52 protein-coding genes and 3 pseudogenes (1 of these 55 cut by a window edge) are annotated in these 55,732 nt (G+C 68.6%); 27 read left to right on the top strand and 28 right to left on the bottom strand.

Going from position 1 to position 55,732, the window contains the following annotated elements; translation table 11 throughout:
* The 4 genes and pseudogenes from ACLJRL_RS00515 to ACLJRL_RS00530 form a co-directional block, all read left to right on the top strand.
* A protein-coding gene (locus tag ACLJRL_RS00515; protein WP_410653972.1) for an SRPBCC family protein crosses the window boundary here: on the top strand, nt 1-285 show its final stretch. Its footprint begins 603 nt before the window's first position; 285 of the gene's 888 nt are visible here — the last part of the coding sequence; its start codon lies beyond the left edge, outside the window; its stop codon occupies nt 283-285.
* A 9-nt stretch (nt 286-294) separates the two neighbouring features.
* A complete protein-coding gene (locus tag ACLJRL_RS00520) occupies nt 295-1,047 on the top strand; it encodes an SDR family NAD(P)-dependent oxidoreductase (protein WP_410653973.1) in 753 nt (250 codons plus the stop codon).
* A gap of 78 nt (nt 1,048-1,125) precedes the next feature.
* Nucleotides 1,126-1,215: pseudogene (locus ACLJRL_RS00525) on the top strand (DUF3761 domain-containing protein); the annotation flags it as partial.
* A gap of 63 nt (nt 1,216-1,278) precedes the next feature.
* Nucleotides 1,279-2,703, top strand: a complete 1,425-nt coding sequence (locus ACLJRL_RS00530; RefSeq protein WP_410653974.1) for an MFS transporter — start codon at nt 1,279-1,281, stop codon at nt 2,701-2,703.
* A 25-nt stretch (nt 2,704-2,728) separates the two neighbouring features.
* Here ACLJRL_RS00530 and ACLJRL_RS00535 read toward each other — a convergent pair whose 3' ends face one another.
* Nucleotides 2,729-4,282, bottom strand: a complete 1,554-nt coding sequence (locus tag ACLJRL_RS00535) for an acetolactate synthase large subunit (RefSeq protein WP_410655112.1) — start codon at nt 4,280-4,282, stop codon at nt 2,729-2,731.
* Nucleotides 4,283-4,293: 11 nt separating this feature from the next.
* Nucleotides 4,294-5,676, bottom strand: coding sequence for an FAD-binding oxidoreductase (locus tag ACLJRL_RS00540; RefSeq protein ID WP_410653975.1), 1,383 nt, complete (start codon nt 5,674-5,676; stop codon nt 4,294-4,296).
* Nucleotides 5,677-5,877: 201 nt separating this feature from the next.
* Here ACLJRL_RS00540 and ACLJRL_RS00545 point away from each other — a divergent pair, with 201 nt between their 5' ends.
* The gene (locus ACLJRL_RS00545; RefSeq protein WP_410653976.1) at nt 5,878-6,666 is read left to right on the top strand and encodes a Calx-beta domain-containing protein; all 789 of its coding nucleotides are present in this window, start codon (nt 5,878-5,880) and stop codon (nt 6,664-6,666) included.
* Here the strand turns inward: ACLJRL_RS00545 and ACLJRL_RS00550 are convergent.
* From ACLJRL_RS00550 to ACLJRL_RS00560, 3 genes and pseudogenes are all read right to left on the bottom strand, one after another.
* On the bottom strand, nt 6,650-8,266 hold the full coding sequence (locus tag ACLJRL_RS00550; RefSeq protein ID WP_410655113.1) for a tetratricopeptide repeat protein: 1,617 nt from the start codon (nt 8,264-8,266) through the stop codon (nt 6,650-6,652). The two genes, ACLJRL_RS00545 and ACLJRL_RS00550, sit on opposite strands and share 17 nt — an antisense overlap.
* Nucleotides 8,267-8,296: 30 nt before the next feature.
* Nucleotides 8,297-9,274 (bottom strand): annotated as a pseudogene (locus ACLJRL_RS00555) (BTAD domain-containing putative transcriptional regulator); the annotation flags it as partial.
* 130 nt (nt 9,275-9,404) lie between these two features.
* A pseudogene (locus ACLJRL_RS00560) lies at nt 9,405-9,629 on the bottom strand (AfsR/SARP family transcriptional regulator); the annotation flags it as partial.
* A gap of 149 nt (nt 9,630-9,778) precedes the next feature.
* Between ACLJRL_RS00560 and ACLJRL_RS00565 the strand changes: the two are divergent.
* Nucleotides 9,779-10,762 carry a hypothetical protein gene (locus ACLJRL_RS00565; protein WP_410653977.1) on the top strand — a complete coding sequence of 328 codons (984 nt, stop codon included), beginning with the start codon at nt 9,779-9,781 and terminating at the stop codon, nt 10,760-10,762.
* Nucleotides 10,763-10,825: 63 nt separating this feature from the next.
* On the opposite strand, the gene ACLJRL_RS00570 is transcribed toward ACLJRL_RS00565, so the two are convergent.
* Entirely contained in the window at nt 10,826-11,323 is a 498-nt protein-coding gene (locus tag ACLJRL_RS00570; RefSeq protein ID WP_410653978.1) for a DUF3830 family protein, read from the bottom strand.
* The gene (locus tag ACLJRL_RS00575) at nt 11,323-12,573 is read right to left on the bottom strand and encodes an aspartate aminotransferase family protein (protein ID WP_410653979.1); all 1,251 of its coding nucleotides are present in this window, start codon (nt 12,571-12,573) and stop codon (nt 11,323-11,325) included. The genes ACLJRL_RS00570 and ACLJRL_RS00575 overlap by 1 nt, the downstream gene beginning before the upstream one ends.
* Before the next feature lie 88 nt (nt 12,574-12,661).
* Here ACLJRL_RS00575 and ACLJRL_RS00580 point away from each other — a divergent pair, with 88 nt between their 5' ends.
* The 3 genes from ACLJRL_RS00580 to ACLJRL_RS00590 all read left to right on the top strand — a co-directional run bounded on the left by ACLJRL_RS00580 (nt 12,662) and on the right by ACLJRL_RS00590 (nt 15,970).
* Nucleotides 12,662-14,125, top strand: a complete 1,464-nt coding sequence (locus ACLJRL_RS00580) for an NAD-dependent succinate-semialdehyde dehydrogenase (protein WP_410653980.1) — start codon at nt 12,662-12,664, stop codon at nt 14,123-14,125.
* Nucleotides 14,126-14,151: 26 nt separating this feature from the next.
* Nucleotides 14,152-15,210 carry a tartrate dehydrogenase gene (locus ACLJRL_RS00585; RefSeq protein ID WP_410653981.1) on the top strand — a complete coding sequence of 353 codons (1,059 nt, stop codon included), beginning with the start codon at nt 14,152-14,154 and terminating at the stop codon, nt 15,208-15,210.
* Nucleotides 15,211-15,493: 283 nt separating this feature from the next.
* Nucleotides 15,494-15,970, top strand: coding sequence for a DUF4262 domain-containing protein (locus ACLJRL_RS00590; RefSeq protein ID WP_410653982.1), 477 nt, complete (start codon nt 15,494-15,496; stop codon nt 15,968-15,970).
* A 4-nt stretch (nt 15,971-15,974) separates the two neighbouring features.
* On the opposite strand, the gene ACLJRL_RS00595 is transcribed toward ACLJRL_RS00590, so the two are convergent.
* The 3 genes from ACLJRL_RS00595 to ACLJRL_RS00605 are packed head-to-tail and all read right to left on the bottom strand — an operon-like array spanning nt 15,975 to nt 18,222.
* Complete coding sequence (locus tag ACLJRL_RS00595) at nt 15,975-16,667, bottom strand: GntR family transcriptional regulator (RefSeq protein ID WP_410653983.1); 693 nt, start codon at nt 16,665-16,667, stop codon at nt 15,975-15,977.
* 3 nt (nt 16,668-16,670) lie between these two features.
* Nucleotides 16,671-17,438, bottom strand: a complete 768-nt coding sequence (locus tag ACLJRL_RS00600; protein ID WP_410653984.1) for a maleate cis-trans isomerase — start codon at nt 17,436-17,438, stop codon at nt 16,671-16,673.
* Nucleotides 17,439-17,481: 43 nt separating this feature from the next.
* Entirely contained in the window at nt 17,482-18,222 is a 741-nt protein-coding gene (locus tag ACLJRL_RS00605; RefSeq protein ID WP_410653985.1) for an Asp/Glu/hydantoin racemase, read from the bottom strand.
* A gap of 99 nt (nt 18,223-18,321) precedes the next feature.
* Here ACLJRL_RS00605 and ACLJRL_RS00610 point away from each other — a divergent pair, with 99 nt between their 5' ends.
* Complete coding sequence (locus ACLJRL_RS00610) at nt 18,322-19,311, top strand: D-2-hydroxyacid dehydrogenase (RefSeq protein WP_410653986.1); 990 nt, start codon at nt 18,322-18,324, stop codon at nt 19,309-19,311.
* A gap of 7 nt (nt 19,312-19,318) precedes the next feature.
* The gene (locus ACLJRL_RS00615; protein ID WP_410653987.1) at nt 19,319-20,695 is read left to right on the top strand and encodes an amidase; all 1,377 of its coding nucleotides are present in this window, start codon (nt 19,319-19,321) and stop codon (nt 20,693-20,695) included.
* A 42-nt stretch (nt 20,696-20,737) separates the two neighbouring features.
* Here ACLJRL_RS00615 and ACLJRL_RS00620 read toward each other — a convergent pair whose 3' ends face one another.
* Nucleotides 20,738-21,967 (bottom strand): MFS transporter, encoded by a 1,230-nt coding sequence (locus tag ACLJRL_RS00620; RefSeq protein WP_410653988.1) that lies wholly within the window; start codon nt 21,965-21,967, stop codon nt 20,738-20,740.
* Complete coding sequence (locus ACLJRL_RS00625; RefSeq protein ID WP_410653989.1) at nt 21,964-22,482, bottom strand: helix-turn-helix domain-containing protein; 519 nt, start codon at nt 22,480-22,482, stop codon at nt 21,964-21,966. The genes ACLJRL_RS00620 and ACLJRL_RS00625 overlap by 4 nt, the downstream gene beginning before the upstream one ends.
* A gap of 108 nt (nt 22,483-22,590) precedes the next feature.
* On the opposite strand from ACLJRL_RS00625, the gene ACLJRL_RS00630 reads away from it, so the two are divergent.
* Nucleotides 22,591-23,565, top strand: coding sequence for an aldo/keto reductase (locus ACLJRL_RS00630; protein ID WP_410653990.1), 975 nt, complete (start codon nt 22,591-22,593; stop codon nt 23,563-23,565).
* Nucleotides 23,566-23,577: 12 nt separating this feature from the next.
* Here the strand turns inward: ACLJRL_RS00630 and pqqB are convergent, their stop codons facing one another.
* The 5 genes from pqqB to pqqA form a co-directional block, all read right to left on the bottom strand.
* A complete protein-coding gene (gene pqqB / locus ACLJRL_RS00635) occupies nt 23,578-24,441 on the bottom strand; it encodes a pyrroloquinoline quinone biosynthesis protein PqqB (RefSeq protein WP_410653991.1) in 864 nt (287 codons plus the stop codon).
* Nucleotides 24,438-25,538 carry a pyrroloquinoline quinone biosynthesis protein PqqE gene (pqqE, locus tag ACLJRL_RS00640; protein WP_410653992.1) on the bottom strand — a complete coding sequence of 367 codons (1,101 nt, stop codon included), beginning with the start codon at nt 25,536-25,538 and terminating at the stop codon, nt 24,438-24,440. The genes pqqB and pqqE overlap by 4 nt, the downstream gene beginning before the upstream one ends.
* A complete protein-coding gene (gene pqqD / locus ACLJRL_RS00645) occupies nt 25,529-25,801 on the bottom strand; it encodes a pyrroloquinoline quinone biosynthesis peptide chaperone PqqD (protein ID WP_410653993.1) in 273 nt (90 codons plus the stop codon). Before pqqD ends, pqqE begins: the two co-directional genes overlap by 10 nt.
* Entirely contained in the window at nt 25,801-26,484 is a 684-nt protein-coding gene (gene pqqC, locus ACLJRL_RS00650; protein WP_410653994.1) for a pyrroloquinoline-quinone synthase PqqC, read from the bottom strand. The genes pqqD and pqqC overlap by 1 nt, the downstream gene beginning before the upstream one ends.
* Before the next feature lie 112 nt (nt 26,485-26,596).
* The gene (pqqA, locus tag ACLJRL_RS00655; RefSeq protein WP_007033797.1) at nt 26,597-26,692 is read right to left on the bottom strand and encodes a pyrroloquinoline quinone precursor peptide PqqA; all 96 of its coding nucleotides are present in this window, start codon (nt 26,690-26,692) and stop codon (nt 26,597-26,599) included.
* A gap of 343 nt (nt 26,693-27,035) precedes the next feature.
* Between pqqA and ACLJRL_RS00660 the strand changes: the two genes are divergently transcribed.
* The gene (locus ACLJRL_RS00660; protein ID WP_410653995.1) at nt 27,036-28,022 is read left to right on the top strand and encodes a PQQ-dependent sugar dehydrogenase; all 987 of its coding nucleotides are present in this window, start codon (nt 27,036-27,038) and stop codon (nt 28,020-28,022) included.
* Between the two features lie 78 nt (nt 28,023-28,100).
* Here the strand turns inward: ACLJRL_RS00660 and ACLJRL_RS00665 are convergent, their stop codons facing one another.
* Entirely contained in the window at nt 28,101-29,477 is a 1,377-nt protein-coding gene (locus ACLJRL_RS00665) for a WS/DGAT/MGAT family O-acyltransferase (RefSeq protein WP_410653996.1), read from the bottom strand.
* A 95-nt stretch (nt 29,478-29,572) separates the two neighbouring features.
* Here ACLJRL_RS00665 and ACLJRL_RS00670 point away from each other — a divergent pair, with 95 nt between their 5' ends.
* From ACLJRL_RS00670 to ACLJRL_RS00705, 8 genes are read left to right on the top strand one after another with little or no spacing between them, the layout of a single operon-like run.
* On the top strand, nt 29,573-30,580 hold the full coding sequence (locus ACLJRL_RS00670; protein WP_410653997.1) for a glutathione S-transferase family protein: 1,008 nt from the start codon (nt 29,573-29,575) through the stop codon (nt 30,578-30,580).
* A complete protein-coding gene (locus tag ACLJRL_RS00675) occupies nt 30,564-31,721 on the top strand; it encodes an NAD(P)/FAD-dependent oxidoreductase (RefSeq protein WP_410653998.1) in 1,158 nt (385 codons plus the stop codon). Before ACLJRL_RS00670 ends, ACLJRL_RS00675 begins: the two co-directional genes overlap by 17 nt.
* Nucleotides 31,714-32,343: a pyridoxamine 5'-phosphate oxidase family protein gene (locus ACLJRL_RS00680; protein ID WP_410653999.1), complete on the top strand. Its 630-nt coding sequence runs from the start codon at nt 31,714-31,716 to the stop codon at nt 32,341-32,343. Before ACLJRL_RS00675 ends, ACLJRL_RS00680 begins: the two co-directional genes overlap by 8 nt.
* 45 nt (nt 32,344-32,388) lie before the next feature.
* Nucleotides 32,389-34,020: a thiamine pyrophosphate-binding protein gene (locus tag ACLJRL_RS00685; protein ID WP_410654000.1), complete on the top strand. Its 1,632-nt coding sequence runs from the start codon at nt 32,389-32,391 to the stop codon at nt 34,018-34,020.
* Nucleotides 34,017-36,077, top strand: coding sequence for a hydantoinase/oxoprolinase family protein (locus ACLJRL_RS00690; protein WP_410654001.1), 2,061 nt, complete (start codon nt 34,017-34,019; stop codon nt 36,075-36,077). Before ACLJRL_RS00685 ends, ACLJRL_RS00690 begins: the two co-directional genes overlap by 4 nt.
* Complete coding sequence (locus tag ACLJRL_RS00695; RefSeq protein WP_410654002.1) at nt 36,074-37,786, top strand: hydantoinase B/oxoprolinase family protein; 1,713 nt, start codon at nt 36,074-36,076, stop codon at nt 37,784-37,786. Before ACLJRL_RS00690 ends, ACLJRL_RS00695 begins: the two co-directional genes overlap by 4 nt.
* 2 nt (nt 37,787-37,788) lie before the next feature.
* The gene (locus ACLJRL_RS00700) at nt 37,789-38,574 is read left to right on the top strand and encodes an SDR family NAD(P)-dependent oxidoreductase (RefSeq protein WP_410654003.1); all 786 of its coding nucleotides are present in this window, start codon (nt 37,789-37,791) and stop codon (nt 38,572-38,574) included.
* A gap of 4 nt (nt 38,575-38,578) precedes the next feature.
* The gene (locus ACLJRL_RS00705) at nt 38,579-39,271 is read left to right on the top strand and encodes a GntR family transcriptional regulator (protein ID WP_410654004.1); all 693 of its coding nucleotides are present in this window, start codon (nt 38,579-38,581) and stop codon (nt 39,269-39,271) included.
* A 74-nt stretch (nt 39,272-39,345) separates the two neighbouring features.
* On the opposite strand, the gene ACLJRL_RS00710 is transcribed toward ACLJRL_RS00705, so the two are convergent.
* Nucleotides 39,346-41,310, bottom strand: coding sequence for an NPCBM/NEW2 domain-containing protein (locus tag ACLJRL_RS00710; RefSeq protein WP_410654005.1), 1,965 nt, complete (start codon nt 41,308-41,310; stop codon nt 39,346-39,348).
* A 173-nt stretch (nt 41,311-41,483) separates the two neighbouring features.
* On the opposite strand from ACLJRL_RS00710, the gene ACLJRL_RS00715 reads away from it, so the two are divergent.
* The gene (locus ACLJRL_RS00715; protein ID WP_410655114.1) at nt 41,484-42,758 is read left to right on the top strand and encodes an aspartate aminotransferase family protein; all 1,275 of its coding nucleotides are present in this window, start codon (nt 41,484-41,486) and stop codon (nt 42,756-42,758) included.
* Between the two features lie 228 nt (nt 42,759-42,986).
* On the opposite strand, the gene ACLJRL_RS00720 is transcribed toward ACLJRL_RS00715, so the two are convergent.
* The 3 genes from ACLJRL_RS00720 to ACLJRL_RS00730 all read right to left on the bottom strand — a co-directional run bounded on the left by ACLJRL_RS00720 (nt 42,987) and on the right by ACLJRL_RS00730 (nt 44,620).
* Complete coding sequence (locus tag ACLJRL_RS00720) at nt 42,987-43,181, bottom strand: hypothetical protein (RefSeq protein WP_410654006.1); 195 nt, start codon at nt 43,179-43,181, stop codon at nt 42,987-42,989.
* A gap of 112 nt (nt 43,182-43,293) precedes the next feature.
* Complete coding sequence (locus ACLJRL_RS00725) at nt 43,294-43,788, bottom strand: GNAT family N-acetyltransferase (RefSeq protein WP_410654007.1); 495 nt, start codon at nt 43,786-43,788, stop codon at nt 43,294-43,296.
* Between the two features lie 52 nt (nt 43,789-43,840).
* On the bottom strand, nt 43,841-44,620 hold the full coding sequence (locus tag ACLJRL_RS00730) for an IclR family transcriptional regulator (protein ID WP_410654008.1): 780 nt from the start codon (nt 44,618-44,620) through the stop codon (nt 43,841-43,843).
* Between the two features lie 244 nt (nt 44,621-44,864).
* On the opposite strand from ACLJRL_RS00730, the gene ACLJRL_RS00735 reads away from it, so the two are divergent.
* On the top strand, nt 44,865-45,017 hold the full coding sequence (locus ACLJRL_RS00735; protein ID WP_410654009.1) for a hypothetical protein: 153 nt from the start codon (nt 44,865-44,867) through the stop codon (nt 45,015-45,017).
* Here ACLJRL_RS00735 and ACLJRL_RS00740 read toward each other — a convergent pair.
* Together ACLJRL_RS00740 and ACLJRL_RS00745 are read right to left on the bottom strand one after the other, a co-directional pair.
* Nucleotides 45,008-46,537 carry a PH domain-containing protein gene (locus tag ACLJRL_RS00740; RefSeq protein WP_410654010.1) on the bottom strand — a complete coding sequence of 510 codons (1,530 nt, stop codon included), beginning with the start codon at nt 46,535-46,537 and terminating at the stop codon, nt 45,008-45,010. The genes ACLJRL_RS00735 and ACLJRL_RS00740 overlap by 10 nt on opposite strands.
* Nucleotides 46,534-47,046 (bottom strand): PH domain-containing protein, encoded by a 513-nt coding sequence (locus tag ACLJRL_RS00745; RefSeq protein WP_410654011.1) that lies wholly within the window; start codon nt 47,044-47,046, stop codon nt 46,534-46,536. Before ACLJRL_RS00745 ends, ACLJRL_RS00740 begins: the two co-directional genes overlap by 4 nt.
* A gap of 148 nt (nt 47,047-47,194) precedes the next feature.
* On the opposite strand from ACLJRL_RS00745, the gene ACLJRL_RS00750 reads away from it, so the two are divergent.
* Nucleotides 47,195-48,121, top strand: coding sequence for a proteasome assembly chaperone family protein (locus ACLJRL_RS00750; RefSeq protein WP_410654012.1), 927 nt, complete (start codon nt 47,195-47,197; stop codon nt 48,119-48,121).
* 72 nt (nt 48,122-48,193) lie between these two features.
* On the opposite strand, the gene ACLJRL_RS00755 is transcribed toward ACLJRL_RS00750, so the two are convergent.
* On the bottom strand, nt 48,194-49,441 hold the full coding sequence (locus tag ACLJRL_RS00755; RefSeq protein ID WP_410654013.1) for a hypothetical protein: 1,248 nt from the start codon (nt 49,439-49,441) through the stop codon (nt 48,194-48,196).
* 275 nt (nt 49,442-49,716) lie between these two features.
* On the opposite strand from ACLJRL_RS00755, the gene ACLJRL_RS00760 reads away from it, so the two are divergent.
* A complete protein-coding gene (locus ACLJRL_RS00760; protein WP_410654014.1) occupies nt 49,717-50,574 on the top strand; it encodes a DUF11 domain-containing protein in 858 nt (285 codons plus the stop codon).
* A gap of 64 nt (nt 50,575-50,638) precedes the next feature.
* Here the strand turns inward: ACLJRL_RS00760 and ACLJRL_RS00765 are convergent, their stop codons facing one another.
* Entirely contained in the window at nt 50,639-51,868 is a 1,230-nt protein-coding gene (locus tag ACLJRL_RS00765) for an RNA polymerase sigma factor (RefSeq protein WP_410654015.1), read from the bottom strand.
* A complete protein-coding gene (locus tag ACLJRL_RS00770) occupies nt 51,869-52,276 on the bottom strand; it encodes a YciI family protein (RefSeq protein ID WP_410655115.1) in 408 nt (135 codons plus the stop codon). It abuts the gene before it with no gap.
* 353 nt (nt 52,277-52,629) lie between these two features.
* Between ACLJRL_RS00770 and ACLJRL_RS00775 the strand changes: the two genes are divergently transcribed.
* Together ACLJRL_RS00775 and ACLJRL_RS00780 are read left to right on the top strand one after the other, a co-directional pair.
* Nucleotides 52,630-53,238: an RNA polymerase sigma factor gene (locus ACLJRL_RS00775; RefSeq protein WP_410654016.1), complete on the top strand. Its 609-nt coding sequence runs from the start codon at nt 52,630-52,632 to the stop codon at nt 53,236-53,238.
* Nucleotides 53,231-54,112 carry a CU044_5270 family protein gene (locus ACLJRL_RS00780; RefSeq protein WP_410654017.1) on the top strand — a complete coding sequence of 294 codons (882 nt, stop codon included), beginning with the start codon at nt 53,231-53,233 and terminating at the stop codon, nt 54,110-54,112. The genes ACLJRL_RS00775 and ACLJRL_RS00780 overlap by 8 nt, the downstream gene beginning before the upstream one ends.
* A gap of 211 nt (nt 54,113-54,323) precedes the next feature.
* On the opposite strand, the gene ACLJRL_RS00785 is transcribed toward ACLJRL_RS00780, so the two are convergent.
* Nucleotides 54,324-55,466 (bottom strand): DUF222 domain-containing protein, encoded by a 1,143-nt coding sequence (locus ACLJRL_RS00785; protein ID WP_410654018.1) that lies wholly within the window; start codon nt 55,464-55,466, stop codon nt 54,324-54,326.
* Between the last annotated feature and the right edge of the window lie 266 nt (nt 55,467-55,732).

Here is a 55,732-nt window from a genome sequence, read left to right on the forward strand (position 1 = left end):
CCGGCGAAGATCGTCGATCTGGTACCCGACGGCAAGATGTCGCTCGCCTACGAGGACGGCATCGTCGCCACCTGGGAGCTCGAAGATTCCGGTGGTGGCACGAAACTCACGTTCGTCCAAAGTGGATTCTCCGACGAGAAGCCGCCGTACGGCTCGTGGATGGGCTGGCTCAGCGGCGTGGCGGAACTGCGGCGGTTCCACGAGATCGACGTCTGGAACCCGATGTGGGTCGACGTCTATCTGGAAGGGACACCCGAAGGACTCATCACCATCGACGGAAAGTAGGAGGATCCGGTGTTGCTCGAGGGCAGGAACGCCATCATCTACGGTGCGGCGGGCGGGATCGGGAGCGCGGTGGCTCGCGGATTCGCCAGGGAGGGTGCGACGGTGCACCTCACCGGACGCACGCTGAAGACTCTCGACGCGGTGGCCGACGAGATCCGGGCGAGCGGTGGAAAGGCCGAGACCGCGGAGTTCGACGCACTCGACGAAGCGGCCATCGACGAACACGCCGCCTCGGTGGCCGGTTCGGCCGGCAGCGTCGACATCTCGATGAATCTGATCACGCACAACGATGTCCAAGGCACTCCGCTGGTCGAGATGTCGTTGGCGGACTTCGAAAGCCCGGTCCGGACGGCGGTGCGGACGAACTTCCTGACCGCGCGGGCGGCGGCCCGGCACATGATCGGGCAGGGGTCCGGGGTGATCCTGATGTTCGGCGGTGACGGCGATCCGCTGCCGGGCTACCACCTGGGCGGGCTCCAGGTCGCGTTCAGTGCGATGGAAGCCTTGCGGCGAGGGCTCGCGTGCGAACTCGGCCCGTCCGGTATCCGGGTACTGACCCTGCGAACGGGCGGGATCCCGGAGACGATCCCCGCGAACGCCGCCCTCGGCGACGCCATCCGCGACATGGTCGACGCGACGATGCTCAAACGGACGGCGTCACTGGAGGACGTCGCCCGCGTTGCCGCCTTCGCCGCGTCGGACCACGCGCGCAGCATGACGGCGACGGCGCTGAACATCAGTTGCGGCACGATGGTCGACTGACGTCTTTCCCGCTGTAACAACGGTGTGGAAGCCGCGCCCACCAGCACCTGAGCCCCGCCCACGCTCACACCCGGGTAAACGGCTCTCTGCAAGGACGGTTCCTATAGCTACAGCCAGAATCGCCGGGGTACCTGCTCGGGACACGGTGGTGTCCGCACCTGGTTGTGATCCTGTCGGTCAACCATTCACCTCGGAGGGAGGCTCTGTGTAAGGTCGGATCATGGGATACGCATGGTGAACGGTGTCGGCCGAGCACCTTCGCCCCGGCTCTTCGTCGTCGTCCTCGCCACCTGTGGTCTGGTGGCCTCGTTCATGCAGACGCTGGTCGTCCCGCTGATCCCGGCGTTTCCCCGGCTGCTCAACGCGTCGCCGTCCGACGCTTCGTGGGTGGTCACGGTGACCCTGGTCGCCGGAGCCGTGGTGATGCCGGTGAGCGGCAGGCTCGGCGACCTCTACGGCAAACGCCGGCTGCTGCTGATCAGCCTGGGTTTCCTGGTCGCCGGTTCGGTTCTGTCGGCGCTGACCAGTTCGCTCGCGCTGATGGTCGTCGGCCGGGGCCTGCAGGGCTGCGCGATGGGCGCGATCCCGCTGGGGATCAGCATCATGCGCGACGAACTCCCGCCCGAACGCGTCGGCGCGGCGATCTCGGTGATGAGTTCGACGCTCGGCGTCGGCGGCGCGATCGGGCTGCCGGTGTCCGCGCTGGTCGCCCAGAACGCCGACTGGCACGTCCTCTTCTGGGCGTCGGCGGGACTCGGGCTGGTCTGCGGCCTGCTGATCCTGTTCGTTGTGCCGGAGTCGCCGGTGAAGACACCCGCACCGTTCGACTACATCGGTGCGCTGGGGCTCGCCGTCGGGCTGGTCTGCCTGCTGTTGCCGATCATCAAGGGCGGCGAATGGGGCTGGGGCAGCGGCCGCACCCTCGGATTCGCCGGTGCCGCGGTGGCGGTCCTGCTGGTCTGGGGCGCCTACCAGCTGCGGCGCCGGGATCCGCTGGTGGACCTCCGGGTCTCCGCCCGGCGGCCGGTGCTGTTCACCAACCTCGCGTCGATCATGATCGGCTTCGCGCTCTACTCGATGGCTCTGTCGTTCCCGCAGTTGCTGCAAGCGCCCGCGTCGACCGGCTACGGCCTCGGCTTGACGATGGTGCAGGCCGGGCTCTGCCTGGCGCCGAACGGGCTGGTGATGTTCATGCTGTCGCCGGTGTCCGCCCGGCTCATCGCCCGGTACGGCCCGCGTACGACGCTGATGACCGGCGCGGTCACCATCGCGGCCGGGTACCTCTTCGCGACCGTGCTGATGGACAACGCCTTCGAGCTGATCACCGCGTCGATCATCATCGGTGGTGGCGTCGGCATCGCCTACGCCGCCATGCCCGCCTTGATCATGGGTTCGGTGCCGGTCACCGAAACCGCGTCCGCGAACGGACTCAACTCGCTGATGCGCTCCGTCGGCACGGCGACGTCCAGCGCGGTGATGGCGACCATGCTCGCGTCGCTGGCGATCACCGTCGGAGGGACTTCGGTCCCGTCCTCGGACGGCTTCCGGCTGAGTTTCGGGGTGGCCGCGGCCGCGGCGCTCCTCGGGCTGGCGCTGACCGCGATCGTGCCAGTGAGGCAAAAGGCCGAGCCGGCGATGAGTGATTCGGGCCGTTAATACGACCCGAATCACTCACGACCCCTCAGAACAGCGTCGGCACCATCGCCTCGATCAGGTGCGGGCCGGGCTCGGCCAGCGCCCGCTGGAACTGCTCGGCCAGTTCCTCCGCGGTCGTCGCCCGTGTCGCCGGAACGCCCATTCCTTCGGCGATCTTGACGAAGTCCATGTCCGGCCGCGAAAGGTCGAGCAGCTCGTTCGCCTTGGGACCGTTGGCGTCCGCGCCGACGCGCTGCAACTCCAGCCGCAGGATCGCGTACGCGCGGTTGTTCAGCAGCACCGTGGTGACGTTGAGGTTCTCCCGCGCCTGCGTCCAGAGCGCCGAGATCGTGTACAGCGCGCTGCCGTCGGACTGCAGGTTGATCACCGGCCGGTCCGGCGCGGCGACGGCCGCACCGGTCGCGACGGGCATGCCGTAGCCGATCGCGCCACCGGTCAGCGTCAGCACGTCGTGCCGCGGCGCACCCGCGGTCGCGGTCGGCAGCAGCAGGCCGGAGGTGTTGGCCTCGTCCGCGATGATCGCGCGGTCCGGGAGCAGCGCGCCGATCACGTCGACCCAGTTCTGCGGGGTCAGCGGCCCGGACGGCAGCGCGGGCCGGGCCGCCTGCTGCAGCACCGGTTCCGTTTCGGCCGCGACCAGGTCCGCGATGGCGTTCAGCGCGCGGGGGATGTCCTGCCCGGCTTCGGCCAGCACGTGGACCTGCGCGCCCTCGGGCACGAGGTTGCTCGGCTTGCCCGGGTAGGCGAAGAACGACACAGGCGCCTTCGTCCCGGCGATGATCACGTGCTTGATCCCGTCGAGCTGGTACGCGACCTGCTCGGCGAGGTAGCCCAAACGCTCGATCATCGGCAGGCCTTCGCCGCGTTCGAGCCGCGAGGGGAACGTCTCGACGAACGCCTTGACCCCGGTCGCGGCGGCGATCCGGCTGGTCGCGCGCAGTCCTTCCTCACGGGTGGCGCTGCCGCCGATGAGCAGCGCGACCGGTTCGCCGCCGGTCAGCACCTCGGCGATCTTCTTCACCGTGTTCGCGTCGACGGCCTGCGGGATCCGCGGCGGGATCGGAGCGCAGGTCTCGCCGCCCTCACCCCAGGACGCGTCGGCCGGGAGGATCAGCGTCGCCACCTGCCCGGGGGCGTCCTGGGAGGCCGCGACCGCCGCGGCGGCGTCGGCGCCGACGTCCTTCGTGTGCTCGGACCGGCGGACCCAGCCTTCGAGCGAACCGGCGACGGCCTCGATATCCGATTCGAGCGGGGCGTCGTACTGCTTGTGATAGGTCGCGTGATCCCCGATCACGTTGACGATCGGGGTGTTCGCGCGGCGCGCGTTGTGCAGGTTCGCCAGTCCGTTCCCGAGACCCGGGCCGAGGTGCAGCAGTGTCGCGGCCGGCTTGCCGGCGATCCGCGCGTAACCGTCCGCAGCACCGGTGACGACGCCTTCGAAGAGGCCGAGCACCCCTCGCATCTCGGGGACGGTGTCGAGCGCGGCCACGAAGTGCATCTCCGACGTGCCGGGATTGGAAAAGCACACGTCGACACCACTGTCGACGAGCGTGCGGATCAGGGACTGGGCGCCGTTCATCTCAGTCACTTTCAAGCCCTCTCAGCGAAAAGAACACCGGGATTGAGGATCCCGGCCGGGTCGAAGCTCTCTTTGATCCGGCGCATCAGCGCGATCTTCGCCGGGTCCTCCAGGTCGAGGAAATACTCGGACTTCGCCCGACCGATACCGTGCTCGCCGGAGATCGCGCCGCCGAGTTCGATGCCGAGCGCGAAGATGTCGGTCAGCAGTTTCTTCCGCTTCTCCTTGTCCTTGCAGAAGATGCCGAGGTGGACGTTGCCGTCGCCGGCGTGTCCGCAGCCGATCGCGCCCGCTTCTCGCGACAGCGCCATTTCCCTGGTCCGGCGTAGGAATTCCGGCATCGCGGACCGCGGGACCACCACGTCGATCACATCGTCGGCGCCGACGGCCTTGGCCGTCCAGAACGCCTTCTCGCGTGCCTCGATGAGTTTGCGCGCAGAGTTGCCTTCGAGCACATAGACGTCTATCGCGCCGAGTTCGCCCAGCAGTCCGCCGAGTTCCTCGATGTCGGCGTGCAGCCGATCGTTGTCGCGGTTCTCCAGCGCCACCACCAGATACGCCTGTGTGGCGTCGCGGATCTCGTCCGGGACGCCGAGACTGAGCTGCTCGTTGTAGCTGATCGCGGCGAGCGTCAGGTTGTCGATGTATTCGAGGATATGGGGCGCGAGCCCGCTGGAGATGATCTTCGGGACGACGGTCATCACCTCGTCGAAGGTCTCGAACGGGGCGAGCACCGTCGCGCCGTGCGGCAGCCGCGGATACAGCTTCACGATGATCTCGGCCGCGATCGCGAGCGTGCCTTCGGAGCCGATGATCAGCTGGGTCAGGTCATAGCCGGTGGACACCTTCGAGGTCTTGCCACCCGTCCGGATGATCTCGCCGGTCGGCAGCACCGCCTCCAGCCCCACGACGTTGTGCCGCGTGACGCCGTATTTGACCGCGCGCATCCCGCCCGCGTTCGTCCCGACGTTTCCGCCGACGCTCGCACTCAGCTCGCCGGGATAGACGGTGTAGCCGAGCCCCGCCTTGGCCGTCTGCTCGTCCAATTCGGACAGAGTGACGCCCGGCTGGACGACGGCGACGTGGTTCTCGGTGTCGATCTCCAGTACCGCGTTCATTCGCTCGAACGAGATCACCAGACTGTCTTCGCGTGGCCGTGCACCCCCCGAAAGTCCTGTCCCCGAGCCCCGCGCGGTGACCGGCACGCCGTATTCGCCCGCGGCCTTGAGCAGCTCCGCGACCTCCTCGGCGCTTCCTGGTTTCGCCAGGTAGGCGGGTTGCTGCGGGGCGGTCGTCAACGCCTCGTCGTGTGCGTAGTCCTCGGGGATCGCCGCACCTGCCAGCAGATTCGTGTCCCCGACGATTTCGGCGAACCGTGCCGCAACATCGCCCATCGACAGCCCTTCCTCACGCGTCTTTGCCTGGTTACCGAAGCGTAGTACGTCGTGGGCGGCTGTGGCCATGAATCATTTTCATGTTCGACCGTGGTCGTTTCGCGGTGGTCACAACCTCACGACAACCTCACTCGGATACCCCTGTCACAGCGGGCCTTCCGGCGGCCCGCCGGAAGGGGTGGACGCTCGATGGGACCAAGGATGAGACGGATCGCGACATTGGGGGCGGCGCTCGCGGTCACGTTCGGGCTCGCGATACCGGCGGCCGAAGGCAGGGAAGCGAGCTGTACGGCGCCCGTGGTGAACGTCAGCGGCGAGAGCCGGGGCGAAGGGACGAGCGCCGGGTACACCACCTTCCTCTTCGCCGTCTCCGTCGAGGGCGGGAGCTGTGCACCGCAGGGCTCGGTCGACTACCGGACGATCGAGGGCAACGGCTCACCGGTCGATCCGGCGTTCACCGCCAAGGAAGGCGTCGACTACCTGCCGAGCGCCGGCACGCTGACCTGGTCCGGCCAGGCGGACACCCAGACCGTCGCGGTCAAGGTCCGCGCCGACTCCGTCGTCGAGAACGACGAGATGTTCTCCCTCCGGCTCTACGGCGAGCGGGGCCTGCGGATCGGGCACAGCGTCGGCGTCGCGTGGGTGGCCGACGACGACGGCGCCAAGACCTCGCCGCTGGCCACGACCCAGGAAGGCGAGATCTGCTGGTCGATCCCACCCAACTTCGCGCAGGGCACCAGCTGCAAGGTGCCGGTCGTGCTCTCCCGGCCGTGGGCGGGTCCGCTCACGATCCGCTATCGCACCGAAGGCTCCGGCCACGTGCCGGTGAAGGACGGTGTCGTCACCTTCCAGCGCGGTGAGACGAGGGGATACGCCGAATTCACGCTCCTGCCCGATCAGGAGGGAAGGGCGCGGGTCGAGTTCTTCCAGCCGTCGCAGGGGAAGCTCGTGCACGCGACCTCGAATGTGGTGATCAGCCCCGCCCGGTGACCAGGTCGGCGTCGGCCGTCGCGTTCGCCCGCCGGTACAGCTCGATCGCTCGAGCCCAGTGGGTGGCCGCGGCGGCCGTGTCGCCGCATCGCGCCTCCAGGTCACCGAGGTCGCGGCGCAGGTGAGCCTCCTCGTAGGGATCCGGGACCCCTGCCCGGACCGCGAGTCCGCGCTCCAGGTTCTCCCGCGCCGCGGCCAGATCACCGAGCCCCAGATAGGCGCGGCCGAGCCGGTCGAGCGCGGCGGCCTCACTGTGCCGGTTCCCGACGTCCCGGCTGATCAGCAGCGCCTGGTCGAAATCGTCCCGCGCGGACAGGAAGTCACGCCGGGAAAGGTGGACCTGGCCGGCGTGCAGCAGGGATTCCCATTCCTGCCACCGATCGCCGATCGCCCGGCTCGCGGCCAGCGCCTCGACCAGGTATTCCAGTGCGACGTCGTGGTCGCCGAGTTCTTCGTAGGCCTCGCCGAGCGTGTCCAAGGTGGCGGCTTCCAGGCGCGCATTGCCGAGTTCGCGGAACGTCGCCAGCGCCGCCGTCAGCGGGGTGAGCCCGTCCATGGCCTGGCCACGGCGGATGTAGGCGTGGCCGAGGTTGCGCTGGGACAGCGCGCGCCCGAGCTGGTTGCCCGCCGAAGTGCACCGTTCCACCGCCAGCTGGTACGCGGTGATCGCCTCGTCGAACCGGCGCAGCGCGGCGTACGCGTTCGCGGTGTTGTTGTAGATGTGCCCTTCGCCTTCGAGATCGCCCGCCGCACGGGCGGCCTTCAGCGCGCGGGCGTTGGTCTCGAGCGCGTCGGTGAGCCTGCGGGTCATGAAGTACGCGGCCCCCAGCGCGCGCAGCATTTCCGCCTCCGCCAACGGATCGGCGAGTTCGGCGGCGGCCGCGGCGCCCTCGCGGCACAGCCCGATCCGCTCGTTCCAGCCGCCAGTGGTGTCGTAGAAACTCGTCAGCAGGTAGGTCAGCTGCCAGGCCGCGGTATTGCGGCCGTGCTCCCGCGCGAACCGGACCACGGGCAGCAGATTCGCGCGTTCGGATCCCAGGAACGCCAGCGCCGCGCGCCGTTCCGGTGGGAACGGTGTTTCCGGTGCGGGGTGGCGCAGCGCCGGGGTGACCAGATCGCGGTTGGGGTCGATGACCCGGTTCGCCTCGGCGGCGACGTGCAGGTACCAGTCGACGAGCCGGTCCGCCGCCTCCGCGCGGCTCGCCGTCGTTTCGTCGGCGCGGGCACAGGCGACGGCGAATTCGCGGATCAGATCGTGGAAGCGGAAACGGTCTTGGCCGGCCGGAGTGACCAGATGTGCGGCGGAGAGCGCCGCGATGGCGGCCCTGCCCGCGCCCGACGGCACTCCGCACAGCGCGGCACCGAGAGCTGAGCTGAACGACGTCCCCGGGGTCAGCCCGGAGAGCCGGAACAGGCGTGCCGACGCCTGGTCCAGCGGCAGATAAGCACTCGCGAGGACGGTCTCCACCGTCCGGGAATCCCCTTGAACCGCAAGGGTTTCCAGCCTGCCGACGCCGGTCAGCTCGCGGGTGAGCGCCGCGATCGGCCACCCCGGCTCCCCGGTCAGGCGGGCGGCCGCGATCCGCAGCGCCAAGGGCATCCCGTCGCACAATCTGGCCAGCCGCGCGGCCTGCTCCGGCTCGCGGGCGACGCGTTCGGCGCCCAGCACGCGCGTCAGCAGGGTCACGGACTCCGGGTCGGCCAGCGCGTCGAGGGCGAGTACGTGCACGGCGTGCCTGCTGCCGAGCGCGGCGAGGGTCTGCCTGCTGGTCACGACGAGCATCGCGTTCGCCGTCCCGGGGACGAGCGGCAGGATCTGGTCGACATTGCCCGCGTTGTCGGCGACGACCACGCATCGCTTGCCGTGCAGGAGCGAGCGGTAGAGCGCGGCGCGTTCGGCCGTCGCGTCGGGCAGCCGCTCGTCGGGCAGGCCGAGGCCGCGCAACAGGTGGGCGAGCGCGTCGCCCGACGAAGCCGCCTCGTGCGGGTCGTGTCCGGCGAGGTCGAGGAAGAGCTGGCCGTCGGGGAAGCGGTCCGCGATGCGGTGCGCCCATTGCACGGCCAGCGCGGACTTGCCCATCCCGGCCGCGCCGGAGATGACCACGACCGGCCGCTCGGATTCGTCGAGAAGCCGGTCCAGGGACGCGAGTTCGAGCTGCCGTCCGGTGAAGTGCCCGACGCGGGCGGGGAGCTGCGCGGGCGCCGTCCCCCGTGCGGGCGTGTCGAGTTCGGGCGCTCGGCGCAGGATCGACGTATGCAGTTCGACCAGATCCGGACCCGGGTCGACACCGAACTCTTCGGCCAGTCCCCGTCGTATCGTCTGGAAGGTTTCGAGCGCTTCGGCGTGCCTTCCGCAGCGATGCAGCGCGAGCATGTGCAGCGCGGCGAGCCGCTCGCGGTACGGATGCCCGGCCCGCAACCGGGGCACCTCCCGGATGACTTCCTCGTGGTCGCCGAGCCGTAGTTCGGCATCCCACAGTTCTTCCCAGGCCGACAGCCGCAGTTCCTCGAGCCGCTCGACCTCTCGGAGGCCCCAGCCGTCGAGTTCGGCGTCCGCGAAGGCTTCTCCGCGCCAGAGCCGCAACGCCTCGCGTAAGACGGTCACCGCTTGGTCCGGTGTGTTCCGTTTGGCGGTACGAAGTTCCTCTTCGAACCGGAGGGCGTCGACAGCGGACGGTGAGCACGTAGCCGGGTTTCCGGGTCAGCAGCACCGGCGGGAATCCGCAGTCCTCCAAAGCCTGGCGGATCCGGGCGACGTGGCTGTGCAGGGTCTTGACCGCGGTCCGGGGTGGATCCTCACCCCAGAGGACGTCGACCAGCCGGGGGATCGGCACGACCGTGCCCGCGTGCAGGGCGAGAACGCCGAGCACGGCTCGCTGGCGGGCGCCGTGGAGCTTTGCCCGCCCGGTGGGGCCGATCGCTTCGATCGGGCCCAGCACCTGCACTTCCCCTGGCCCGGGCACCTTGCTCCCTCCGGCGTGTGACCTCGGTGAGCGTATCCGGGCGAAGACTCACCGAAATCGGCCAATTAGGGCACAAGATCCCGACAACCGCGCCACAACCGCGCTGCCCGACTGTCGGTGAGTCGAATGTTTCGCCCAAGGAGGGGAACATGATCAGCAGGAATCCGCGGCGCCGCAGAACCTTGATCGCGTCGGCCGTACTGGCCGTCGCGACACTGTTCGCGGGTGTCGCACCGGCGGTGCAGGCCGCGCCCGAGGGGCGCAGTGACGTCTTCATCCGCGACAACACGTCCGACGTCGGGTTCGAGCCTTCAGCCGGCTCGCTCTACTCCAGCCCCGACATCCGAGTGTGCTTCTCGGCGACGGTCTTGTGCGCCACCGACGACGCGATCGTCCAGGGCACCACCGCCTACATCCACGTCACCCTCAACAACCCGGGCCCGTACGGTGACGGGCTCGAGAACGGGACCCTGCAGACCTGGTACACGAATCAGGGCACCGTGGCGCAGTGGACGAGCCAGTGGAACTACATCGGCTCGGCCACCAACGTGGCCGTGCCCTACGGCACCAAGCGGGTCGTCATCCCGTGGAACGTCCCGATCGGTTCGCATTTCTGCCTGCTGGCCCGGTGGCTCTCGCCGTCCGATCTGCCGACGGAAGGCCCGAGCACGTCCACCAACGCGCGGAACAACAACAACATCGGCTGGCACAACGTGAACGCGGTGCCGCTCAAGATCAAGGTCCCGCAGGTCCGGCCGATCGTGTTCGGCTGGGATGGGCGTGAGCCCACGGCGGTCGGCGACATCGTCTTCACACAGCCGGGCAAGCCGTTCACCGGCCCGGGACGGATCACGATCGACCTCGGTGCCGACCTCGCCGCACGCTGGCGGGCAGGCGGCGCGAAGGGTGAGGGCATCGAACGGGTCGGCGAGACCGAACTGGCCATCGTGAACCCGCAGCGAGCCCGGATCAGCGGGCTGACGTTCAAATCGGGTGAGCAGGTGCCCGCCCAGCTGAGCTTCACCGCCGGCCCGGAGGCGGCCGGCGGGAAGTACACCGTCCACGTGACCCAGGTCGACCCGCGCGGCAACGAGATCGGCGGCGTCGAATACCGGATCACCGCCGCTCAATAAGCCAGGGAGGGGTGCCGGGCTCGTGGGCGGTACGGGTGGGGAATCCGTACCGCCCACGAGCTTTTACGCACGTGCGAACGAAAGCGTCTCGCCTTCGACGCCGCGCAGCCAGAGATCCTGCGCGGCCTCGGCCATTTCGGCCAGTCCCTCTTCGATCGACGCGAACACGTTGCCGGGCACCCAGCCCGCGTCGCCGTTGATGAGCAGGTTGTTGCGGCCGTAGAAGATCGCGAGGTCCGTCGCGCCCTGGTCGCTGTGCGCCTCGCTCCCGTCGTCGTAGCCGTACGCCGGGTTCCCGATCTCCCACGCCTCGAAGCCGAAGTACACGACATCACCCGGAATCGGGGTCACCGTGGGGTTTTCGCGGCCCGGTTTGGGGTCGGCGAACGGCGGCACGAGGGTGTAGACCTCGTTCCGCGCGTACTTCGCGTGGTACGCCGAACCGCTCTGCGGCAACGAGTCCCACACCGCGCGGCAGGTCCGCGGGGCCTCGGCGTCGAGCAGCCGGGCCCGGCAGGAAACGCCGCGTTTGTCCAGGGTGATCGTGATGTACCGGGCCATCAGGAGACCTCCGCCACGACGTCGCCCCAGATCCGCAGCGCATCGTCGACCTGCTCGGTGTTGACGATCAGCGGCGGCACCATCCGGACGACGTTCATGTACGCACCACAGGTCAGCAGCAGCAACCCGTGGGCGCCCGCGGCTTTCTGCGCCGCCTGGGCCCTCGCGGTGTCCGGCTCGCCGTCCGGGGTGGTGAATTCGGAGCCGACCAGCAGCCCCAGCCCGCGGACGTCGCCGATCGACGCCGACTTGTCCGCGATCACCCGCACGCCTTCGAGCAGCTGGCGTCCGCGCTCGGCGGCGTTCTCGACCAGGCCTTCCCGCTGGATCACCTCCAGCGTCGCGACCGCGGCGGCGCAGGCCACCGCGTTGCCGCCGTAGGTCCCGCCCTGCGAACCGGGGAGCGCCTTCGCCATCAGCTCTTCCGACGCGGCGATGCCGGAGATCGGGAACCCGCTCGCGAGTCCCTTCGCGATGAGGACGATGTCGGGGCGCACCCCGAAGTGGTCGTGCCCCCAGAACTTGCCCGTGCGGCCGAAGCCGGTCTGGATCTCGTCGGCCACCAGCAGGATCCCGTGCTTGTCCGCACGTTCCCGCAAGCCGGCCATGAACGCGGGGTTCGCCGGGACGTAGCCGCCCTCGCCGAGTACGGGTTCGATGAAGAACGCGGCCGTCTCGTTCGGCGCGACGACCGTCGCGAACAGGTAGTCGAGCTCGCGCAGGGCGAACTTCGTCGCGGTCTCCTCGTCCCAGCCGTAGTGGAAGGCGTACGGGAAGGGCGCGACGTGCACGCCGGACATCAGCGGCGAGATCCCCGCGCTGAACCGGGTGCCCGACGTCGTCATGCTCGCCGCGGCGACCGTCCGGCCGTGGAACCCGCCCTGGAACACGATGACGTTCGGGCGTTTGGTCGCCTGCCGGGAGAGCCGGAGCGCGGCCTCGACCGCTTCGCTGCCCGAGTTCGAGTAGAAGAGGGAATCCAGGCCTTCCGGCAGTACGCCGCCCAGCTTCTCGGTCAGCTCCAGCATCGGCTTGTGCATGACCGTCGTGTACTGCCCGTGGATGAGCTTGCCGATCTGCTCCTGCGCGGCGCTCACCACGTGCGGGTGACAGTGGCCGGTGCTGGTCACGCCGATCCCGGCGGTGAAATCCAGGTGACGTTTGCCATCGGTGTCGTAGAGGTACACCCCTTCACCGTGGTCGACCACGACCGGCGTTGCCTGCTTGAGCAGCGGTGATAGCTGGGCCATGGGCTGCGCTCCTAGGTCGGCTGAGCTGTTGTCGATTGTTGACAATATCCATAGCATGGCGGTCGGGACAATACGGAGGAGCGTTGGGATGAGCTCGATCAGTGAGACCGGTGTAGTCGCGGCGGTCGACAAGGAACTGTTCATCGGTGGCAAGTGGGTGCCCGCCGCGGGTGGGAAGACCTTCCCCGTTCTCGACCCCTCGACAGGCGAAGCCCTGTGCGAGGTGGCCGACGCGTCACCGGCGGACGGCGTCAGTGCACTCGACGCCGCCGTCGCCGCGCAGGCCGACTGGGCGAAGGTCGCGCCGCGCGAACGCGGTGAGATCCTGCGCCGCGCCTACGACCTGCTCGTCAAGCGTGCCGACGAGCTCGCGCTGCTGATGACCCTCGAGATGGGCAAGCCGCTCGCGGAGTCGAAGGGCGAGATCACCTACGCGGCCGAGTTCTTCCGCTGGTTCGCGGAGGAGGCCGTCCGCATCGACGGTGGTTACGCGGTCGCGCCGAACGGCGTCGGCCGGTTCTTGGTGACGAAACAGCCTGTCGGGCCCTCCTTGCTGATCACGCCGTGGAACTTCCCCATGGCGATGGGCACCCGCAAGATCGGCCCCGCGGTCGCGGCTGGCTGCACGATGGTGATCAAACCCGCGGCTCAGACCCCCCTTTCGATGTTGGCGCTCGCGGCGATCCTCGCCGAAGCGGGGCTGCCGGAAGGCGTGCTGAACGTGCTCACGACGTCGGACTCCGGCGGCGTGATGGAACCGCTCATCCGGGACGGCCGTGCCCGCAAGCTGTCCTTCACCGGCTCCACCGGTGTCGGGCGGAAGCTGCTGGAACAGTGCGCGGACAAGGTGCTCCGGACTTCGATGGAACTCGGCGGCAACGCTCCTTTCCTGGTCTTCGAAGACTCGGACCTCGACGCGGCCGTCGAAGGTGCGATGACCGCGAAGATGCGCAACATCGGCGAGGCCTGTACCGCCGCGAACCGCTTCTACGTGCAGCGAGGCATCGTCGACGAGTTCTCCCGTCGTCTCACCGAACGCATGGAGGCCCTGCCGATGGGCCGCGGCACCGAGGAAGGTGTCGTCGTCGGTCCGCTCATCGACAAAGCCGCGGTGGAGAAGGTCAGCAGCCTGGTCGCCGATGCCACCGAGCGTGGAGCGCGTGTTCTCACCGGTGGGTCCACTGTGGATGGTCCGGGTAACTTCTATCAGGCCACCGTGCTCACCGACGTGCCGAAGGATGCCCGGCTCGCCTCGGAAGAGATCTTCGGGCCGGTCGCCCCGATCACTCCGTTCGACAGCGAGGACGAAGCCATCGCCGCGGCGAACGACACCGAGTTCGGTCTCGTGTCCTACGTGTACACCTCCGATCTCAAACGGGCGTTGCGGGTTTCGGAACGGCTGGAGGCCGGCATGATCGGTCTCAACCAGGGCCTGGTCTCGAACCCGGCGGCACCGTTCGGCGGGATCAAGCAGTCGGGCCTCGGTCGTGAAGGCGGCAGTGTCGGTATCGACGAGTTCCTCGAGACCAAGTACATCGCGGTGGCCCTGTGACATCTCAAACTGCGACTTCTCAAGCGGTGACTTCTTATCGGATCGCGAGCATCCCGGGTGACGGGATCGGTGTCGACGTCACGGTCGAGGCCCGCAAGGTCCTCGACCGTGCGGCGGCCTCGCACGGTTTCTCCTTGTCCTGGACGGAGTTCGACTGGAGCTGCGAGCGGTACACCAAGACCGGCTCGATGATGCCGGAAGACGGTATCGAGCAGCTTTCCCGGTTCGACGGGATCTTCCTCGGTGCCGTCGGCTTTCCCGGTGTGCCGGACCATGTCTCGTTGTGGGGTCTCCTCATTCCGGTGCGGCGTGCGTTCTCCCAGTACGTCAATCTGCGGCCGGTCCGGCTGTTACCGGGAACCACGTCGGCGCTGGCAGGCCGGAGCGCCGACGAGCTGGAGATGGTGATCGTCCGCGAGAACTCCGAGGGCGAGTACTCGGCGATCGGTGGACGCCACAATCGTGGCCAGAGCAGCGAATTCGTCTTACAGGAATCGGTGTTCACGCGGGTGGGGGTGGAGCGGATCATCCGCTACGCCTTCGAACTGGCGAAGACCCGGACGGGGCGGGTCTGCTCGGCGACGAAGTCCAACGGGCTCATTCACTCGATGCCGTTCTGGGACGAGATCTTCCTGGAAATCGCTTCGGAATACCCGGACGTGCACGCCGAACAATGCCATGTCGACGCGCTCGCCGCGCGGATGGTGCAGGCGCCGGATCGTCTTGATGTCGTGGTCGGTTCCAATCTCTTCGGCGACATCCTGAGCGACCTGGCGGCGGCCGTGACGGGCGGGCTCGGAATGGCGCCATCGGGGAACATCAATCCGGCGGGTGACTTTCCTTCCATGTTCGAGGCGGTGCACGGTAGTGCTCCGGACATCGCCGGGCAGGGCATCGCGAATCCGGTGGCGCAGATCCTGGCGGGTGCGATGCTGCTCGACCATCTCGGGGAAACCGTGGCGGCACAAGAGATTCACGCTGCGGTGGAGAAGGTGCTCGAAGAGGGGGCGGTGAAGACCCCGGATCTCGGCGGGAAGTCCACCACCGCCGAACTCGGGTCCGCGGTGGTCGCCGCTCTATCTTGAACCATCGTCCTAGTCGCGTGTCAAGTCCCCTTGGTCGTGAGTGGGCAGGTCGTGGTGTTTTAGGTCCGTGAAGGCCTCCTTGACGGACTCAGAGTCCCTCAAAGTTCCCCTCAGTCGCCTTCACGTACTTCTGGGCGGCAAGGGGGCGACGGAACGCAGGCGGTTCAGGGGGCTCGTGAGTGGTAATGACGGTTCTAACCGTCATTACCACTCACGACTCTTTTTGTCGGTGCCCCGGTGCATAGTGTCGATCACCGAATTCGACGACCGGAGGAGCACGCCGATGTGCTGGCATTGCGACAATCCCGAGAAGAGCCGTGGCGACTACCTCGCCGACGAGGTCCGCCCGCTGATCCTGAAGCACGGCTGGATGGTGCAGACCGTCGAAGGCGGAGCGGCCCAGCCTGCCTTCGCGTATACGGTCGGGCTCACCGATGCCGGCTTGCCGGAACTGGTCGTCACCGGCCTGCGTGAGCGAAGATCGGGGCAGCTGCTGAACTTCTTCGCCCGGCAGATGGTCCGGTCGGAGCCGCCGGAACCGGGTGAGGTACTGCCCGCGACGGCGGAGTCGCCCGCGTTCGAGGTCGTGCAGCTCAGTACGCCGTCGGCGCATCTGTTCACCGCGGTCAACCTGTACGGCCACGATTTCCGTGCCCTGCAGCTGGTTTACCCGGACGAGCGCGGGAACTGGCCGTGGGAAAGGGATTTCCGCGGCGGGACGGGCGGGCAGCCGGTGCTGGGGGCGCGGGTCCGTGGCTGAATCACTATGGCACGGCGGGGGCTTCGCCCTCCCGCAGGCTGGTGCCCGGGGCCAGCCGCTGGACGGCGTCCTCCATATGGGCTTCCAGCAGCGCGAGCGCGGTCGTCTCGTCGCCCGCTCGCAGGGCCTCGATGATCCGGGTGTGTTCGGTGACCCGTTCTTCGACCCGCTGATAGGTCCCTTGCAACGCGGTGAGGCACATCCGGGTCTCGATGAGCAGGGTCCGTGCCATCCGCACGAGCCGTTTGCTGCCGGAGGCGGCGATCAGCGCCTCGTGGAAGCGGAGGTCCGCCCAGGAGAGCGCGGTCGGATCGTCATCGCCGGCGGCGACGGCCATGTCGGCGACGGCCTGTTCGAGTTCGGTGGCGACCTTCTCCCGGTCGCCGCGCAGCGCCCGGAGCATCGCGGCGCGTTCGATGGCCGAGCGCGCCGAGTAGATGTCGTAGACGTCGCCGGGTTCGAGGTCGATCACGAACAGCCCGCGGTGTCGCTCGCTGCGCAGGAGCCCTTCGGAGACGAGGTGCTGCATCGCCTCCCGCAAGGGCCCCCGCGAAACCTGGAACCGCGAGGCCAGATCGGTCTCACCGAGCTGGGTGCCGGGAGGCAGCGCGCCGGTCATGATCGCGTCGCGCAGCTGGCGCGCGATGATCCCGGCGGTCGACTCCCGGCTGACCGGCTCGATATCCGGCAAGGTCATGGTTCAGCTGCCTCTCTGGCCGAACAGCGCGCCCAGCGTGCGGACGAGCGGGGATTTCCCGATGAGCCGCAGGCCTTCCCAGACGGTGACCTGATTGGCGGTCAGCACCGGTTTGCCCAGGCGGAACTCGAGTGTGTTGATCTCGCCGAGCGTCCGCATGGCGGTGTCGGGGACGAGCAGTGCGTCGGCGTTCGCGTGGTCGCGGCTCAAGGCGAGTTCGACGACGGCCTCCGGGCTCAGCTCGCCGACCTCGGCGGCGGTGTCGATGTCCGCGCTGCCCATCGAGACCACTTCGATCCCGCCGGCACCGAGGAAGTCGACGAACAGCCGGGCGACGTCGTCCGGGTAGCTGGCGGCGACCGCGACCCGCCGGACACCGAGGGACTGCGCGGCGTGGACGAAGGCGAAGGAGGTGCTCGACGCCGGCACACCGGCGACGGCGGCCAGCCGGTCGGCCTGGTCCCGGGCGCCTTCCCAGCCGTAGACGAAGCTCCCGCTGGTGCAAGCCCACACCACCGCGTCCGGCTCGTGCTTGGCCAGTAGCGCGGCGCCGTCGGCGAGACGGCTTTCGCTGCCGAGGTCCAGGAGTTCGGGCACGGCGTGCAGGTCGGTGCCGTAGATGTGCTCGACCGGCAGCTTGATCCCGGCCATGTCCCCGCCGAGGAGCTGCTCGGCGAGGGGGTAGTCGTCCTCGGCGGCGTGATCGGGGTAGATGAACCCGATCGTGTGCGTCTTGGACGGCGGCTCGGGTGGGGTGGACGTGATGGGCACGGAACCTCCGGTGGCAGATTGTCGACAATCGTAGGGGAGGAGGTCAAGCGACCTCACGGAGCCACTTGCCCGGGCCGACGATCGGGAGGCGCATCCGCCGCAGACAGGCCCACATCGTGAGCTGGTTCGCGGTGAGGACCGGTTTGCCGAGCGCGGTTTCGAGTGGCTCGATCAGATCGTAGGTGGGGAGGTTGGTGCAGCTGACGAAGATGGCCTCCGCGTCGGCGTGGTCGGCGGCGAGGATGCGTTCGGCGATGGTGCGATAGCTGACCTTCCAGATGCCGCCACCCAGGCCGAGGTGGTCGCTCGAGACGGTCCGCACGCCGAGTTCGCCGAGGAAGTCGTGCAGCTTCGCGGTCAGGTCGCCGTCGTAGGGCGTCAGGACCGAGACGCGGTGCAGGTCCAGCTGGTGCAGGACCTCGGCCAGCGCCCCGGACGTGGTGACGGCGTCCGGCGCCCCGGCGTCGCAGATCGCCTTGGTCAAGGAGCGTTCGTAGTCCACACCGTTGACGAAACTGCCGGAGGTGCACAGATAGGCGACGACTTCGGGCTCCACATGGAGCACGTCTCTCGTGGCGGCGGCGAGGTGCCTGCTGTCACTGACGAGCTGGGCCATCTCCATGCTCACGGGCACCGGCTCGTACGGCGTCCGGGCCAGATGGAGGGAGACCTCCATCGGCACCCAGCGCCAGAGCTCGCGTTCCAGGGCGAGGTCGAACGGAGCGATGACACCGATGCCGCGCTGCGCCAACGGTCCTTCGAACTCCAGTAAGTCGAAATCCAAGTTTCAGCCTCCGGAAAACTTCTGCTGTCACAGTCCGGTGCTCCGGGGGTCGTTCCTCGGATTGTTGACAATCATACGAGTCACTTTTACGGTGTCAACGTGATCGGCTCGGAGACCCCGGTGCTTGCGGTGCTGTGCGGAGACGCACGCCCACCGGACATGCGCGCTATCGAAGCCGAAGCGGTGGTTCGTTACACCGACGAGGCCGGGTTGGCTGAAGCGTTGCCTGGAGCTGACGCGCTCTTCGTCTACGACTTCCTGTCGAACGCCGTTCCCGGTGCCTGGGCCGCGGCCGACAGGCTGCGCTGGCTGCACATTGCCAGCGCGGGTGTCGACCCCGTGCTCTTCCCCGGGCTGCAGGACAGCGATGTCGTGCTGACCAACTCGCGGGGGGTGTTCGACGGAGCGATCGCCGAGTACGTCCTCGGTGTGGTCCTCACCTTCGCCAAGGATTTCGTCCGTTCGTGGGAGTTGCAGCGGGACAGGCAGTGGCGGCACCGGGAAAGTGAACGGATCTCGGGTCGCCGGGTGCTCGTGGTCGGCACCGGGCCGATCGGCCGGTCGATCGCCCGGCTGCTGCGCGCGGCCGGGATGTCGGTGGCCGGCGTCGGCCGACGTCCTCGTGAGAACGATCCCGACTTCGGGGACGTGTACGCGTCCTCGGACCTGGCGCGACACCTTCCCGAGGCCGACTACGTCGTCGCCGTCGCGCCCCTGACCGAGCAGACGAAGGGCATGTTCGACGCCGAGACCTTCGCCGCGATGAAACCCGGCGCGCGGTTCGTCAACGTCGGCCGCGGCGAACTCGTGGTGACCTCCGACCTCGTCGGCGCGCTGCGGGACGGTCCGGTCGGTGGCGCGGCGCTCGACGTCTTCGACACCGAGCCGCTGCCCGCTGAAAGTCCTTTGTGGACGATGGAAAACGTGCTGATCTCCCCGCATATGTCGGGCGACTTCGTCGGCTGGCGTAATACTCTGGTAGAGGTGTTCGCGGACAACTTCCGTCGCTGGCGCGCGGGAGAGACGCTGCGCAACGTCGTGGACAAGCAGCTCGGGTATGTGCCGTCGGAGACGCTTCGCCAAGGTTAGGGGCCGGATGAACGACACCAAGTTGACCGCTAGCGAGCTCGTCGCGGCCTATGCCACCGGAGAGCTTTCGCCGGTCGAGGCCACGCAGAACGCGTTGCGTGTCATCGAGGAACGCGACGGTGAGACCAACGCCTACTGCCTGGTCGACCCCGATCGTGCACTCGAACAGGCGAAGGCGTCCGAAATCCGTTGGCGGGACGGGAACCCGATCGGCTGGCTCGACGGTGTCCCCGCCTCGATCAAGGACATGTTCCTGACACAGGGCTGGCCGACGCTGCGCGGTTCACGCTGCATCGACCCCGACCAGCCCTGGGACGTCGACAGCCCGGTCACCGCGCGCCTGCGCGAAAACGGCTTGGTGCTGCTGGGAAAGACCACGACGCCGGAACTCGCCTGGAAAGGCGTCACCGACAACACACTGACCGGGATCACCCGCAATCCGCACGACCCGAGGACGACGGCGGGCGGGTCCAGCGGGGGGAGCGCCGCGGCCGTCGCGGCCGGGATGGGCGAGCTCTCCGTCGGTACCGACGGCGGCGGCTCGATCCGGATTCCGGCCTCGTTCTGCGGAATCGTTGGTCTCAAGCCGACGCACGGCCGGATCCCGCTGTTCCCGGCGAGCCCGTTCGGCCCGCTGTCGCACGCCGGCCCGATGGCGCGTTCGGTGGACGACACCGCGCTGCTCCTCGACGTTCTCTCGATGCCCGACTACCGCGACCCCGCCGCGCTCGCTCCACCGTTCTCGACCTACCGCGAAGCCGTCCGCCGGGACGTGCGCGGGCTGAACGCCGCCTATTCGCCGACGCTCGGCTTCGTCGACGTCGACCCGGAGGTCGCGACGATCGTGAAATCCGCGGTCCAGTCGCTGGGTGACGCGGGCCTGCACATCGAAGAGACCGACCCCGGATTCGCCGACCCCAAACCCGCCTTCGACATCCTCTGGTCGACGGGTGCGGCCAAGTGGCTGGACACCTTCCCCGCGGGTTCGGACAAGAAGGTCGACCCCGGCCTGCGGAAGGTGTGGGAGTTCGGCAAGACCTTCTCCGCCAGCGACTACCTCGGCGCCAACGCCGAACGGGCCGCGCTGGGCATCCTGATGGGTGAGTTCCACACGCGCTACGACGTGCTGATCACGCCGACCGTCCCGATTCCCGCTTTCGAGGCCGGGTGCGAGGTCCCGCCGGGCAGTGGTCTGGACGGCTGGCCGGACTGGACGCCGTTCACCTACCCGTTCAACATGACCCAGCAGCCGGCCATCAGCGTCCCGGCGGGACGCACGTCCAGCGGCCTCCCGGTGGGCCTGCAGATCGTCGGCCCCCGGCACTCCGACGACCTGGTGCTCGCGGTCGCGAAGCTCCTCGAAGAGGTCCGTCCCTGGCCGTGACCTGCGGAAAGAGAGCAAGGGACCTTTGCTATCGCCGCGAGGTCAGGGCTGTGGAATGGGTGCGGGGTGGGTCTTCCGGACCAGGCCCCGCACCTGGGCGCTGCACAGGGCGAGGCAGGTGGCGGCCACGACCAGCGCGGCGCAGGCGAGCAGCGTCGTACTGACCCCGAAGTGCAGCGCGGCCGGTCCCGCCGCCATCTGGCCGAGTGGCAGGGCGATGAAGGAACCGAGCATGTCGTAGGAGTAGACGCGCGCGAGTTTGTCCTCGGGCACGTTCTCCTGCAGCGAGACGTCCCACGCCACCACGAACTGCTCGATCGCCATGCCGGAGACGAACATGGCCGCCAGCAGCAGAGGCAGCCAGGGCGCCTGGCCGAGCAGGATCAGCGGCGGCGCTTCGAAAAGGATCACCGCGACACCGATGAACAAAGCGCGCCGTGGTTGCCATCGAGCCACGAGGATCCCGCCGACGAGCGAGCCGATCGTCTGCGCGGCGAGGGCGAATCCCCAGCCGGACCGCCCGAAGGTCGAGTCGGCGACCAGCGGACCCAGCACCGCGATCCCGCCGGCGATGACGGCGTTCACCACCATGAACTGCACGACCACGACCCACACCCAGGTCCGCGAACGGAACTCCCGCCAGCCCTCGGCGAGTTCCGCCAGTGGGCGGCTGCCGGGGATCCGTTCCCGGCGGTCCAGGCGGATGCGCCGGTAGGACAGGGCGGAGCCGAGGAACAGCAACGCGTTCCCGCCCAGCGCCCAGCCCGGGCCGACCGCGGTGACGAGGATGCCGCCGAGCCCGGCGCCGGCGATCCGTCCGGTGTTCGAGAGCAGCCGCACCAGCGCGTTGGCCTGCGTCAGCAGGGTGGCGGGCACGGTCAAGGGGGTGATCGACGCCGCCGCGGGCAGGGAGATCGCGGACACCGCGCCGTTCATCACGCTCAGCCCGACCAGCAGCGGGATCGACGCGAATCCACAAAGGACGCTCGCCGCGATGGTCGCCTGGGTGAGCGTCGCGGCGAGTTCGGTGCCCTGCAAGATCACCGAGCGCGGCAGCCGGTCGGCCAGGACGCCGCCGAACAGCAACAGCAACACACTCGCCACCGACCGGGCGCCGACGACGATGCCGATGTCCACCGCCGAGCCGGTCAGGTCGATCACCGCGAACGCCAGCGCGAGCGGCGCCACCGCGTTGCCGAATTCGCCGAACGTCCGGCCGGCCGCGAGCCAGCGGAAACTGTGGTGGCGCAGAGGTGCGCGCAGCGTCGTCACGGCTTCGTCATCTCGAACATCGAGACCGTCGCGCTGACCGGGATCGTGCCCCGGGTGCGGGGCGGCCGCGCGGCCGCGTGCAGGAGCCTGCTCAGTTCGCGGGCGTGTTCGAGCGCCTGCTCCCAGGTCTCGCGATCGACCCACATCTCCGCGTCGGTCATCGAGCCGCGCGGGCCGACGGCGCGGGATTCGCTGCGGCGCTTGAGTTCTTCGGCCATCGTCGCGGCGAGAAGCTGCTCGTCCTGCGGATTCTTCGAGCCGAACCGCATGCCGGACTCCGGATCATGCCGGTACCGCTTCGCCATGCCACCCCGGATCCGGATCTCTTCGACGACGTCGAGCAGTCCGGCCTCGTGCAACCGTCGCAGGTGATAGCTGATATTCGCTTGTGTCTCACCGAGTTCGCGCGCGGCTTCGGCGGCACTCATCGCGGCACCGGTCAACAGCGACAGAATGCGCAGCCGCACGGGATGGGCGAGGACGCGCAGCCCGTCGAGACTGGGGGACTCGGACATGACGGCGAGTATCGGCTGCCGGGACGACGACCGTCAAACAGTTATTTGGGGGTATCGTTGGCTGGGAGATCCGGTGCAATGATCCGATGTCTGTGCTGTGCTGGGGGTATGCGTACGACGACATTGGGCAGGAGCGGCCTCGAAGTGTCGAGGATCGCCTTCGGCACCTGGCAGCTCGGCGGGGACTGGGGTTCGTTCGACGAGGACGCGGCGATCGCGGCCATCCGGCACGCCCGCGAACTCGGGGTCACCTTCTTCGACACCGCACAGGCCTACGGTTTCGGGAAGTCCGAGGCGATGCTCGGGAGAGCGTTGCGCGAAGAACTCAAGCGCGACCGAGAGAGTGTCGTCATCGCCACCAAGGGTGGTATCAAACCGCGTTCCGAGCGGCCGCGCGATTCCCGTCGTGAGTGGCTGGCCCAGGGGATCGAAGACAGTCTTCGTTTCCTCGACGTCGACTACATCGACCTCTACCAGATCCACTGGCCCGACCCTGATTCTCCGGCCGAGGAGACCGCCGGGATCCTGCAGGAGTTCGTCGACGCCGGAAAGATCCGGCACATCGGTGTCTCCAACTACGGCTCCGCGCAACTCGCCGAATTCGACAGGACGCGACCGGTCGAAACCCTGCAGCCGCCGTACCACCTGTTCCGCCGTCACATCGAAACCGAGCCGCTGCCGTATGCGCGGGAGAACGACGTCGGCGTGCTCGTGTACAGCCCGCTCGGCAGCGGCCTGCTGACCGGTTCCTTCACCCCGGACACGACGTTCGAGAAGACCGACTGGCGTTCGCGTTCGTCGGCGTTCACCGGTGAGAACTTCCGTCGCAACCTGGCCGTCGTCGACAAACTCGAGGATTTCGCCGCGGGTAAGGGGATCTCGGTCAGTCAGCTGGCGATCGCGTGGGTGCTGGCACAGCCGGGGGTTCACGTCGCCATCGTGGGTGCCCGGAAGGCGGCCCATATCGAAGCCAGTCTCGCCGCGGCCGACATCGAGCTGACAGCTGGCGACCTCGCGGAGATCGATCGGCTCACCGCCGACGCGGTCCCGGTGGCGGGCGCCAGCCCCGAGGGCATCGCCTAGGATCACGCGACACTAGAGCTTGAACTCGGTGCCATCGCCCGGAACCGACGCGCCGCCGTCGAGAACGGCGGCGTGCTCGGGCGAAGCAGGATCTACGACCGGGTTCGTGTTGTTCAGGTGCGTGTAGGCCCAGCGCGGGCCGGGCCGGATCTTCGCGAGGCTGCCGGTGATCGGTAGATGTCCCATCGCCAGTTGCGCGCCGTCCCCGACCTTGGCCCGGGTGGCGCCCGACATCTCGTCCGGCGCGAAGAAGGTCCCGTCCAGCAATACCAGACTCGCCCCGCCGGTGAACTCGTCGAACCCGTCCGGCCAGCTCTTCAGGCACGGCGCGTACACGAAGACACCGCCGGTCTGGAGATCCTCGATCCGGTAGGCCACCACCCATGGACCGTCCTCAGTGGACGAACGCGCGTACTTCGGCCGCTTGTCGCTCACCGGGAGCACGCTCACCCGCAGACCGTCGAGGGCGATCCCCGATGCCGGGAGCCAGTCCCAGCCGCCGTAGCCGTCGATGATCGACCGCGCCGGGAACTGATCCGAAAGTGCCCGCAGAACGGCGTCCGGCGCCCATACCGGGAGCCCGCCGGCCTCCCGCAACAGGAGCAGGCCGAGTGAATGGTCGAGTTCGGCGTCGGTGAGCAGCACGCCGCGCAGCGGGATCTCCCTGGGCCCCGGTCCGGCCCGCAGTGCCGGGGTGGCGAGGATCTGCGCGCGGATGTCGGGTGACGCGTTGAGCAGGTACCAGTTTTTGCCGTCCGCGCTCACCGCGACGCAGTCCTGTGTCCGCGGCGGGGCGTCCGATGTGCACAGTGCGCAGGCGCAGTTCCATTGCGGGAAGCCGCCGCCCGCCGCGGTTCCGAGCAGGACCACCCTCATCGTGGGGCAACCGTCTGCTTGCGCATCACCAGTTCGTCCGTTTTCGTTGGTGTGGCGAGAATGAGGTCGACGACGTCGCGCTGCGGCGACCGCGAGCACACGGGGTCCGTCGCCGCGGCATCGCCGGTGAGCTGGAACGCCTGGCAGCGGCAGCCACCGAAGTCGAGCGAGCGCCGGTCGCAGGTGCGGCAGGTGTCCGACATCCAGTCTTCGCCGCGATAGGCGTTGAAGGAACTGGATTCGTACCAGATCTTCGCCAGCGGCTCGTCCCGCACGTTGGCCAGGTCCAGTGTCTTGATCGCGGTCGACGCGGGACACGGCAGCACGTTCCCGTTCGGTGCCACGGTCAGTTGCCGCGCGCCCCAGCCGTACATGCACGGTTTCGGGTACTTCTCGTAGTAGTCGGCGACGACGTAGATGATCTCCATGCTGCCGCGCAGCCGCTCGGAGGCTGCGCGAACGATCGGCTCGGCCTCGTCGAGCTGGCTCCGGGTCGGCATCAGGGCGTCGCGGTTCTGCAGTGCCCAGCCGTAGTACTGCGTGTTGGCCAGTTCGAGCCGGTCCGCGCCCATTTCCTCGGCCAGGTCGATGATCCCGGCCAGCTGGTCGTGATTCTGCCGGTGCAGCACGACATTGACCGAAAGTGGCAGTCCCGTCTTCTTGATCAGCCCGGCGACGACCAGTTTCCGGTCGTGAGCCCGCGCACCCGCCAGCTTGTCGGCACGCTGCGCCGTCGCGCCCTGGACGGAGAGCTGGATATGCGCGATGCCGCGCTCGACCAGGTCGTCCAAACGGGACTCCGTCAGCCCGAGCCCGGACGTCACCAGGTTGACGTAGCAGCCCAGCTCGGTCGCGTGCTCGACCAGAACGGGCAGATCCGGCCGGGCGAGTGGTTCGCCGCCGGACATGTGCACCTGGAGCACGCCCAGTTCCCGTGCCTGGGTGAGCACGGACAGCCATTCCTCTGTGGACAGTTCGCCGTCGCGGGTGATCAGCTCGACCGGATTCGAGCAGTACGGGCAGTGCAGCGGGCAACGATGGGTCAGCTCGGCCAGCATGCCCAGCGGCGGTTCCGCGGTGGAGGTGTTCAGGTCCATTCGACGATCCGCCGATCTCCCAGCCGGGACAGGACTTCCAGGATCTCTTCCTCACGCACGCCGGCATAGCGTTCGCGCAGTGCGTTCGCGATCACCGAGACATCCGATGTGCCGTCGCAGAGTTCGAGGACGGCCGCCGCCGTCGGGTTCGGCACGAGCACACCTTCGGGGAACAGCAGGACATGCGTTTCCCTGGTCTTGTCATAAGTGAGCCGGACGCCGCGCCGTAGCCGCGGCACCGAACCGGTCGCGATGGTGGCCATCATCGCTCCTTGGCCGCGGCGTGCTCGATGGCGTCGAGCATCGACCAGAGCACGTCGGTTTTGAACGACAGCGCGGCGATCGCCTTCTCCTGCTGTTCGCGGGTGACGGCGTGCCGCACGACGATGTCGAGGGTGCCCTTGCCCTCGCCCGAAACCTTGTCGATCCGGTTGGTGAAATAGGCGAGGTCGTCGCGGGCGATCCACGAGTAGTTCGCGAGCATGTCGGCGACGCGTCGCTGCATGAGGTGGCCGGCGAACATCTCGGTCAGCCCGGAGGCGACGGCTTCGAGCCACGGTTTCGTGCGGGCGAAATTCACGTAGGCGTCGACGGCGAAACGGACACCGGGAGCGATGTGCCGCTGATCGAGAACCTCTTCGCGGTCGAGCCCGACGGCGGTGCACAACCGGAGCCACCGCTCGATTCCGCCGTCACCGGCTTTCGTGCCGTCGTGGTAGACGATGCGGTCCAGCCATTCCCGGCGGATTTCGGGAAGGGGGCAGTTGCTGATGATCGCCGCGTCCTTCTGCGGGAGCACGCACTGGTAGTACCAGCGGTTCGCGGCCCAGATCTTCAGTTCGTACTCGGACAGCCCGCCGTCGTGCATCCGGTGGTGGAACGGATGCGTTCCCCAGTACCGGTGGGAAAGCCCGCGCAGGGCCGCGATGAAGTCCGATGAGGACATCGGTGCGGCGGAAGGGGAAAGAGACACATGCGCCTCCAACGGCCGGGGTGCTCGCTGATCGGGACGGCGGCACGGTGATGGGGGAAACCGGCCCCCACCACCGGGTCGGTGATCAGTCCTCCATGCGGGCCGCGTAAGCGGTGACCTCCATGGGAGTTTCGTACTCGACGAAATCGGGAGTGGTCCATACCTCGATGGTTTCGATCATTTTCGGACTCCTCGGATCGCTGACCTTCATCCCCGGTTCGTCCACATGGAACGGACCGGGCCGAGCCCCGCCACCCTAGAAGCGGGCCGCCGATTCTGACCAGACGTAAGGACGAAGTTCCGAGGGCGTTTTGTAAAGGTTCCTACCTATGGCGGATCGCGCCGCCTCGATGGTCACGCTCGGCACACACAACGGTTAATGGTAAGCGCTTTCCATACCCCGACCAGTGGTGTCCGTTTCGTCCTCTGGTGTGTTTGTATCCAACTCGATGGATGTACCCCGACCACCCGTCCACCGCCGCCATCTCCAGCTCCAGGGGTGTAGCTAGTAGGAGGCGTTTCAAATGTCCTTACGTCGTACTCTCGCCACCACGTTCGCCGCCGCGACGGCCGTATCGATCGCGGCCGTTCCGGCGGCGGCCACCGAAACGCCGTCCATCCAGGCGATCAAGCAGATCGCGAGCGGGCTGAACCAGGCCTGGTCGATCGATTTCCTGCCCGACGGCACCGGCCTCTTCACGCAGAAGGACGCCAAGACGATCAGCAAGATCGACAAGGCGGGCAAGGTCACCACGGTCCAGACCATCCCCGGGGTGAGCGTCACCGTGGAGGCGGGCCTGCTCGGCATCGCCGTCTCGCCGAAGTACGCCACCGACCAGACGGTCTTCATCTACTACACGACCAGCTCCGACAACCGGATCGCCAAGCTGAAACTCGGGCAGGCACCGACGCCGATCGTCACCGGCATCCCGCGCGGTGCGCAGTACCACCACGGCGGGCGGATCAAATTCGGTCCTGACGGCTACCTCTACGCGGGCACCGGCGACGGCCAGAACGGCGCTAACGCGCAGAACAAGAACTCCCTCGGCGGCAAGGTCCTGCGGGTCACCACCGACGGCGCTGCCGCACCGGGCAACCCGTTCACCAGCCGCGTCTACTCCTACGGCCACCGCAACGTCCAGGGTCTGACCTGGGCGAACGGACAGCTGTACATCTCCGACATCGGAGCGAACAAGCTCGACGAGCTGAACAAGATCGACCCGGGCAAGAACTACGGCTGGCCGACGTGCGAAGGTCCGTGCAACACGGCCGGCATGACCAACCCGGTCAAGGCCTGGGCGACGTCGGCGGCGACGCCGAGCGGGCTGTCGTCCTACAAGGGGTCGCTGTACATGGCCTCGCTCAAGGGCGGCACCTACAAGCTCGACCTGAACGGCAACGGCGGAAAGCTCTGGACGAACATCGGCCGCACGCGCGACGCGGTCGCCGGTCCGGACGGCCAGCTGTACACGATCACTCCGAGCGGCCTCTACACCTCCGACGGCAGCTAGCCCCCTGCGCGTTTCGTCCTCTAGTTGCGGTGGTTCGACCCCGAACTACCGTAAGTAGAGGACGAAACGCGGGGAGGGTCAGCCGCGACCGACGGAGGCCGCCTGCTCGAGTTCGGCGAGCGCCGTGTCCAGGTGGACAAGAATGCGCTGCAGATGCGGCACGCTCCGGCGGCAGCCGGTGATGCCGAAGTCGAGGTTGTCCCCGTTGCTGGTCAGCGTGATGTTCAGCGCCTGCCCGTCGAGCAGCACCGACGCCGGATAGATGCCGTCGAGCGACGCGCCGTTCCAGTACATCTGCTTGCGCGGCCCCGGGACATTCGAGATCACCAGGTTGAACGGCGGTTTCGTGTTGTTCACGATGCCCGGGATCGGCGAGACGCCGAGCTGGGCGACGTTGATCCCGGACAGCAGCAGCGTCTGCAGCGGCGTCAGCTCCGAGAACAGCTTCTTGCCGTTGCGCATGGACGCGTTGATCGCCGCAAGCCGGGCGGCCGGATCGGGCAGGTCGGTGGCGAGGTTGCACAGCAGCGCGCCGATGTTGTTACCCGCCGCGTCGCCGCTGTCCTTACGCCGCAAGGAAACCGGGACCATCGCGGTCAGTGGCGCGTCGGGCAGTGCGCTCTGTTCGATCAGGTAGTCGCGCAGCGCTCCCGAGCACATCGCCAGGACGACGTCGTTGCGCGACACCCCGGCCGCGGTGGCCACCTTGCGGACGCGGTCCAGCGACCACGATTGCGCGGCGAAGCGGCGGGCCCCGCCGATCGGGACGTTGAACATCGTCTTCGGTGCCTGCGACGGCAGCGTGAGGCTGTGTTCTTGGAACGCCTCACGCGCCACCTTCACCGCGGCGGGCGCGATGCCGGCGAGCTGGTTGACCGTCTTGCCCATGGTCTGGAACACCGAGGGGGACGCCTTGCCGTTGCGGCCGCCGTCCGGTTTGGGCCGGGAGCCCCACGGCGGCGGGCAGTCGAGGTCGCCGGGGTCGTCCGACAGCGTGCCCTGGAGGTGCCGCAGCGCCGAAACGCCGTCCATGAGCGCGTGGTGGATCTTGCTGTAGATCGCGAACCGGCCGTCCTGGAGGCCCTCCACCAGGTGGATCTCCCACAGCGGACGGTGCCTGTCGAGCAGGGTGCTGTGCCACCGTCCGGTCAGTTCGAGCAGTTCGCGGATCCGGCCGGGCTGGGGTAGCGCCGAATGACGAAAGTGGTAATCGAGTTCGAGTTCGGAATCGTTGGCCCAGGCGATATGTCCCGCGGTGCCCACCGGCCTCGCCGGGCGACGGCGGAACACCGAGCGCATGTTGTCGGAATCGAGCAGTTTCCGGCGGATGTCACGCAGGTAGTCGGGTCCGGCGTCCTCGGGTTTCTTGAACAGTTGCAGTCCGCCGACGTGCATCGGATGTTCGCGCGTCTCCACGAGAAGGAACATCGAGTCGGTCACAGGCATCAACGGCATCGTGGGACCACCTTCCGCGCGGCGGCGTGCGAGCACGCCGGGTGCGAGAGTCTACGCACACCGCAACCACCTTCTCACGCTTTAGGGTGACTGACATGACGATCCCGACCGATCCGAAGACGGGCGAGTTCCGTCGGTCCGCCAACCATTTCGACGCGCGCATCACCGCCGACGGCCGCGACGGCTGGCTGGTCGAGGCGGGAAGATACCGCTTGGTGGTCAGCCGGGCGTGTCCCTGGGCGAGCCGGGGCCTGGTCGTCCGGCGGTTGCTCGGCCTGGAGGCGTCCCTGAGCGTGGCGGTGGCCGACCCCATCCAGGACGACAAGAGCTGGCGGTTCACCCTCGATCCCGATGGCCGGGATCCGGTGCTCGGCATCGGGTACCTGGCCGAGGCGTACCACGCCGCGGACCCGCACTACATGGGCGGGATCAGCGTCCCGGCCATTGTGGACATTCCGAGCAAGCGGCTGGTGAGCAACGACTATCCACAGATCACCCTCGATTTTTCCACCGAATGGACCAGTCTCCACCGGGCCGGCGCGCCCGACCTCTATCCCGAGCGGCTGCGTGACGAGATCGACGTCGTCAACGCGGGCATCTTCGCCGACGTCAACGCCGCCGTGTACCAAGCCGGGTTCGCGACTAAACAGTCCGCGTACGACGACGCCTATACCCGGCTCTTCGCCATGCTGGACGCGCTTTCCGACCGGCTCGAAAAGCAGCGCTACCTCGTCGGCGACACGATCACCGAAGCGGACATCCGGTTGTTCACCACGCTCGTCCGGTTCGACGCGGTCTATCACGGGCATTTCAAGTGCAACCGGCACAAACTGGCCGAAATGCCGGTGTTGTGGGCCTATTCCCGGGATCTCTTCCAAACGCCGGGCTTCGGTGACACGGTCGATTTCGACCACATCAAACGGCACTACTACGAGGTCCACGAGCAGGTGAACCCGACGCGGATCGTGCCCCGCGGGCCGGACCTGTCCGGCTGGACCACGCCGCACCACCGGGACCAGCTGGGCGGACGCCCGTTCGGCGACGGCACGCCGCCGGGACCCCCGCCCGACGACGAACGGAGTTCGCATGGACCGGCTGCCTGAACACGCCGACGTCGTCGTGATCGGCGGCGGCATCATCGGGGTCAGCTGCGCGTACCGGCTCGCCGCCGCCGGAGCCGCGGTACTGCTGCTCGAACGGGACGTCCTCGGCGGCGGGTCGACGGCGAAGGCGGCCGGCGGGATCCGGTCGTCGTTCACCAGCCGGGTCAACATCGAGATCGGGCTGCGCGGGCTGGCCGAGTACGCCTCCTTCGCCGAGACCTACGGCACCGAGATCGACTTTCGCCGCGACGGCTACCTGTACCTGATCACCGACCCGGCGGACCTGCCGGAATTCGAGCGCTGCGTGGCGCTGCAGAACTCCTACGGCGTCCGCAGCAGACTCGTCGAGCCGGGTGAGGCGCGGCGGTTCTCCCCGCTGATCGAGACCGAAGGGGTGGTCGCGGCGCTCTGGTCGCCGGACGACGCCAAGGCCACCCCGGACTCCGCGGTCCAGGGCTACGCGCGGGCCGCCCGCGGGCACGGCGCGGTGCTCCGGACCGGCGTCGAGGTCGTCGGGATCGAGCGCGACGGCGACGAGATCACCGGCGTCCGGACCGGCGAAGGGCTCGTGCGGACGACGTCCGTGGTGTGCGCGGCGGGCGCCTGGTCGGGACGGATCGGCGAGTTCGCCGGCGTCGACCTGCCGGTGCGGCCGTTCCGGCGGCAGGTCGTGTTCACCGGGCCGATCCCGGGGCTGCCCGCGTCGGTGCCGCTGACCATCGAGATGCCGTCGGCCTTCTACTTCCACCGCGAGGGCCTGGGCCTGGCGATGTCCTTTTGCGACGGCGACGGCGACCCAGGCTTCGACACCCGGTACCGGCCGGGTGACTGGCTGCCGAAACTGGCCGAGATCGCCGCGCGGCGGGTGCCCGCGGTACTCGACGCGGGGATCCGCAGCGGCTGGGCCGGGTTGTACGAAGTCACCCCCGACCGCAACCAGATCGTGGGGGAAAGCGTCCAGGTGTCGAGGTTCTTCTACGCGACCGGATTCTCGGGACACGGGTTCCAGATGGGTCCGGCCGTGGGGGAGCTCGTGCGGGACCTGTACCTGGGCCGGGTCCCGGCCATCGACATCACCGAGCTCGACGTCCGGCGGTTCGCTGACGACCGGGCGGTCACGAAGGAGCACAACATTGTCTGAGGGGTTCGTCGAGATCACCACCGAGGCGGAGCTGCGCGAGATCCTGCCGCCGCCGCTGGAACGGACCGCGAACAAGGCGCGGCCGAAGCTGCACGGGATGGACCGGGAGTGGCTGGCGGCGTCGCCGTTCGTGCTGATCGCGACGTCGGCGGCGGACGGTACCTGCGACGTCTCGCCGAAGGGCGACCCGGCGGGGTTCACGCTGGTCCTGGGCGACACGCGGATCGCGATCCCGGAACGCCCGGGCAACCGGCGCGCGGACGGGTTCCGGAACGTGCTGTCGAATCCGCACGTCGGGCTGATCTACCTCATCCCGGGGCGCGGCGACACGCTGCGGATCAACGGACGGGCGCGGCTGGTGCGGGAGGCGCCCTTCTTCGACGACATGATCGTGAAGGGGAACCGGCCGAAGCTCGCGCTGGTGGTCGACATCGACGAGGTCTTCCATCACTGCCAGAAGGCTTTCATGCGGTCGAAGCTCTGGGCGCCCGAATCCTGGGCACCCGAGGCCATGCCGTCGCGGGCGGAGATCTCCCGGACCTTCGAACGGCCGGACGACAGCATCGCGGTCCTCGAGGAGTACTACGATCCCGCCAACTACTCGGCTGGTCTGTACAAGTAGCGCGATGGTTGCTGGATCGTTGAACGATCTGGCAATATCGGCGGGGTGCCTGCACCCACCGGAGCCCAGCATCTGGCCGACACGCTGACCGCTCTGGGGACCGAAGTCGTCTTCGGTCTCCCGGGGGTGCACAACCTGCCGTTATGGGAGGCGCTGGCCGATACGGACATCCGGCTCATCGGGGTCCGGCACGAGCAGACGGCCGGGTACGCGGCGGACGGCTACGCCCGCGCGACCGGGAAGCTCGGGGTCGCGCTGGTGACCACCGGGCCCGGGGCGGCGAACACGCTCGCCGCGGTCGGCGAGGCGATGGCTTCGGCCGCGCCGATGCTGGTCATCGCGACCGACATCCCCTCCACACTGCGCCGCCCCGGCGTGGTCCGCGGCGTGCTGCACGAGACTTCGGACCAGCAGGCGATGTTCGCGCCGGTCACCAAGGCCGGGTTCACCGTCCAGAGCGCCGACCAGGTCGCGCCCACGCTCCACCGTGCCGCCCGGCTCGCGCTCCAGCCCCAGAGCGGGCCGGTCTACGTGGGCATCCCGGCCGACTTCCTGTCCGCGCGGACACCCGGCCGGCGTCCGCCCTCCTCCCACGCCCGGCCGTTCGAGATCCCCGATCTCTCCGAGGCCGAGGCGCTGCTGGCCACCGCCGAGCGGCCGCTGATCTGGGCGGGCGGAGGCGCGCTCCGCGCCGGGGCGGGCGAGGCCATCGGCAAACTCGCCGAACTGCTGGCCGCGCCGGTACTCACCACGTTCGGCGCCCGCGGCCTCCTGTCGGTCGACCACCCCTGTCTCGCCCCGAACCCGGTGCACGCGCCCGAGGTCGGCGCGCTCTGGGACGAGGCCGACGTCGTGCTCGCCATCGGCACCGACTTCGACGGGCTGATGACGCAGAACTGGCTGATGCCGAAGCCGAAGAAGCTCATCGCCATCAACGTCGATCCTGACGACGCGGCCAAGAACTACCAGCCGGACGTCACCCTTGTCGGCGACGCACGCGTGCTCACCGAGGCGCTCAAGATCGAGGAACGGCCGGGTATAGCGGCCCTCGTGGGCAAACTCGCCAAGGTCTCCGCGCGGGTCCGGCAGCGGATCCGCGAGGAAGAGCCGCAGGCCGCGGACCTTCTGTCCACTTTGGACGAAGTGCTGCCGCAGGACGCCGTCGTGGTCTCGGACATGTGCGTGGCGGGGTACTGGATCGGCGGCTTCCACCGCGTCCGCGCGCCGCGCAAGCTCGCCTACCCGATGGGCTGGGGAACGCTCGGCTACGGCTTCCCGGCGGCGCTCGGCGCCGGTGCGGCGGGGGTCGGCCGCGCGATCTGTGTCAGCGGGGACGGCGGTTTCCTGTTCGGCTGCGGGGATCTCGCCACGCTGGCGCAGGAACAGCTGCCGGTCACGGTGATCATCGTCGACGACGGTGGCTACGGAATGCTCCGGTACGACCAGGACCGCGCCGGGCTGCCCCGCCGCGGCGTCGACTGGGACAGCCCCGATTTCGTCGGCCTGGCCAGGTCCTTCGGTGTGCACGCGGACCGGGTCTCCGGGTTCGGTCGCGCGTTCCGGCGGCTGCTCGGGGAGTTCGTCGAGTCCGACGAGCCGAACGTGCTGGTCGTCCGCGCGAAGATGAAGCCGCCGCTCAACACCTCCCCGCGCTGGTACCGCAAGGAATCTTCGTGACCGGGCTGCGCGTCGGCGTGGACATCGGCGGGACGTTCACCGATCTCTGCGTACTCGACGAGACCGGTGTCGTGGCCGTCGGCAAGGTGCTGACGACCCACGGCGAGCCGGCGCGCGCGGTCGAGGAAGGTCTGAGGAGGACACTCGCCGACGCGGGGCTGGACGCGGGCGACGTCGAACAGTTCGTGCACGGCACTACGCTGGTCACGAACGCGCTCATCGAGCGCAAGGGATCGCGGACCGCGCTGCTGGCCACCGCCGGGTTCCGGGACGTGCTGGAAATGCGGCGCGAGCACCGGTACGAGCTCTACGACCTGCTCATCGAACTCCCCGCCCCGCTGGTGCCGCGCCATCTCCGCTTCGACGTCCCCGAACGGATCCTCGCCGACGGTACCGTCCACACCGGACTGGACGAGGAGTACGTCGCCCGGCTCGGCCGTGAACTCGACGCCCGCGGGATCGACGCGGTCGCGATCTGTTTCCTGCACTCCTTCACCAATCCGGTGCACGAACGCCGGGCCGCCGAAGTGCTCAAGGAGGTCGCGCCGCGGCTGCGCGTCGCGCTGTCGAGCGAGGTCGTCCCGGAGATCCGGGAGTTCGAACGCGCGTCGACGACGGTCGCGAACGTCTACGTCCAGGACCTCACCGAGCGGTACCTGCGTGACCTGGAACGGCGTCTGCACGACGCCGGGGTGCGGCCGTCGCCGCACATCATGCTGTCCAACGGCGGGATCGCGACCGTCGACACCGCCGCGCGCTATCCGATCCGCATCCTCGAATCGGGCCCGGCGGGCGGCGCGCTGGCCGCGTCCGCCATCGGATCCGCGGCCGGCGTCGAGGATCTGCTGGCCTTCGACATGGGTGGCACCACGGCGAAACTCTGCATGATCTCCGGTGGCGCGCCGCTGGTGACGCACGAGTTCGAAGTGGACCGGAAGTACCGGCTGCTGCCGGGATCCGGGCTGCCGGTCAAGGTCCCGGTCACCGACATGATCGAGATCGGTGTCGGCGGTGGCTCCCTCGCCCGGATCGACGCGCTCGGCCTGCTCACCGTCGGCCCGGATTCGGCCGGGTCCGAACCCGGCCCGGTCTGCTACGGCCGGGGTGGCACCGAGCCCACCGTGACCGACGCCGACCTCGTGCTCGGCTACCTCGACCCTGGCTACTTCCTCGGCGGCGGAATGACTTTGGACGCCGAAGGCGCGCGCGAGGCGATCCGGGCGAAGATCGCCGAACCCCTCGGTGTCAGCGTCGAAGAGGCCGCCTGGGGCATCCACACCAGCGTCAACGAGGACATGGCCAACGCCGCCCGCGTGCACGCCGTCGAACGCGGCAAGGATCCGGCGAAGCTGCCGATGTTCACCTTCGGCGGTGCCGGGCCGGTGCACGGCGTCGGGGTGGCGCGGGCGCTCGGCGCACCCGTCGTGGTCGCCCCACCCGCGGCCGGGGTGATGAGCGCGGTCGGTTTCCTCACCGCGCCGCTGGCCTTCGATTTCGTGCGCTCGGCGCGGGCGGCGGTACTCGATCTTTCCTGGGAGCAGGTCGACGCGCTGTTCGCCGAGATGGAGGCCGAGGGCGGGGAACTGCTGGAGAAGTCCGGTGTGGACGGTGCGAAGGTGACCCACAGCCGGGTCGCCGAGATGCGGTATTCCGGGCAGGGCTACGAAATCCGCGTCCCGATCGAGCAGGGCGAGTGGCCGGAGTCTCTGGTCGACGCGTTCACCGAGACCTACCGGACGCTGTACCGGCGGACCGGGCCGGACGTCGCGGTCGAGGTGCTCAACTGGCGGGTCGTTTCGAGCGGTCCGGTACCGGAGGTCACCTTGAAGCTCGCCGGCGTTGTGGCCGAAGGTGACGCGCTCAAGGGAAGCCGACCGGCCTATTTCCCGCCAGCGGGTGGCTTTGTCGACACCGCCGTGTACGACCGGTATCGGCTCAAGCCCAGTGACCGTGTCGTGGGGCCGGCCATCGTGGAGGAACGTGAGTCCACTGTGGTCGTTCCGCCGGGCGCGAGCTGTCTCGTCGGTGAGGACGCCGGCTTGGTGGTGACGGTATGACCGTCGACCCGATCCTGGTCGGTGTGCTGGGAAACCGGCTGCACTCGATCCTGGCCGAACAGCAGAACGCGCTCGTCAACACGGCGTTCTCCTCCGTGGTGAGGGAATCACTCGACCTCGCCTGTGCGGTGTTCGATTCGCGCGGCGAGATGATCGGCCAGTCCGTCGGCGGAACGCCCGGCCACATCAACGCGATGGCGACCGGGATGCACCACTTCATCGCCGCGTATCCGCCGGAGACACTCGAACCGGGCGACGTGCTGCTCACCAACGATCCGTGGCAGACCGCCGGGCAGATCAACGACATCACCGTCGCCACCCCGGTCTTCCTGCGCGGACGGCTCGTCGCGTGGTTCGCTTCCTGCTGCCATGCCCCGGATATCGGGGGACGGCTGGTCTCGGCCGAGGCCCATGAGGTCTTCGAGGAGGGCCTGCGGCTACCGATCATGAAGTTCCTCCGCGCGGGTGAGGTCAACGCGGATCTCGAACTGCTGATCCGTGCGAACGTGCGCACCCCGGAGGAGACGATCGGTGACCTGTACGCCCAGGTCACCGGGAACGAAGTCGGGGCCGCCAGCCTGGTCCGCCTGCTGGAGGAATTCGAGCTGGAGTCGCTGGACGCCGTCGCCGCCGAGATCATGAACCGGTCCGAGCGGGCTTTGCGGGACGCACTCGCGAAACTGCCGGACGGCGTCTATACCAGCGAATTGGTCACCGACGGGTTCGACGACGAGGAGGTCGTCCTCAAGGTCGCCGTGACCATCGACGGCGAGGAGATCCATCTCGACTTCGCCGGATCCTCGCCACAGAGCCGTCGCGGGATCAACGTCGTCCTCAACTACACCCGGGCGTACGCCTCGTTCGCGGTCAAGGCGGCTATTTCGCCTGCGGTGCCGCATAACGCGGGTTCGTTCCGGCCGGTGCACGTGACCGCCCCCGAGGGCTCGGTGCTCAACTGCACGTCACCCGCGCCGGTCGCGTCCCGGCACCTGATCGGCCACTTCCTGCCCTCGCTGCTGATCACCGCCTTGCACGAGGCGTTGCCCGGCAACGCTTTGGCGCACAGCGCGGACGCGTTGTGGATGACCATCTGGCGCGGCGCCGATTCCTCGGGCGGCGAGTTCATGCTCAACGTCTTCCAGACCGGCGGGATCGGGGCGCGGGCCACCAAGGACGGCCTCAGCACCACCGGATTCCCGAGCGGGTTGCGCTCCACGCCGACCGAGGTCATCGAGACGATGGCGCCGCTGGTGCAGCGCGAGCGCGTGCTGCGGATCGATTCCGGGGGAGCCGGACGTCGGCGCGGCGGCCTCGGCCAGTGTACGGCGATGGCGGCGCGGGGCGAGATCTCGTGGAGTGTCAACGGAAACGTCGACCGGGTGCTTCGCCCGGCGTCCGGAGTGGACTCGGGGCATGATGGGGCCGCGGGCCGGTTCGGGCTCTCTGAGGGAGCCGACCTGCCGTCGAAGAGCCGGGTGAACCTGCGTCCGGACGACGTCGTCGACGTGACCCTCCCGGGCGGAGGCGGCTACGGCGATCCGTTCGATCGGGAGCCCGAGGCCGTGCTCGCCGACGTCGTCGACGGTTATGTCTCGGCGGAAGCCGCACGCGACCTGTACGGGGTCGAGGTCACTTACCACGGAGAACCCGGGGCCCTGGTGCGGCTTCCGGAGGATTACACAGCGATTTCGTCGAGAGGGAAGAGATGAGCATGGGTCGGCTGGCCGGCAAGGTCGCGGTGGTCTTCGGCGGCGCGAGGGGTATCGGTCTCGCCACGGTGAAGGAGTTCATCGCGGAAGGCGCGACCGTGTACTCGAGCGACATCCGTGAGCCCGCCGAATCCGTCGACGGCAACAATCACTCCCTTGTGGACGCCACGGACGAGGGGCAGGTCGACGCGTTCGTGCGCGGCGTGCTGGCCGAGACGGGGCGAGTCGACGTGCTGTTCAACAACGTCGGCATCCACCTCGGAAAGCCGCTCGCGGACACCACGCTGGCGGAGTTCGACAACATCTTCGCCCTCAACGTGCGGGCCGCGTTCCTGGGCGCGCGGGCCGTGCTGCCGCAGATGATCGCGCAGAAGGCGGGCAGCATCATCACGACGTCGTCCAACGGCGGTGTGATGGGCCGCCCCGGCGACCCGGTGTACAACGCGACCAAGCACGCGCTGGTCGGCATGACGAAGTCGATCGCCGTCGCGCACGCGCACCAGGGAATCCGGGCGAACACGGTCAACCCGGGCGCGATCGACACCGACATGCTGCGCGGCACGCTTTCCACCCCGGAGGAGTTCGAGGCCAAGCAGCACCAGCTCGTCTCGAGCACCCCGGCGGGCAGGGTCGGCGAGGCGTGGGAGGTCGCGAAGGCCGTCGTGTTCCTGGCGAGCGACGAATCCCGGTTCATCAACGGGGTCGCGCTCCCGATCGACGGCGCCAAGGCCGCGGGCGCCATGCCGGGGAACCGGTACAGTCTCGACTTCGAACTCGGTGTCAGGTAGCGCCGTGTCCACTGTGGATGCCGAGGCCACCCTGGCGCGCGATCGCTACCTGCTCGAACGGAGCGGGACGGCGGAACGCGTCGCCGAGATCCTGCGTCAGCGCATCACCGAAGGCGTCTTCCCGCCGGGGACAAGGCTTTCCGAGCCGTCGATCAGTGCCGCGCTCGGCGTCTCACGGAACACCCTGCGCGAGTCTTTCCAGCTGCTGGCGCACGAGCGGCTCGCGGTGCACGAGCTCAACCGCGGGGTGTTCGTGCGCGAGCTGACCGCGCAGGACATCGCCGACCTCTACGTCATGCGGCGGGTCACCGAATGCGGTGCGCTGCGGCGCGCCGCCGAACGGTCCACAGTGGACCTCGCCGGAATCGCGCAGGCGGTGCGCGACGGCCGAGCGGCGGCCGACGAAGGCGACTGGCACTCATGCGGGACCGCCAGCATCGCGTTCCACCAGGCGCTCGGCGACCTGGCGGGCAGCGAGCGGGTCAGTACGACGATGCGTCAGGTGCTGGCGGAGACCAGGCTCTTCTTCGTGCTGGCGGAGAACACGCGCGCGTTCTTCGAGCCGTTCCTGGAGCGGCACGAGCGGATCCTGCGCGATCTGGAACGCGGGCGGTTCGGGCCGGCGGAATCCGCACTGGAGAAGTACTTGCGAGACGCCGAGAAGCAACTTCTGGCCGCTTACGAGCGCAGGAGTTGAGGCTCCCTCCCGTGCTATGAACGGCCCGTTACTTGCAAATTTCTCAAGTAACGGGCCGTTCATAGCATGCGCGCCTAGCAGTTCAGCGACGCGGCCGCCCAGTCCGCATGGTCGGAGTCGACCCCGTCGCCGCCGTCGGTGACGACCAGATCGAGAACCTGGACCCCGGCGAGCTGGACGGACAGCTGCTGGGCGGATTGGCCCCGCTTCAGCACCTCCGTGCCTGCCAACCGTTTGCCGTCTCCGACGACCTCGAAGGCCACGCTGCCACCGGCCTTCTCGTCGTCGACCCCGACGGACGAGGCGAACGACGTGCACCCGCCACCGAGGTAGAGCCGGACCTTGGACGGCGCGTGGACACCCAGCCCGTCTTCGTAGGTGACGCCACCGATACTCATCTTGTGACCGTCACCGGCGGCTGATTCTCCGTTGCTGGTCCCGCGTTCCACCGGCCCGTACCCGTTTTCCGCCGACATGAACTTCGCCTTCGACAGCGTCGTCGGCCCCGCGGCGGGCGGGGTGACCAGTGGTGCGCTCCCGTGGGCGGACAACGACCGCTTGCCCCAGCCCGTCCGATAGTCGACGGTTCCGGAGACGTCGACGCGGTCCCCGCTCGGGCTGTCGGGTCGTACGGTCCAGCTGTGCTCCCACGACTTTCCCGGCGCGACGGAAGGAATCCACGCCTCGGCGCGACCGTCCGGCTGCCAGCCCGCCCCGACGGTGAGTTTCACCTTGCCCGCGGTCACCGGCGTCCGGCCGTCGTTGAACACCCGCAGGGTCGCGGTGAACGGCTTGTCCACGGCGGCGTATTCGGGGGACCGCAAGGAAAGTGTCGTATGAGGTGCGGCCTTCGCCTGCTTGGACGGCCAGACCCGGAAGGTCGCCGAACCGTGGCTCGGCAGCCCCGCCCGGAGTACGCCGGCGGACTCGGTCTCATCGCCGGTCCACAGATCCCGGACCCGGTAGCCGGCCGCGGCCGGGGCGCCGATCTCCCGGGCGGTGGCGGACACCGTCGCGGGCGCGGCGCCGCGGTTGAACAGCACGACGACCTGAGAGCCGTCGGACATCGGTTTGGCCCAGACCTCGGTGTCGCCGTCGTCGCGGATCTTGTGGCCTTGCTTGCCACCCCAGTCCTGGTTGACGGCGAGAAGTTCCTTGTTCAGCAGGATCTTCTTGGTCGCTTCGGACATCGAACGCAGATCGTTCCCGGCCAGCAGCGGGGCGTTCAACAGTGACCAGAGCGCGAAGTGGGAGCGGTACTCCGTGTCGGTCATCCCGCCGTTGCCGACTTCGAGCATGTCCGGGTCGTTCCAGCCGCCCGGCCCGGCGTATCCCTCCAGGCCGACCTGCTGGTCGAGCAGGCTGGTCATACTCGACCAGGTGTCACTGATGTCGCCGGTGGTGCGCCACAGTTGCGCGTCGGCGCTCTTGCCCCATTCCCAGGGTTTGTTCTCGCCCCATTCGCAGAGGGCGTAGACGATCGGACGGCCGGTCTTCTTCAGCGCCTCGCCCATTTTCGTGTACCGCTCCAGCGCGGGACGGCCCTGGTTGTGGCAGTTGTCGTATTTGAGGTAGTCGACGCCCCAATCGGCCCAGGTCCGCGCGTCGACCTCTTCGTGGTCGAGCGAACCGGGCATCGTCCTCGCACAGGTTTCCGTGCCGGCGCTGGTGTAGATGCCGAGCTTCAGGCCCTTACCGTGCACGTAGTCGGCCAAAGCCTTGATACCGCTGGGAAACCGGGTCCGGTGTGGTTCGTACTTCCCGTCGGCCGTGCGGTTCTTCTCCGCCCAGCAGTCGTCGAGGTTGACGTACTCGTAGCCCGCGGCCTTCATCCCGGACGAGACCAGGGCGTCCGCCGTCTCGCGGATGAGCTGTTCGTTGATGTCGCAGGCGAACTTGTTCCAGCTGTTCCAGCCCATTGGTGGTGTCGCGGCCGGTACTCCCGCGGGCGGGGGTGGGCTTTCCGCCGCGGAGACAGGTACGGCGTACAGGGTGGTGAGCGTGCAGGCGGCGACGAGCGCGCCAGCGAGACGACGCATGACTTCCTCCCAGAATGCTCAACTTTGAACAAACTTCCTCATCAACCAACAGGATCGACCGGTGAGGGTCAAGGGCCGATGGGATGGTGTCGGAAAATCACCGGAGGTCGCGGGGGCGTTCGCGTCGTGGCTGGATCCGGGTGAGGATGAGGGCACGAACTGAGGAGGAGACCATGGTGTCGTCGGCGTCCGCGCGGAATCCGTTGTGGCACCCCTTCGCGGATATGGGAGCGGTCGACGGCGATCGGCTGGTCATCACCCGCGGTGAGGGTTCCTACGTCTGGGACGACGAGGGGAAGCGCTATTTCGACGCGACCGCGTCGCTCTGGTACGCGAACTTCGGGCACGGGCGCGAGGAGATCGCGCAGGCCGTGGCGGACCAGTTGCGGACCCTGGATTCGTACAACCTGTTCGGCGGTTACGCCAACGAACCCGCGCTGAAGCTGGCCGAGCGGGTCTCCGCGCTGGCGCCGACGCCGGGTTCGAAGGTGTTCTTCGGCTCGGGCGGCGGGGACGCCATCGACACCGCGTTCAAGATCGCCCGGTCGTACTTCTCGCACACCGGACGGCCGGAGAAGGTGCACGTGATCGGCCGGGTGCAGGGTTACCACGGCACCCATGGTTTCGGCACGGCCGTCGGCGGGATCGCCGCCAACGCGGCGGGTTTCGGGCCGCTCCCAGGCGACGTCTCGCATGTGCCGTACGACAGCGCCGAGGCGCTGGAGGCGGAAATCCGGCGAGTCGGGCCGGAGCGGGTCGCGGCGTTCTTCTGTGAACCGGTGATCGGCGCGGGCGGGGTCCTGCTGCCGCCGGACGGGTACATCGAGTCGGTCGCGGAGATCTGCCGCAAGCACGGCGTGCTGTTCATCGCGGACTGTGTGATCGCGGCGTTCGGGCGGCTCGGGACCTGGTTCGGGATCGACCGGTGGGCCGTGAAACCGGACATGATCACGACGGCGAAGGGCATCACCGGCGGGACGATCCCGCTGGGCGCGCTGATCGTCGCGCCGCACGTGGCCGAGCCGTTCTTCACCGGGGAGCCCGGCGCGCCGGTGCTACGGCACGGCGCCACCTACGCGGGGCATCCGGTCGCGTGCGCCGCGGCGAACACGACACTGGACATCTACGAGCGGGAGGGGCTCATCCCGCGCGGCCGGGAACTGGAGAAACCTCTGGCGGACGCGCTTTCCGGGCTGGCCGCGCATCCGCTGGTCGCCGAAGTGCGGGCCGGGCTGGGCTTTCTCGCCGCGGTGGAACTGAAGGCCGACGTCCTCGCGGCCGACCCCGGTGCGCCGGGAAGGCTGCAGCGGACGGCGCGGGAGGAAGGCGTTCTGGTGCGGAACCTCGCCAAGGGGATCGCGGTGTCACCGCCGCTGATCGCGGGCGAGGCGGAACTGGACCTGCTCGCTTCGGCTTTGCCGCGGGCTCTGGACCGGCTCCGGGTCTGAGCGGTCGGTACCGGTGTTATGAACGGACCTTTCATAACGAGATTTGTCATGAAAGGTCCGTTCATAACGCGCACGAGGGCTGCGCGCTCGGCCATGAAGGGGAAGCCGACGGGACCGTTCCCTTCATGACACCCCCAGTGCGGCGAGCCCACGTGGGCCCGCCTCAGGAGAGGCGGAGTTCGCCGCCCTCAAGTTCCGCGAGGTCGTGCGGACGGGTGGGATCCATGGTCACCTGGAAGTCATACGCCATACCGGCACATTAACCACCCGCCCCGACAATTCCGGGAACTCATGCCCCCTGACCACGGTGAACTGCCACTTGTCGACCCCGCCGCCGATGATCTCGGCGTAGCGGCGGGCACCGTCCGCGTTGGCGAAGCGCACCTGTTGACCGTTGGTGAGATGGGTGATCTTGACCGCCATCCGTGCCTCCTCGAAGTCCGGTGCCGGCCCGCGGAGCTTCCCCCTCCGGGGCCGGCGCGAGACAGTAGAACACACGTTCGATCGACGCGGCCAATCGAGTCCCCCGGCCGGGTCATCGACGCATGGTCACCCTGGGCCAAGCGTCCAGTCCACGTGCGGTTTCGTGGGCGCGGATGGCGCGAAGACCGTCGCTGAGCTCCTCTTCGCCGAGGGTCTCGAAGCCGAGCCGGGCGTAGTACGGCGCGTTCCACGGCACCTCGGCGTACGTCGTCAGCGTGAGCCCCGCGAGGCCTTCGCTCGCCGCCCACCGCGCCGCGTGCTCGATCAACCGTCGCCCGAGTCCCTGCCGCCCGTGGTCCGGACGGACCGACACCTGCTCGATATGCCCGTAGCCGTCGACGACGTCGGCGAGCAGGTACGCCACCGGTCCGTCACCGCGATCGCACACCCACGCCCGGCCCGCGCGCTGGAAGGCGGCGAGATCGGCGATCGAGGGCGGGTCGTCGTCGGCGATCGCGGCCATGCCGAGCGCGCGGAACGGTTCGCCGGCGGCGCGTTCGATGTCCTGGAGCCCGGGCAGGTCTTCGGTGGTGGCGGGTCGGATCACGAATCGAGTTCTACCCGCTCCGCCGGGCGAAAGCGCGCGAATTTCCCTCGCGTCAGAGGGAAAACGACGCCACGGCCCGGTGGATCCGGCCCGCGTACGACTGGAGCGCCGCGATGGCGGCCCGTTTCGCCTCGTCGCCGATCCGGGTCGCGGGGGCGGCCATGCTCAGCACCGCGGGCCGGTGCCCGGTGCTCGGGATCGGGACGGAACACGACCAGACGCCGTCGTCCAGTTCGCCCCAGCTGACCGAATACCGGTTGATACCGGCGCGTTTGACCTCTTCACGCACGCTCGGCCCGCGGCGCTGGACGAGCAGGGAAAGCCGGCTTTCGCGTTCGCTCTCCGGCAGCATGGCGAGCAGCATCTTCCCGGACGCGCCCGCGCCGAGCGGGACGGAATGGCCGGGCTGGAAGGTGAAGCGCATCGCGCGTTCGCATTCGACGCGGTCCGCGCAGACGGCGGAATCGCCGAAATGCTGGAACAGCAGGACCGTCTCGCCGAGGTCGCGGGCGGCCTCCTCCATGGCCGGGCGCGCCAGCCTCGCCAGATCGTTGGCCAGCTGCGCGGCCCGCGCGAGCGGCATCACCTGGCTCGTCACGTGGTAGCGGCCGGTCTTTCCCTCCTCCAGAAGCTGGAGTTCCTTCAGCAGTGCGACATAGCGATACGTGGTGGCGACCGGGGTGCCGATCCTCGCGGCGAGTTCGGCGACGCTCGCGTCCCAGCGCCGTTCGGAAAACGAAAGCAGCAGCTGCAGTACTTTGCGTGAGCTGCTGGCGCCGGGGGTGCGTTTCGGAGGAGCGGCGGTGTCTGCGGATCGTGCGGCAGTCGTCATCTCGACCTCTCGCCAGAGCAATCACGAAGAGTCAAGAAAGTAGCACATTGTGTGAATAGTCGACCAGGGACTTTGGTCCATGAACAAGCGGACTTCTTGCTGGGTTCGGGCATAGGGAAAAGCCCTTGGCAGGCAGGATCGCCCGGAGACGATCGAAGAGACCGCCGCGCTCGTCGACGAAGCGGGCGGCCGGGGAATCGCGGTCCGCGTCGATCACCTGGTTGCCGACGAGGTTCGCGAGCTGGTGGCCAGGATCGACGCCGAGCAGGGCGCGCTGAACATCCTGGTGAACGACATCTACGGCGCGCCCATCGAAGGGAACAAGACGGTCCGGGAGTCCACTTTGGACACCGGGCTGCGGACGCTGCGGCCGGCGATCGTCACGGGTTACCGCTGAGCCGTCCGCAGCAGGAACGGCGTGAGCAGACCGGGCGCGGCCTGCTCCGCCATCGCCAGCCCGGCCGATTCGTCGACGTCGACCACGGAGTAGGCGCCCTTGCCCGCCGCGATCGGGGCGACCACGGTGATCAGCCCGCCGCGGCGCTGGAAGAACGAGCGGCTGACGACGATCCCGATGAGCCCTTCGCGGCGGATCGCCACCGTCGAGCGCGCCAGTGAACCGGAGCGGCTGACCAGGTAGCGCCCCACGATCGCGTGGCCGAGGTTGCGGTAGCGATCCCAGCCGACGATCACGGCGAACGGCACCAGGCCGAGCGCGACCTGCCACATCCACCAAGGCAGGAAATCGATCCACGCCAAGCCGAACAGCGCCGCCGCGAGCACCAGCACCCCGCCGACGGCCCGGGTGAGCCGCCGGTTCAAGGCCCGCCGGGGATGCCGGTTCAGCGGCACGGTGGCCGGGTCGAAGTTCTCCCGCAGCACGTCGGTCGCGACCTCGTGGACCCGGCCGATGGGGGCGGGCGGGAGCAGGAGCCCGCCACCCTTGTCGCCGCCCTTGCCCTCGCGCAGCCCGCCCGCGATCGCGGTGAGCCGGGCGCCGCCGGCCATCCGCAACGGCAACGGTTCCTTCACTTCGACGCCGCGCAGCCGGTCTTCTTCGATGGACACCGAACGCGTGGTGATCAGTCCGCGCCGGATGTGCAGTGTGCCTTCGGATTCCCGGGTGAGCCGGAAGTTCCAGAACGAAAGCACGTACCCGCCGACGGAAAGCAGCGAGACGACGACCAGCAGCCCGACCGCCGCGACGACGACGATCAGCCAGACCGCGGTGTTCGCCAGCCCGTCGAGGAGATCCCGCAGCGGCCCGACGTTCTCCGGGTCGATGTTCAGCTGGTGCGCGAAATGCCAGACCGTGGCGAACACCGCGCCCACCACGGCGAGACCGGAGAGCGTGAAGGGCGCGTACCGCAGCCACTTCCGGTCGACCTCGGCGACGACCTGTTCCGGCGGGGGCGCGGCCTCCGTGGCGACGACTTCCTTGCGGTGCAACAGAACCGTGCGCAGCCGGTGCGCCTCGGTCGCGCTGACGGCGTCCAGCACCAGCTGATCGCCGCCCGGTCCCTGGCCGTGGGAATGCCGTCCGGTGCCGATGCGGACGGCGCTGAGGGAGAACAGGCGGTGCTTCGGTTCCGAGGTGACGTCGACCGTGCGGACGCGGTCCAGCGGGATCGCGCGATGCTTGCGCAGCAACAGTCCCGTGGTCCACTCGACCTGGTCGGCGGTGATGCGGTACCGCGAGGTGAGCACGTGGGAGATGCCGACGAACACGGTCAGCGCGGTGATGGCCAGCCCGACCCATTCCCAGCCGTTGCCGCGGCCGAGGATCACCGTCCCGATCAGGACCGGAAGCGATTTGACGACGTCGAGCACCGGCCGGATGAGCAGCATCCGGCGGTCCAGGCGATGCCAGGGGTCGAGGACCGTTTCCTCCACCGTCGGCGGTGTCTCGGTGCTCATGTCGCGTCGCCGCGGATGGCCTGGGTGGTCTTGGTGAGCTCCGCGGCCAGTGCCAGCGCCTCGGCGTGGTCGAGGCCGGCGATCTTCACCGGGCCCGCGGCCGACGCCGTCGTCACGGTGATCTTCGCGAGCCGGAACAGCTGCTCGACCGGGTCGCGTTCGATGTCGACGGTCTGGATCCGCGAGATCGGCGCGATCCGCCAGTCCTGCTTGAGCCAGCCTTCCTGGGTGTACACGGCCTCGCCGGTGACCTCCCAGCGGTGGATCCGGTAGCGCCACTGCGGCATCACCACGAGATGCAGCGGCGCGAGCACACACGAGATCGTCAGCGTCACCGTGAGCCACGACGGCGGGTCGTCGTTCGTGAACACGATGACCGCCTGGACGCCGATGAGCACCACCCAGCCGACCGCGGCCCATACGGCCCAGTACCCGATGGCCCGACGGCTGACCCGGTTCGCCGGCGGGCGCAGGGTGAGCCGCTCCGCCGCCGCTGTTTCCTCAGTCACCCCTCAAGCGTGCACCACCTGGGCACGGACTGCCCACGACAGGTGTCACGGCACGGCTAGGATCGTTGCCACCGTCGGCGGAATGGATTGCCCCTACCGGGGCGTTGCCGCCTACAGACGGTTGTGAGCACAAAAGCTGGAGGACTTGGTGGCACTGGACCCGGAGGACCTGTACGAGGTGGACTCGGACGTCCCCGACCTCGGCGGGACCGTGCTGCTGCACTACTTCGAGGGGTTCATGGACGCGGGGTCCGCGGGCAAGCTCGTCGCCGAGCACCTGCTGAACTCCGGCGAGCACCGGGTGGTCGCGCGGTTCGACGTCGACCGCCTCATCGACTACCGCTCGCGCCGCCCGACGATGACCTTCGCGATCGACCACTGGGAGTCCTACGACGCGCCCGAACTGGTCGTCCACCTGCTGCACGACGCCGACGGCGTGCCGTTCCTGCTGCTCACCGGCCCGGAGCCGGACCACGACTGGGAGCGGTTCGCCGCCGCCGTGCGCGGGCTGGTCGAACGCTGGGACGTCCGGCTCACCGCCGGTTTCCACGGCATCCCGATGGGCGCGCCGCACACCCGCCCGCTCGGGGTGACGGCACACGCGACGCGGAACGAACTGGTCGGCGACCACCAGCCGCTGCCCAACCGGATGCAGGTTCCGGGCAGTATCGCCGGGCTGCTGGAGTTCCGGTTCGGCGAGTGGGGGCACGACGCCGCCGGTTTCGCCGCGCACGTGCCGCACTACCTGGCGGACTCGATGTACCCGGGCTCGGCGCTGCACCTGCTCGAGGCGGTCGCCAGGGCGAGCGGGCTGAACCTGCCGGACGGCGACCTCCGGGAAGCGGCCCGCGAGGCCGACGCCGAGATCGACCGGCAGGTCTCCGAATCCGAGAAGATCGCCGACGTCGTCCGCGCGCTGGAACGGCAGTACGACACGTTCATGGAGGCGTCCGACAAGGAGAGCCTCCTCGCGGAGTCGGTCGAGCACATGCCGACAGCCGAGGAACTGGGCAACCAGTTCGAGCGGTTCCTGGCCGAGCAGCAGAACAACGGCGGGGACACCCCCGAGCGCTAAAGCCCCCATCGCGCGTGAAGGCCCCCTTCCCTCGGCTCAGCCGAGGGAAGGGGGCCTTCACGGACTTTCAGGTCAGTGCCAGCCGAGCGAGGCGATGACGCCCCAGGTGTTCGCGAGGCCGCCTGAGCTGCCCAGCCCGGACGTGAGCAGGCCCTGGGTGCCGGGGACGGCGGCGAAACCGAGGATCGAGCTGCCCTCGGCCGTCGCGGCCACCTCCGGCGGGAGCACGTCCTTGCGCCATTCGGTCCCGTTCCAGACCGACATCAGCACATGCCCGTCACCGGGCACCCAGCCCGCGGTCCAGAGCTTCCCGGAGCCGTCGAGCGTGGCGGCGTTGATCTCGTCGAACGGCCCGTTCGGCAAGGGGCTGAACGACTTCCCGTCCCAGCGCGTGACCATCGCCGGGATCCCGGTCGCGTTCCATTCGTTCACCCGGCCGACGACGTACGCCGAGCCGCGACCGTCCGGCACGATGTGGTTGACCAGCCAGCCGGTGCGGTAGTCCGACGGCACCGGCACCTCGACCTGCCGCCAGCCCTTGCCGTTCCAGTGCAGCAGGAACGGGGTCTCCTTCCCGTCCGCCGCCACGGAGGTCGCGCCGACCCACAGGTCGTCGTCACCGGTGCCGCCGACCCGGGTCGGCTGGAGCGGGCGGTTCCCGGTCAACGGGATTTCGACCTTCTCCCAAGCCTTTCCGGTCCAGTGTTCGAGCCGGTAGGTCCCCTTCCCGGTCGCGTTCTCGTAGTCGTAGGCGACCACCCACGCCGAGTTCGGCGCGAACGCGGCGAGGTCGCTGATGTAGCCGTCCATCCCCGCCGGCGGTTTCGGGCGTTCGATGTCCGTCCAGGCCTGTCCGTTCCACCGCTGGACCACGGTGGCCGTCTGCGCCGCGGCCGGTTGAGCCGCGCCCGACGGCCGGGCGGAGCGCAGCTGACGCGGGTCCGCGACCCGCGCCCGCTGCGTGCCCGCCCCGGCGGTGCGATCGCCCGCCACCCAGACGTTGTCCGGCGCCGACGCGGAGATCTCGGAGAGCCGGGAACTGGCGCCGTCGATCGGGGCGAGGGTGGTTTCGGCCCATTTCGTGCCGTCCCAGCGGATCGCGAGCGGGACCTCGGCGCTGCCGGTCCAGCCGCTGCCGATGGTCCACGCGTCGTTCGTGCCGGTGGCCGCGACACCGAAGTAGATCCGGTTCACCGTGCTGTCCAACGGCTGCTCGAGCCGCCAGGCCTCACTCGCCGATGCCGTACTCGTGAGCAGGCCGGACAGGCCGAGAACGAGACCGGACACGGTCAGCGCGGATCGTGTTGCTACGCCTTGCATCTGGGACCCTTCCAGTTGTCGCAGGGGTTCACGTGAATCCTTTACGACCTGTCGGCCCGGAAGGTTGCCCGCACGGGGGAATCAGTGGTCTATGGCGATCATTTCCCTCGAATGCTTCGGCTGTTCGATCTCGTCGATCGCGGGCCGGTTGCTCCGACCGGGTGAAGGTGCCGGGCCAGATGGCCGGAGCGGCGGTAACGAATATCCGCTCCTCGGCGACTGATCGTTGTCCGCACCGATCGGCGCGACGCCCCCGGCCGGAATTGTGAGAACCGATGAAGCTTCGAAGAACCAAGCTCCTGTCTCTGGTCGCCGTGGCGGCCACGATCACGGTCATGGCGCCGTCGCCCGCACTCGCGGCCCCGCCGACCAGCGCGGTGGTGGTTTCGCCGACCACTGTCCAACGTGGACAGACGTTCACCGTCTCGCAGACGGTCTACAACGCCGACCCGACGTCGGCCATCGTGGGTGGCAAGGCGACGCTCTACGGCAAGGAATCCCCGCTCCCGGGGATCGTCGACCTGGTGTCCTGCCCGGGTGCCTTCGCCTGTGACATGCTCGGCGGCAGCATTCGCGGCGGGGTCGGCGAGGTAGCGCCGGGCGAGAGCAAGAATGTGCTGTTCACCTTCCGGGTCAAGGACGACGCCCCGCTCGGCAACGTCACCCTGGAGCACCAGTTCGTCGGTGAGAACTACAGCTTCGAGATCCTCGACGGACCCGTGCTGACCATCACCGGCGGGACGACCGCCGCCGACCTCGGCGTCACGTTGACCGCGTCCCCGCGCGGGATCCTGACGTCGTCGATCGAGTATTCGGTCAAGGTGACCAACGCCGGTCCGTCGGCGGCGACCGGGATCCGGGTCGCTTCCACTCTCGGCAACGGGTTGAGGTTCACCGGTTCGGCCACGTGCGCGAACCCGGGTGGCGTCAAGATCGTCAACTGCGACATCGCGTCGCTGGCGTCCGGTGCCAGTGCCACGGCCAAGTTCTCGGTGGCCGCGGGTCTGCTCACCCTCGGCCCGATCAAGACGACGGCGAAGATCACGCAGAGCTCCGTCGCCGATCCGAACGCGGCCAACAACACCGCGTCGTCGACCTGCACGGCGATCACCGGGCTGCTGCTCACCTGCTGAAGCCCTGGTACACCCAGCGATTCGGCATCTGCTCGGCGAGCAGGTGCCGAATCGTGTCGAGGGGTCAGCGCAGCCGCGCGGCCCGCGAGTTGAGATAACGCCGCTGCGGCAGGCTCGCCGCTCGCCGCGCGGCCTCCTCATAGGACTCGACGGCGGCGGCTGTTTCCCCGGCCATGTCGAGAAGATGCGCGCGGGCGGCGTGGAACCGGTGATCCCCGGTGATCCGGTCGTCGAGTTTCCCCAGTGCTGCCAAGCCTTCCCTCGGGCCATGGGCCATTCCGACGGCGACAGCGTGATTCAGCGCCACCACGGGATTGTCCGAGAGCCGCAGCAGAAGTTCATACAGCGCCTCGATTTGGGGCCAGTCGGTCTCTTCGCCGCTCGGTGCCTCGTCGTGGAGCGCGGCGATCGCCGCCTGGATCTGGAACTGCCCGGTCGGGCCCTGTGGCAGCGCCGCCGAAAGCAGTGCGATGCCTTCCGCGATGTACTCGGCGTTCCAGCGGCCGCGGTCCTGTTCCGCCATCGGGATCGGGGCGCCGTCGGGCCCGGTCCGCGCGGGGCGGCGGGCGTCGATGAGCAGCATCAGCGCGAGCAGCCCGGTGACCTCGCTGTCGTCCGGCAGCAGCCGGTGGACGATCCGGGTCAGCCGGAGGGCTTCGGTGGAGAGTTCGCTCCGCAGCAGTTCGGGGCCCGACGTGCTGGCGTAACCCTCGTTGAAGATCAGGTACAGCACGTGGAGCACCGCGTCGAGCCGTCCGGCGCGGTCGGCTTCCGGCGGCATGCCGAACGGGACTCCGCTGTCCTTGATGCCGCTCTTCGCGCGGCTGATCCGCCTGGTCATCGTCGTCTCGGGAACCAGGAACGCGCGCGCGATCTCGGCCGTGGTGAGCCCGCCGACCGCCCGCAACGTCAGCGCGATCTGCGACGCCGGGGACAGCGAAGGGTGGCAGCAAAGGAAAAGCAGGATGAGCGTGTCGTCGGAGTCGGCCGCCTTCCGGTCCGCCGCGGGCGCGAGGTGCTCCCCGGGCAACGTCCATTGGGTGACGGTGTCTTCGCGACGTCGCCGCGCCTGCTCGCTGCGCAGCAGGTCGGTCAGCCGCCGCGACGCGACCGTGATGAGCCAGGCGCGGGGATTGCCGGGCAGACCCTCCTCCGGCCACTGCGTCGTGGCCGCGAGAAGCGCCTCCTGCGTCGCGTCCTCCGCCAGGTCGAAATGGCCGTACCGGCGGACGAGGGCGCCGAGGACCTGCGGAGACAGTGCGCGCAGCAGGTCCTCGACAGCGGTCTCCGGCACTCAGAGCTCCAGATCCTCGATGCCGTCGACGCACGGCCGGATGTCGACGTACCACTCGTGCGCGAGCACGGTGCCCTTCGGGAACGGGGTGTCCGCCAGCTTGGCCGCGACCTCGCAGGCCCGGTCGTAGCTCGCGGTGTCGACGATCGTGTAGCCGACCAGGACCTCCTGCGTCTCGGCGTACGGCCCGTCCGTCACCACCGGCGCGCCGTCACGCAGGGAGATGCGGCGGGCGTGCGCCGGCGGGGTGAGGCCCTGCGCGTCGACGAACTCGCCGGACTCGACCAGATCGTTGTTCCACTTGGTCATGAACTCGTGCAGCGCGGCGACGTCGCCGGCGCTCCAGCCGCCCTCGCCCTTGCCACCGAGCATGTCCAGATCCTGCTGCGACCCGACCATCATGATCATGTACTTCACGGGTTTCTCCTCTCGGCCGGCACCGCCTCGGTGCCTTCTCACCGGAGACGTCGGAGCCGCCGGACGTGACCGGACACCGGCCGCCGATCTTTTTCGGAGATTGTCCCTCAGCCGCGGTCGGCGGCGGTGTTCATCGCGTCGGCCGGCCCGGGCAGCCGCGCCGATGACGAACGACTCCGACAGGTCGGGCGAGAGTCATGACCCGACGGTAGTGACGCGAAGGGATGATGATCGAGTTTCCCGGTCGTCCGATCAGGCGGGATGTGCTTCCCGGACGGACGTGAACTCGTTCGGGCCGGGCCGCGAAGAGCGGGATGAAGACGGACACCGACGGAAGGCGGTCCATGAGTCCTGCAGGACAGCAGCGGTCCTCACCGGGGGAGGACGACGCGGCGGTGATCGGGCGGTCATGGGCCGATCCCGACAGCTTCGCCGTGATCTTCGACCGGCACAGCCCGGCCATCGCCCGATACCTGGCGCGGCGGCTCGGCAGCCAGATCGCCGACGATCTGCTGGCGGAGACGTTCCTCGCCGCGTTCCGGGCGCGCCGGCAGTACGACCTCGCCCGAACGAACGCGCTGCCGTGGCTCTACGGCATCGCGACCAACATCCTCGCCAGACATCGCCGGGAAGAGGCCAGGGAACTGCGGCTCCTCGCCGCCGTCCCGGCCGAAGGCGTCGAAGAGGGCCATGCCGACCGGGTGGCCGCTCAGGTCACCGCCGAGGCGATGAACGGGCTGCTCCGTCACGCGCTGGCCGGGCTCGCCGAAGGGGATCGCGACGTGCTGCTGCTCGTCGCCTGGGAGGGCCTGGCCTACGACGAGGTCGCCGCCGCCCTCGACATCCCGATCGGCACCGTGCGGTCCCGGCTGTTCCGCGCCCGCAAGAAGGTCCGTGGCGTTCTCGACCTCCCGGACCCCACGACTCACGAGGAGATCTCCCACCATGGATGAGATGCAGTTGCTGCGGGACCTCGGGAACGAGACCCCGGCCCCGGCCGCCGCGGACCTGACGGGCGCCCGGGCCAAGCTGCTGGCCGGGATCGCCGAGGACCAGCCCGCACCGCCCGCCGCCCGGCCGCCCGCCACCCGGCCGCTGCGACGGCTGGCGTGGACCGGCGGTGTGGCCGTCGGCCTGGCCGCCGCGGCCGCGGTCATCGCCGTCGTCGCGTTGAGCCCGGCCGCGCCGATCGCTCCCGCGCCGCCGCCGAGGCACGTGCTGCTCGTCGCCGCGGAGGTCGTCCGCGCCCAGCCGGAACTCCGGCCGAGGGAGGACCAGTTCGTCTACTCCAAGCAGCAGCGCCCGGACGGCTGGTACTACGAGCAATGGGCCTCTGTGGACGGTACGCACGACGGCCGCTACAGCATGAACGGCCAAGAGGGCACGTCGCCCGGCTGCCGCGGCGGCAAACGCGCCATCCCCGCCGACGAGGGCGGCGGCGCGAAGAACTGCATCCCGTTCCGCGTCTATTACCCGGATCTGCCGACGAAGCCCGACGCCGTGCTCGCGTATCTGCGCGAGGACACCCGAGGGGAGGGGACCGGCGCGCACAGCGTGAACGTCGAGGCGATGAACCTGATCGAGAGCGTGCTGGCCCCGGCGGCGAGGGCGGCGCTTTACGAGACGCTCGCGAAGATCCCGGAACTCACCGTGCGCACCGGCACCCAGGATCCCTCCGGACGTCCGGCGGTGACCGTGAGCTGGACGGTCGGGGACTTGCCGCTGGAGTTCTACCTCGACCCGAAGACGTACGAATTCCTCGGTCGTGAAGGCTCCGGTTCCCTGGTGGCACACGGGATCGTGGACAAGGTCGGCCAGAAACCCTGACCGGAAGCCGACTCGACCCAGTGCTGTCCGGAAGCGAGGTTGTGAAAGCCACTTTCGCACACCGGCCTGGGAACACATGTCCACAAAGGACTCCGGATGCGGTGAAGGCCTGTAGGGCGTACGCAAGTAGAGGACTAAACGTGGGTCGGCTCGTTCTGGTCGTGGGCATGGCGAGGAGCCCGTCGCCGGTGTGGCCGGCGGGCTCCTCTGGTCAGGCGAGGGTGGGGTGCAGTGTGTTGCGCCTCGGGGCCTGTAGTGGATCCAAGTACTGCGGCGGGATGAATTCCGGTAGCCCATCGGCGGCCATGCGGACTTCCCAGTCGCCGTGGTGGATCAGGCGGTGGTGGAAGCTGCAGAGCAGGCACATGTTGCGGAGGTCGGTCAGTCCGCCGTCTGCCCAGTGATGAATATGGTGAGCGTGACAGCGCTTCGGCCGCCGTTGACAGCCGGGAAAGGAGCAGCCTCGGTCGCGGGCGTTCAAGGCTTTCCGCTGGCCGGGGGTGACGAACCGTTTGATCCGCCCCACATCGAGGGGTTCCCCGGCGGCGTTCATCACGATCGGCAGCATCAGGCAGTCGCAGGTTCCGGGCTGGTCCGGGCTTGCGATGGCCAGGTCGAGCAGGTCCACCCACGCGTCGCCCTGCCGTTCCCAGACGGTCCGCAGGTCGGCTTGGCCGAACTCGTCGACCGGACGAGGTTTGGCGTAGGCCTCGATCGCCGCTGCGGTGCGAGCACCTGCTTCGTCGTCCAACAGGCCGGTGAGCTTCCAGAACCCGTCCTTACGCCGGTGCACTCTCAATTCGCGGCGTGGCTGGACGGGTTCGGGATCCTTCGGCTCCGCACCGTCAGGGTCCAGCCACGCCATCAGGCCTGCTTCGGCGGCCGCGATCTGCCCAGGACCCCCATCGCGAGCGAGATCGGCGAGGATCTTCTCCGCAGCCTCACGGTTCTCGACCGTGACGTGGGCGGGGATCCTTTTCAGCACTCCGATGATCTGGTCGATGTGCTGCTCCCCAACCGCGCCTTCCGCTGCCGCGACGGCGGTGGCAGGTGCCAATGCTGGAACTTCGGTGCCGTCGAGTGCGCGGGTCGGGTTCAGCGCCACCGCGCGATCCACGACCTTCTTCGCATCGGCAGGAGCGATCCGTGCGACATCAGCAAGCCACATTTTCGTATTGGCATACCCGTACAGGTCTTTCGCACCCCGGGATTCGATCTCCGCAAGATAGATGCCCAGCACAGCGGACGCGGCCCGCATCAGCGTCAACGCCTCCGTCGCTCCGTGGGCAAGCTCCAGTTTCCCGGCACGCCACAACTCCTGCGGCAACTGAGGAAGAACGGAGGTCTCGGACACCTCTCCATGATACCGCACATTGTCGAACAGATGTTCGTAATTATCTGCAACAATGAAGCGGCGCTAATAACACTGAAGGGTGATTTCATTGCCGCGATTCGACCACTCAATGCGAGCGCTGTGGTTACCTGACGCGCAGTTCGTCCGCTCAAGCTCGAGCGACGAGACTTGATCCCACAAGGAAACGTCAGCGCCGGCGAGATCCACCGGATCGACGGTCGTCACCCACTGACGCGCAGTTCGTCCCGGGCGCGGATAACTCGCCT

Origin of the sequence: Amycolatopsis sp. lyj-112 (assembly GCF_046549055.1) — a bacterium.
GTDB lineage: Bacteria > Actinomycetota > Actinomycetes > Mycobacteriales > Pseudonocardiaceae > Amycolatopsis.

Bases quoted from the DNA above. Each gene is read 5' to 3' on its own strand.
- ACLJRL_RS00770 (WP_410655115.1), bottom strand. From the start codon at position 52,276: ATGATCATGATGGTCGGGTCGCAGCAGGATCTGGACATGCTCGGTGGC.
- ACLJRL_RS00565 (WP_410653977.1), top strand. From the start codon at position 9,779: ATGATCAGCAGGAATCCGCGGCGCCGCAGAACCTTGATCGCGTCGGCC.
- ACLJRL_RS00660 (WP_410653995.1), top strand. From the start codon at position 27,036: ATGTCCTTACGTCGTACTCTCGCCACCACGTTCGCCGCCGCGACGGCC.
- ACLJRL_RS00630 (WP_410653990.1), top strand. From the start codon at position 22,591: ATGCGTACGACGACATTGGGCAGGAGCGGCCTCGAAGTGTCGAGGATC.
- pqqA (WP_007033797.1), bottom strand. From the start codon at position 26,692: ATGATCGAAACCATCGAGGTATGGACCACTCCCGATTTCGTCGAGTAC.
- pqqB (WP_410653991.1), bottom strand. From the start codon at position 24,441: ATGAGGGTGGTCCTGCTCGGAACCGCGGCGGGCGGCGGCTTCCCGCAA.
- ACLJRL_RS00540 (WP_410653975.1), bottom strand. From the start codon at position 5,676: ATGGGCGATGTTGCGGCACGGTTCGCCGAAATCGTCGGGGACACGAAT.
- ACLJRL_RS00575 (WP_410653979.1), bottom strand. From the start codon at position 12,573: ATGGCCCAGCTATCACCGCTGCTCAAGCAGGCAACGCCGGTCGTGGTC.
- ACLJRL_RS00700 (WP_410654003.1), top strand. From the start codon at position 37,789: ATGGGTCGGCTGGCCGGCAAGGTCGCGGTGGTCTTCGGCGGCGCGAGG.
- ACLJRL_RS00780 (WP_410654017.1), top strand. From the start codon at position 53,231: ATGGATGAGATGCAGTTGCTGCGGGACCTCGGGAACGAGACCCCGGCC.
- ACLJRL_RS00665 (WP_410653996.1), bottom strand. From the start codon at position 29,477: ATGCCGTTGATGCCTGTGACCGACTCGATGTTCCTTCTCGTGGAGACG.
- pqqD (WP_410653993.1), bottom strand. From the start codon at position 25,801: ATGGCCACCATCGCGACCGGTTCGGTGCCGCGGCTACGGCGCGGCGTC.
- ACLJRL_RS00625 (WP_410653989.1), bottom strand. From the start codon at position 22,482: ATGTCCGAGTCCCCCAGTCTCGACGGGCTGCGCGTCCTCGCCCATCCC.
- ACLJRL_RS00580 (WP_410653980.1), top strand. From the start codon at position 12,662: ATGAGCTCGATCAGTGAGACCGGTGTAGTCGCGGCGGTCGACAAGGAA.
- ACLJRL_RS00675 (WP_410653998.1), top strand. From the start codon at position 30,564: ATGGACCGGCTGCCTGAACACGCCGACGTCGTCGTGATCGGCGGCGGC.
- ACLJRL_RS00695 (WP_410654002.1), top strand. From the start codon at position 36,074: ATGACCGTCGACCCGATCCTGGTCGGTGTGCTGGGAAACCGGCTGCAC.
- ACLJRL_RS00775 (WP_410654016.1), top strand. From the start codon at position 52,630: ATGAGTCCTGCAGGACAGCAGCGGTCCTCACCGGGGGAGGACGACGCG.
- ACLJRL_RS00755 (WP_410654013.1), bottom strand. From the start codon at position 49,441: ATGCAAGGCGTAGCAACACGATCCGCGCTGACCGTGTCCGGTCTCGTT.
- ACLJRL_RS00715 (WP_410655114.1), top strand. From the start codon at position 41,484: ATGGTGTCGTCGGCGTCCGCGCGGAATCCGTTGTGGCACCCCTTCGCG.
- ACLJRL_RS00550 (WP_410655113.1), bottom strand. From the start codon at position 8,266: ATGCCCTTGGCGCTGCGGATCGCGGCCGCCCGCCTGACCGGGGAGCCG.
- pqqE (WP_410653992.1), bottom strand. From the start codon at position 25,538: ATGGACCTGAACACCTCCACCGCGGAACCGCCGCTGGGCATGCTGGCC.
- ACLJRL_RS00615 (WP_410653987.1), top strand. From the start codon at position 19,319: ATGAACGACACCAAGTTGACCGCTAGCGAGCTCGTCGCGGCCTATGCC.
- ACLJRL_RS00595 (WP_410653983.1), bottom strand. From the start codon at position 16,667: ATGACCTTGCCGGATATCGAGCCGGTCAGCCGGGAGTCGACCGCCGGG.
- ACLJRL_RS00730 (WP_410654008.1), bottom strand. From the start codon at position 44,620: ATGACGACTGCCGCACGATCCGCAGACACCGCCGCTCCTCCGAAACGC.
- ACLJRL_RS00670 (WP_410653997.1), top strand. From the start codon at position 29,573: ATGACGATCCCGACCGATCCGAAGACGGGCGAGTTCCGTCGGTCCGCC.
- ACLJRL_RS00740 (WP_410654010.1), bottom strand. From the start codon at position 46,537: ATGAGCACCGAGACACCGCCGACGGTGGAGGAAACGGTCCTCGACCCC.
- ACLJRL_RS00710 (WP_410654005.1), bottom strand. From the start codon at position 41,310: ATGCGTCGTCTCGCTGGCGCGCTCGTCGCCGCCTGCACGCTCACCACC.
- ACLJRL_RS00535 (WP_410655112.1), bottom strand. From the start codon at position 4,282: ATGAACGGCGCCCAGTCCCTGATCCGCACGCTCGTCGACAGTGGTGTC.
- ACLJRL_RS00590 (WP_410653982.1), top strand. From the start codon at position 15,494: ATGTGCTGGCATTGCGACAATCCCGAGAAGAGCCGTGGCGACTACCTC.
- ACLJRL_RS00720 (WP_410654006.1), bottom strand. From the start codon at position 43,181: ATGGCGGTCAAGATCACCCATCTCACCAACGGTCAACAGGTGCGCTTC.
- ACLJRL_RS00760 (WP_410654014.1), top strand. From the start codon at position 49,717: ATGAAGCTTCGAAGAACCAAGCTCCTGTCTCTGGTCGCCGTGGCGGCC.
- ACLJRL_RS00570 (WP_410653978.1), bottom strand. From the start codon at position 11,323: ATGGCCCGGTACATCACGATCACCCTGGACAAACGCGGCGTTTCCTGC.
- ACLJRL_RS00545 (WP_410653976.1), top strand. From the start codon at position 5,878: ATGAGACGGATCGCGACATTGGGGGCGGCGCTCGCGGTCACGTTCGGG.
- pqqC (WP_410653994.1), bottom strand. From the start codon at position 26,484: ATGTCCTCATCGGACTTCATCGCGGCCCTGCGCGGGCTTTCCCACCGG.
- ACLJRL_RS00530 (WP_410653974.1), top strand. From the start codon at position 1,279: ATGGTGAACGGTGTCGGCCGAGCACCTTCGCCCCGGCTCTTCGTCGTC.